Annotated in this window: 37 protein-coding genes and 1 pseudogene; 22 read left to right on the forward strand and 16 right to left on the reverse strand. The window is 71.2% G+C overall.

Annotated elements, in window-relative coordinates:
- The first annotated feature begins 183 nt into the window (after positions 1-183).
- Positions 184-1,725, forward strand: coding sequence for a histidine ammonia-lyase (hutH, locus tag GXP76_RS12105; RefSeq protein WP_242571521.1), 1,542 nt, complete (start codon positions 184-186; stop codon positions 1,723-1,725).
- Positions 1,726-1,788: 63 nt separating this feature from the next.
- Here the strand turns inward: hutH and GXP76_RS12110 are convergent, their stop codons facing one another.
- Positions 1,789-2,058: a hypothetical protein gene (locus GXP76_RS12110; RefSeq protein WP_242571522.1), complete on the reverse strand. Its 270-nt coding sequence runs from the start codon at positions 2,056-2,058 to the stop codon at positions 1,789-1,791.
- Positions 2,059-2,172: 114 nt separating this feature from the next.
- On the opposite strand from GXP76_RS12110, the gene GXP76_RS12115 reads away from it, so the two are divergent.
- From GXP76_RS12115 to GXP76_RS12125, 3 genes are all read left to right on the forward strand, one after another.
- Entirely contained in the window at positions 2,173-2,580 is a 408-nt protein-coding gene (locus GXP76_RS12115; protein WP_242571493.1) for a hypothetical protein, read from the forward strand.
- Between the two features lie 179 nt (positions 2,581-2,759).
- Positions 2,760-4,028 (forward strand): Ig-like domain-containing protein, encoded by a 1,269-nt coding sequence (locus GXP76_RS12120; protein ID WP_242571494.1) that lies wholly within the window; start codon positions 2,760-2,762, stop codon positions 4,026-4,028.
- A 192-nt stretch (positions 4,029-4,220) separates the two neighbouring features.
- Positions 4,221-5,213: a GNAT family N-acetyltransferase gene (locus GXP76_RS12125; RefSeq protein ID WP_242571495.1), complete on the forward strand. Its 993-nt coding sequence runs from the start codon at positions 4,221-4,223 to the stop codon at positions 5,211-5,213.
- Positions 5,214-5,237: 24 nt separating this feature from the next.
- Here GXP76_RS12125 and abc-f read toward each other — a convergent pair whose 3' ends face one another.
- The 4 genes from abc-f to GXP76_RS12145 form a co-directional block, all read right to left on the reverse strand.
- Entirely contained in the window at positions 5,238-6,857 is a 1,620-nt protein-coding gene (gene abc-f / locus GXP76_RS12130; protein WP_242571496.1) for a ribosomal protection-like ABC-F family protein, read from the reverse strand.
- A gap of 255 nt (positions 6,858-7,112) precedes the next feature.
- Positions 7,113-7,820 (reverse strand): phosphotransferase, encoded by a 708-nt coding sequence (locus GXP76_RS12135; RefSeq protein WP_242571497.1) that lies wholly within the window; start codon positions 7,818-7,820, stop codon positions 7,113-7,115.
- Between the two features lie 29 nt (positions 7,821-7,849).
- Positions 7,850-8,950 (reverse strand): hypothetical protein, encoded by a 1,101-nt coding sequence (locus GXP76_RS12140; protein ID WP_242571498.1) that lies wholly within the window; start codon positions 8,948-8,950, stop codon positions 7,850-7,852.
- A 240-nt stretch (positions 8,951-9,190) separates the two neighbouring features.
- Entirely contained in the window at positions 9,191-10,294 is a 1,104-nt protein-coding gene (locus tag GXP76_RS12145; RefSeq protein WP_242571499.1) for a hypothetical protein, read from the reverse strand.
- A gap of 66 nt (positions 10,295-10,360) precedes the next feature.
- Here GXP76_RS12145 and GXP76_RS12150 point away from each other — a divergent pair, with 66 nt between their 5' ends.
- Positions 10,361-11,506: a cystathionine gamma-synthase gene (locus GXP76_RS12150; RefSeq protein WP_242571500.1), complete on the forward strand. Its 1,146-nt coding sequence runs from the start codon at positions 10,361-10,363 to the stop codon at positions 11,504-11,506.
- Between the two features lie 29 nt (positions 11,507-11,535).
- Here GXP76_RS12150 and GXP76_RS12155 read toward each other — a convergent pair whose 3' ends face one another.
- Genes GXP76_RS12155 through GXP76_RS12165 form a run of 3 tightly spaced genes read right to left on the reverse strand, consistent with a single transcriptional unit; the run spans position 11,536 to position 12,977 of the window.
- Complete coding sequence (locus tag GXP76_RS12155; RefSeq protein WP_242571501.1) at positions 11,536-11,787, reverse strand: hypothetical protein; 252 nt, start codon at positions 11,785-11,787, stop codon at positions 11,536-11,538.
- Complete coding sequence (locus tag GXP76_RS12160) at positions 11,784-12,287, reverse strand: sigma factor-like helix-turn-helix DNA-binding protein (protein ID WP_242571502.1); 504 nt, start codon at positions 12,285-12,287, stop codon at positions 11,784-11,786. The genes GXP76_RS12155 and GXP76_RS12160 overlap by 4 nt, the downstream gene beginning before the upstream one ends.
- Positions 12,288-12,317: 30 nt before the next feature.
- Complete coding sequence (locus tag GXP76_RS12165) at positions 12,318-12,977, reverse strand: MarR family winged helix-turn-helix transcriptional regulator (protein WP_374360719.1); 660 nt, start codon at positions 12,975-12,977, stop codon at positions 12,318-12,320.
- Positions 12,978-13,139: 162 nt separating this feature from the next.
- Between GXP76_RS12165 and ilvA the strand changes: the two genes are divergently transcribed.
- From ilvA to GXP76_RS12180, 3 genes are all read left to right on the forward strand, one after another.
- Positions 13,140-14,405, forward strand: coding sequence for a threonine ammonia-lyase (ilvA, locus tag GXP76_RS12170; protein WP_374360722.1), 1,266 nt, complete (start codon positions 13,140-13,142; stop codon positions 14,403-14,405).
- 223 nt (positions 14,406-14,628) lie between these two features.
- Positions 14,629-15,702: an ATP-binding cassette domain-containing protein gene (locus GXP76_RS12175; RefSeq protein WP_242571503.1), complete on the forward strand. Its 1,074-nt coding sequence runs from the start codon at positions 14,629-14,631 to the stop codon at positions 15,700-15,702.
- Positions 15,699-16,571, forward strand: a complete 873-nt coding sequence (locus tag GXP76_RS12180) for an ABC transporter permease (protein WP_242571504.1) — start codon at positions 15,699-15,701, stop codon at positions 16,569-16,571. The genes GXP76_RS12175 and GXP76_RS12180 overlap by 4 nt, the downstream gene beginning before the upstream one ends.
- A 55-nt stretch (positions 16,572-16,626) precedes the next feature.
- Here the strand turns inward: GXP76_RS12180 and greA are convergent, their stop codons facing one another.
- Positions 16,627-17,124 (reverse strand): transcription elongation factor GreA, encoded by a 498-nt coding sequence (gene greA, locus GXP76_RS12185; RefSeq protein ID WP_242571505.1) that lies wholly within the window; start codon positions 17,122-17,124, stop codon positions 16,627-16,629.
- Between the two features lie 218 nt (positions 17,125-17,342).
- Positions 17,343-17,753 (reverse strand): DUF4307 domain-containing protein, encoded by a 411-nt coding sequence (locus GXP76_RS12190; protein WP_242571506.1) that lies wholly within the window; start codon positions 17,751-17,753, stop codon positions 17,343-17,345.
- Between the two features lie 84 nt (positions 17,754-17,837).
- On the opposite strand from GXP76_RS12190, the gene mca reads away from it, so the two are divergent.
- Both mca and GXP76_RS12200 read left to right on the forward strand, forming a co-directional pair.
- On the forward strand, positions 17,838-18,719 hold the full coding sequence (mca, locus tag GXP76_RS12195; protein ID WP_242571507.1) for a mycothiol conjugate amidase Mca: 882 nt from the start codon (positions 17,838-17,840) through the stop codon (positions 18,717-18,719).
- Between the two features lies 1 nt (position 18,720).
- The gene (locus GXP76_RS12200; protein ID WP_242571508.1) at positions 18,721-18,957 is read left to right on the forward strand and encodes a hypothetical protein; all 237 of its coding nucleotides are present in this window, start codon (positions 18,721-18,723) and stop codon (positions 18,955-18,957) included.
- A gap of 643 nt (positions 18,958-19,600) precedes the next feature.
- Here the strand turns inward: GXP76_RS12200 and GXP76_RS12205 are convergent.
- Entirely contained in the window at positions 19,601-22,822 is a 3,222-nt protein-coding gene (locus GXP76_RS12205) for a tetratricopeptide repeat protein (RefSeq protein ID WP_242571509.1), read from the reverse strand.
- 350 nt (positions 22,823-23,172) lie between these two features.
- Between GXP76_RS12205 and GXP76_RS12210 the strand changes: the two genes are divergently transcribed.
- On the forward strand, positions 23,173-23,553 hold the full coding sequence (locus GXP76_RS12210) for a helix-turn-helix domain-containing protein (RefSeq protein WP_277993291.1): 381 nt from the start codon (positions 23,173-23,175) through the stop codon (positions 23,551-23,553).
- 130 nt (positions 23,554-23,683) lie between these two features.
- Here GXP76_RS12210 and GXP76_RS12215 read toward each other — a convergent pair whose 3' ends face one another.
- Together GXP76_RS12215 and GXP76_RS12220 are read right to left on the reverse strand one after the other, a co-directional pair.
- Positions 23,684-24,295, reverse strand: a complete 612-nt coding sequence (locus tag GXP76_RS12215) for an ATP-dependent Clp protease proteolytic subunit (protein ID WP_242571510.1) — start codon at positions 24,293-24,295, stop codon at positions 23,684-23,686.
- Complete coding sequence (locus tag GXP76_RS12220; RefSeq protein WP_242571511.1) at positions 24,292-24,963, reverse strand: ClpP family protease; 672 nt, start codon at positions 24,961-24,963, stop codon at positions 24,292-24,294. The genes GXP76_RS12215 and GXP76_RS12220 overlap by 4 nt, the downstream gene beginning before the upstream one ends.
- 343 nt (positions 24,964-25,306) lie before the next feature.
- On the opposite strand from GXP76_RS12220, the gene GXP76_RS12225 reads away from it, so the two are divergent.
- Entirely contained in the window at positions 25,307-25,819 is a 513-nt protein-coding gene (locus GXP76_RS12225; protein WP_374360732.1) for a hypothetical protein, read from the forward strand.
- Between the two features lie 132 nt (positions 25,820-25,951).
- Here GXP76_RS12225 and GXP76_RS12230 read toward each other — a convergent pair.
- Positions 25,952-26,218, reverse strand: a pseudogene (locus GXP76_RS12230) (Uma2 family endonuclease); the annotation flags it as partial.
- A gap of 178 nt (positions 26,219-26,396) precedes the next feature.
- On the opposite strand from GXP76_RS12230, the gene GXP76_RS12235 reads away from it, so the two are divergent.
- From GXP76_RS12235 to GXP76_RS12255, 5 genes are all read left to right on the forward strand, one after another.
- The gene (locus GXP76_RS12235) at positions 26,397-28,445 is read left to right on the forward strand and encodes a thioredoxin domain-containing protein (protein WP_242571512.1); all 2,049 of its coding nucleotides are present in this window, start codon (positions 26,397-26,399) and stop codon (positions 28,443-28,445) included.
- A 228-nt stretch (positions 28,446-28,673) separates the two neighbouring features.
- On the forward strand, positions 28,674-29,930 hold the full coding sequence (locus tag GXP76_RS12240; RefSeq protein WP_242571513.1) for a glycosyltransferase: 1,257 nt from the start codon (positions 28,674-28,676) through the stop codon (positions 29,928-29,930).
- Complete coding sequence (locus GXP76_RS12245; protein ID WP_374360735.1) at positions 29,927-31,678, forward strand: ArnT family glycosyltransferase; 1,752 nt, start codon at positions 29,927-29,929, stop codon at positions 31,676-31,678. The genes GXP76_RS12240 and GXP76_RS12245 overlap by 4 nt, the downstream gene beginning before the upstream one ends.
- Positions 31,675-32,934 (forward strand): glycosyltransferase family 2 protein, encoded by a 1,260-nt coding sequence (locus GXP76_RS12250; RefSeq protein WP_242571514.1) that lies wholly within the window; start codon positions 31,675-31,677, stop codon positions 32,932-32,934. Before GXP76_RS12245 ends, GXP76_RS12250 begins: the two co-directional genes overlap by 4 nt.
- 65 nt (positions 32,935-32,999) lie before the next feature.
- Complete coding sequence (locus GXP76_RS12255; protein ID WP_242571528.1) at positions 33,000-35,375, forward strand: galactose oxidase-like domain-containing protein; 2,376 nt, start codon at positions 33,000-33,002, stop codon at positions 35,373-35,375.
- A 31-nt stretch (positions 35,376-35,406) separates the two neighbouring features.
- Here the strand turns inward: GXP76_RS12255 and GXP76_RS12260 are convergent, their stop codons facing one another.
- Together GXP76_RS12260 and GXP76_RS12265 are read right to left on the reverse strand one after the other, a co-directional pair.
- Positions 35,407-36,033 carry a TetR/AcrR family transcriptional regulator gene (locus GXP76_RS12260; RefSeq protein WP_242571515.1) on the reverse strand — a complete coding sequence of 209 codons (627 nt, stop codon included), beginning with the start codon at positions 36,031-36,033 and terminating at the stop codon, positions 35,407-35,409.
- Positions 36,034-36,050: 17 nt separating this feature from the next.
- A complete protein-coding gene (locus GXP76_RS12265; protein ID WP_242571516.1) occupies positions 36,051-36,764 on the reverse strand; it encodes a hemolysin III family protein in 714 nt (237 codons plus the stop codon).
- A gap of 237 nt (positions 36,765-37,001) precedes the next feature.
- On the opposite strand from GXP76_RS12265, the gene GXP76_RS12270 reads away from it, so the two are divergent.
- From GXP76_RS12270 to GXP76_RS12290, 5 genes are all read left to right on the forward strand, one after another.
- On the forward strand, positions 37,002-38,864 hold the full coding sequence (locus GXP76_RS12270; protein ID WP_374360739.1) for a phosphoenolpyruvate carboxykinase (GTP): 1,863 nt from the start codon (positions 37,002-37,004) through the stop codon (positions 38,862-38,864).
- Positions 38,865-38,974: 110 nt separating this feature from the next.
- Complete coding sequence (locus tag GXP76_RS12275) at positions 38,975-39,283, forward strand: hypothetical protein (RefSeq protein ID WP_242571517.1); 309 nt, start codon at positions 38,975-38,977, stop codon at positions 39,281-39,283.
- Positions 39,284-39,383: 100 nt separating this feature from the next.
- Positions 39,384-40,094, forward strand: coding sequence for a VanZ family protein (locus tag GXP76_RS12280; protein ID WP_242571518.1), 711 nt, complete (start codon positions 39,384-39,386; stop codon positions 40,092-40,094).
- 37 nt (positions 40,095-40,131) lie between these two features.
- The gene (locus GXP76_RS12285) at positions 40,132-40,800 is read left to right on the forward strand and encodes a response regulator transcription factor (protein ID WP_242571519.1); all 669 of its coding nucleotides are present in this window, start codon (positions 40,132-40,134) and stop codon (positions 40,798-40,800) included.
- Positions 40,793-41,872: a HAMP domain-containing sensor histidine kinase gene (locus GXP76_RS12290; protein WP_242571520.1), complete on the forward strand. Its 1,080-nt coding sequence runs from the start codon at positions 40,793-40,795 to the stop codon at positions 41,870-41,872. Before GXP76_RS12285 ends, GXP76_RS12290 begins: the two co-directional genes overlap by 8 nt.
- The last annotated feature ends 11 nt before the right edge of the window (positions 41,873-41,883 follow it).

Consider the following 41,883-nt stretch of genomic DNA (forward strand, 5'->3'; position numbering starts at 1 on the left):
ACCCCGCCCCCCTCACGCCGGTGGTCCCGACGGTCACCGACCGTCGTCCACCGACCCGCGCCACAACAAGCCCGGCCGGCGATTGAGGCCGAAACGGTCCGCAGCCGCGAACGGCACCGCAACCGCACCCCCCTCTCGCTAGTGACACGTTGAGTTTCAATCCGTACGCTCCTGAATATGGATATGCACACTGTCGTCGTGGGGCCGGCCGGCACCACCGCCGAGGATGTCGTCGCCGTCGCCCGCGGCAACGCCCGCGTCGAGCTCTCCGCCGACGCCCTCTCCGCCCTCGCCGCCGCCCGCGAGATCGTCGACGCGCTCGCCGCCAAGCCCGAGCCCGTCTACGGCGTCTCCACCGGCTTCGGCGCGCTCGCCAGCCGCGCCATCGGTCCGGACCTGCGCGGGCGGCTCCAGCGCAACATCGTGCGGTCGCACGCCGCCGGCATGGGCCCCCGCGTCGAGCGCGAGGTCGTGCGGGCGCTGATGTTCCTGCGGCTCAAGACCGTCGCGTCCGGGCACACCGGCGTACGCCCGCTGGTCGCGCAGACCATGGCGGACGTACTGAACGCCGGGATCACGCCCGTCGTGCACGAGTACGGCTCCCTCGGCTGCTCCGGCGACCTCGCGCCGCTCTCCCACTGCGCGCTGACGCTGATGGGCGAGGGTGACGCGGAAGGACCGGACGGCGTGCTGAAGCCCGCCGGCGAGCTGCTGGCCGCGCACGGCATCAAGCCCGTCGAGCTGCGGGAGAAGGAGGGGCTCGCGCTTCTCAACGGCACCGACGGAATGCTCGGCATGCTGGTCATGGCACTCGCCGATCTCCAGCGGCTCTACACCTCCGCCGACATCACCGCCGCGCTGACCCTGGAGGCCCTGCTCGGCACCGACAAGGTCCTCGCCCCCGAGCTGCACGCCATCCGTCCGCACCCCGGCCAAGGCGCCAGCGCCGACAACATGCTGCGGGTGCTCGCCGGGTCCGGGCTGACCGGCCACTTCCAGGAGGACGCGGCGCCCCGCGTGCAGGACGCGTACTCCGTGCGCTGCGCCCCGCAGGTCGCCGGCGCGGGCCGGGACACCCTCGCGTACGCCCGGACCGTCGCGGACCGCGAGCTGGCCTCCTCCGTCGACAACCCGGTGGTGCTGCCGGACGGCCGCGTGGAGTCCAACGGCAACTTCCACGGCGCCCCCGTCGCCTACGTCCTGGACTTCCTCGCGATCGTCGCCGCCGACCTCGGCTCCATCGCCGAGCGCCGCACCGACCGGCTGCTCGACAAGAACCGTTCGCACGGTCTGCCCGCCTTCCTCGCGGACGACCCCGGCGTCGACTCGGGCCTGATGATCGCCCAGTACACCCAGGCCGCGCTGGTCAGCGAGATGAAGCGGCTGGCCGTCCCGGCGTCCGTCGACTCCATCCCGTCGTCGGCGATGCAGGAGGACCACGTCTCCATGGGGTGGTCGGCGGCGCGCAAGCTCCGTACCGCCGTCGGGAACCTGACCCGCGTCGTCGCCGTCGAGCTGTACGCGGCGACCCGCGCGATCGAGCTGCGTACGGGCCTGATGCCCGCGCCCGCCTCGCTCGCCGTCATCGAGGCGCTGCGCGCGGCGGGAATAGAGGGCCCGGGCCCCGACCGGTTCCTGGCCCCGGATCTCGCGGCGGCCGACGCGTTCGTGCGCGAGGGCCTGCTGGTGGCGGCGGTGGAGCCGGTGACCGGCCCGCTGGCCTGAGCCCCGGGACACGTGAAGGGGGCCGCCCGGCCGGGCGGCCCCCTTCGTCTGTCTACCGCCGCGTCAGAGCGCGGACGCGCCTCTGCGTGAGTGCGCGACGAACGCCGCACCCACGCACAGGAACGCCGTCCCGGCGATCAGGTAGGGCGTGGTGTCCACGCCCGCTCCCGTCTCGGCGAGGGTGAGGCCTGCCGAGGTCTCCCGGTCGGCTGCGGCGGACTGCTGCTGATCCGTGCTCTGCTCGCCCGTGGCGTTCGCCGAGGGGACGAACCACATGGCGCAGAGCAGGATCCCGGCGGCTACGGCCGTGAGCAGCGGTCGGCGTACGGACACGTACACGTAATCGATCTCCCTTGGGAAAACGCCGAATTGGCTGGGTGCGCTGATGCTAGTGAAAGCAGCGGGTCGCGGGAAAGTCGCCCGGGGCCGGGGGCCTACTCTCCGGTTATGAGCACTCCGGAGACATCCCGCTTTGTCCGTCTGCACGTCGAACTAGTACTGGAGATCGACGATCCGCGGGCGCTGACCGCCGCCGCGCTGACCCGTATCGCGACGGACGATTCCCTGCCGGCCGAGGAACGCGAGCATGCCAGGTCGGCGGTGGGGGAAGACGCGGCAGAGGCCCTCGCGTATCTCGTGGAGCCGTCGGAGCTGGTCGGCGAGGTGCCCGGGGTGGAGCTCGCCCAGGCGTCGTGGAGCAGTGAGCGGATCGAGTACGACCCGAAAACCCTGGAATGGGATCTGGACGAGTACGACGAGGCGGAAGGTGACAATGGTGACGCGGAGGGTGTCGGTGACGGTGACGGTGACGTTGGTGTCGGCGGTGGGGAGATCGGCCGCCCCGGCGGGATCTAGTCCGCGGGCGTGACACCCTTGTTCCCGGGGCGCTGTGTGACGCGCGCCCCGGGGCTGACAGAAGCGCCGCTCGTGTACATCCCGAAGTGCGAGTGGCGTTGCACACATCTTCGTCCGATGTGGAACCGGACGAACCGGCACGGGTGTTCTTAAAGGTCATGGGCAGGGAATCGGCGACGATGGAGAAGCGTGTGATGACGAACGGCAAGCGGCGCAAGGGCCTGACGGCCGCGTCCGCACTGCTCGGCGGGGTTCTGGTGCTCTCGGCCTGTAGCGGTGGCGACGGTGACAAGGACGCCGGAGCCGAGCGTTCGAAGGATTCGCAGGCGCAGGTGGACGAGGCCGCGGCGAAGGACACGTCCGAGGCCCAGATAGCCATCTCGCCCAAGAACGGCGCCGACAACGCGAGCATCAACAACGCCGCCAAGGTCACCGTCACCAAGGGCACGCTCACCAAGGTCGAGATGACCACCGCGGAGGGGGCCGCCGTCAAGGGCACCCTGGCCGCCGACGCGAAGAGCTGGAAGCCGGACGGCCAGCTGGAGCGCTCGACGACGTACAAGATCGTCGCCACGGCGAAGGACTCCAAGGACCGCGAGGCCCACGAGAACTCCTCCTTCACCACCGTCTCGCCGGACAACAGCTTCATCGGCAACTTCACGCCCGAGGACGGTTCGACCGTCGGCGTCGGAATGCCGGTCTCGCTCAACTTCGACAAGGGCATCACCGACAAGGCCGCCGTGCAGGGCGGGATCACCGTCACGTCGAGCAGCGGCCAGGAGGTCGTCGGTCACTGGTTCAACTCGCAGCGCCTGGACTTCCGCCCCGAGCAGTACTGGCAGGGCGGCTCCACCGTCACCCTGAAGCTCGCGCTCGACGGCGTCGAGGGCGCGGACGGTGTCTTCGGGGTCCAGCAGAAGACGGTCACCTTCAAGATCGGCCGCAATCAGGTGTCGACGGTCGACACCAAGGCCAAGACGATGACCGTCCAGCAGGACGGCAAGACGATCAAGACGATCCCGATCTCCGCCGGCTCCCCGGAGAACCCGACGTACAACGGTCAGATGGTGATCTCCGAGAAGTTCAAGGAGACCCGGATGAACGGTGCCACGGTCGGTTTCACGGACGACGACGGCAAGGGTGAGTACGACATCAAGGACGTCCCGCACGCGATGCGGCTCTCCACGTCGGGCACCTTCATCCACGGCAACTACTGGGGCGACGACTCGATCTTCGGTTCGACCAACACCAGCCACGGCTGTGTCGGTCTGAACGACGTGAAGGGCGCGAACGACCCCGGCCAGCCGGGTGCCTGGTTCTTCGACAACTCCATCGTCGGTGACGTGGTCGTCGTCAAGAACTCCCCGGACAAGACCATCCAGCCCGACAACGGCCTCAACGGCTGGAACCTGAGCTGGGCCGACTGGCAGGCCGGTTCCGCCGCCTGATCCCGCCCCTTCTCAGTCCCGTCCCGTACCGCGGCGGCACCCGATCCGGGTGCCGCCGCGGTGTGCGTGGGCAAGACTTATGAGGATTGTGTGCCCTTCCGTGCAACCAACGGCGCGGAAAGGCGGTCTCACTGTCCGGGAAGCGCCGACAACTCGGGGGCGCGGACCCGGTAGTGAGCGTAGGTTCGGATCATGCTGATGACTCTGGGAACCCCGCCGTCGGAGGCGGAGACAGACGCCTGGCATGACGTGATCGCGGCTGCCCATCTCCAGGACGTGCCCGCTTCCGTCCCGGAACCCGGCCGTACGGAGACCGCCGGGAAGTTGCGCGTGCAGTCGCCCAACGCGCGGATGGTCCATCTGGTGTCGTCGGCTCCCGACGGGTCGTACGACGGCGTCGCCACGCTGCTGCTGTTCACCGAGGAGAGCAACCGGCACACCGCCTTCCTCGACGCCCTGGTCGTCCGTCCCGAGGCCAGACGCCGGGGCGTGGGCGCCGCGCTCTGGGGCGCGATACGGGCCGAACTGGCCGCCGACGGGCGCGGTTCGGTCTCCACCATGCTCGAAGTGGGTGGCGCCGGCGAGGCGTTCGTCGACGGCCTGGGATTCGCCAAGGTGCTGCCGCTGACCTGGTACGTCCAGCGGGTCCGGGAGGCGGACGCCGCACTGCCCGAGCCGCGACTGCCCGACGGCTACCGCTTCGCGGACTGGGACGGCGTCGTGCCGGACGCGCTGGCCGACGAGTTCGCGCGGGCGCACGACGTGATGCGCGACGCCCCCGGCGGCGGTGTGGAAGAGCTGACGCCGCGCTGGGACGCGGAGCGGGTACGCGGCGCCGCCCGGCTCGTCGACGACCGCGGCGGCATCCTCCTCACCTCGGTGGTGCTGGCGGAGAACGAGGGCGGTGGCGCGGGGAGCATCGCCGCGTACAGCGAACTCGTCCTGCGCGACCCGTCCCACACCCGGGCGCTCCAGTACGACACGGTGGTCGTACCGGAGCACCGGGGGCGCGGACTCGGCCGGGCGGTCAAGCGCCATCTGCTGGGCACGCTCGCCGAACGCCATCCCGGAGTACGGGAGATCAGTACCAGCGTCGCCGACGACAACGCGCCGATGCTGGCCGTGAACGCGGCGCTCGGCTACCGGCGCGAGAGGCCGGCCGGGATCTTCCAGGCCAAGCTCTAGCCAACCGGCGGGTGTCGGGCCGTCTCAGCCCTCCGTCACCACCCTTCCCGCACGCAACTCCAGCCGCTCGCCCGCGAATTCGCCCCGGAAGCGGCGGTCGTGCGAGACCACCACCACAGCGCCCGCGTACGAGGCGAGCGCCCGCTCCAGATCCTCCACCAGGCTCAGCGCCACATGGTTCGTCGGCTCGTCCAGGATCAGCAGATCGGCGGGGACCGTCAGCAGCCTCGCCAGTTCGAGCCTGCGCCGCTGACCCACCGAGAGCCCGGCCACGGGCACCGGCAGGTCCTCCTCCCGGAACAGCCCGAGAGCCAGCAGCTCGTCCCTGTGCTCATCGGGCAGCCCCCGGCGGCCCGCCGCGAACGCCCCCAGCAACGACAGCCGCGGGGCCGTCGCCGCCGTGGGCAACTCCTGTGCCAGATAGCCGACCTGGGCCGTACGGTGGGCGCTGCCCGCGTCCGGCGGGAGATCCCCGGCCAGCACCCGCAGCAGCGTGGTCTTGCCCGCGCCGTTGGGCCCGTCGACCAGCAGCCGGGCCCCCGCCTTCACCTGGAGCGCGTCCACCCGCAGCCGGTCCCCGACGGCGACGCCCGACAGCTCCGCCAGGATCCCGTCCGCTCCGGTGGTGGCCGGGTCGGCCGCGAACGTGAGCGGCTCCGGCGGCGCGGGCACCGGCTCCCGCTCCAGCCGTTCCAGCCGTACCCGCGCCGCCCTGACCTGGCCGGACAGCTTCGCCTCGTGCGAACGGCGGTGCTTGCCGAAGCCCTGCCCGGGATCCTTCCCGGTGGCCGCGAGCCGTTGCCCGGCGGCGGCGACCAGCTCCTTCGTACGGGCCAGGTCCGCCAGATACTCCTGGTGGTCCTGCTCCCAGCGGTGGCGGGCCGCGGCCTTGGCCGTGCGGTAGCCGTTCCAGCCGTCGCCGTACCGCGTCACGGCGCGGGTGTCGCGGTCGACCTCCAGGATCGTCGTCGCGACGCGCTCCAGGAACGCGCGGTCGTGGGTGACGGCGACCACCGTCCCGCGGTGCGCCCTGAGCTGGTCCTCCAGATAGGTGGTGGCCCGGAGATCGAGATGGTTGGTCGGCTCGTCGAGCAGCAGCAGCTCGGGCGCCGAAGCCAGGACGCAGGCCAGCGCCACCCGGGACTGCTCGCCGCCGGAGAGCGAACCGAGCGGGCGCTCCCGGCCGACATGGGCGAGCCCGAGCCCGTGCATGGCTGCGTCGACGCGGGCGTCCGCAGCGTAGCCGTCGCGGTCCTCGTAGGCGGTCAACAGATCGCCGTACGCGGCCAGTTCGGCTTCGGTGGCGTCGGCGAGCGACGCTTCGGCGGCGCTGATCCGGCGTTCGAGCTCCCGCAGGTCCGCGAGGGCCGCGTCGACAGCGGCCTGCACGGAGCTGCCGGGATCGAGCCCGAGGGTCTGGGAGAGATACCCGACCCCGCCGGGGAACAGGACGGTGACCTCACCGCCGTCCGGCCGCTCGGCCCCGGCCAGCAGCCGCAGCAGGGTGGACTTCCCCGAGCCGTTCTCCCCGATGACACCGGCCCTCTCACCGGGCCGGACGGACAGTGACACCTGATCGAGGACGGTCCGGTCGCCGTACGACTTCGAGACGTCTCTCAACGACAATTGGGCGCGTTCGCGCATGCTTCTTCCCTGAAAGTGACATGCCCGCGAAAGTGCGCGCGTCGGCGCACGGCGGAGCAGGGTGATGTCGGACGGGCGGAGAGAAGGGGACGCCGGCGGTCCGCTACGGGACCTGGGCCGGGGCGTCCGCGCCCGGAATCAGCGGAAGTAGTAGTACGAGTACGAACCCATGTGGCCGAGTGTAACGAGGGGCGCCCGAGCGCGCCCCGGTATTTCTTCCGGCCGCGCTCACGACCGTGCGCACGACCCGCGCCGCTACAGCTTCGCCGCCAGCTCGAAGGCGTGGGCCGACACCCACGTGTACGCGGCCCGTACGTCGTCCACCACGCCCCGCTCGCGCAGCGCGGCCGTCGCCGGATCACCTCGGTCGGCCGACTCGTCGATGCCGCGCCAGCAGCGGTCCTGCCACCACAGGATCGTGCGGACGATGCCGTCGCGGTCGTCGAGCCCGTAGGCGTCGCAGACCAGGGTGATCCGGCGGGCCGCCTCCGCGACGTCCGGCACCCGGGGGCCGAGGTCCAGATACTGCCAGCAGACATGGGCGACGTCGTGGATACGGTCGCCGGGGGCCGCGAGGTCCCAGTCGATGAGGGCCACGGGCAGCCCGTCGGCGTAAACGGTGTTCCTGGGCGACAGGTCGTTGTGGCACACGACTTCGCGCCCGGCGGCGAGCGGCGATCCGGCCGTCAGGTCGTGGAACTCCCTGACGAGCTCCGCGACCCGCGCCAGCCGCGCGTCCGACAACGGCAGGGAGACCTGCCCCTCGACGTACTGAAGTACCTCGCGCCCCTGCTCGTCCACGCCCCGGTAGCGGGGCGCCCCGCCCCAGCCCCGCGCCTCGAACAGTTCCAGCAACTCCCTTGTGTACGCGGCCCGTCGAACCGACGGCGCCGAGCGCCGCACGGTGTCACCGACCCGTACGACCTCGTTGATGAACCCACCTGGCAGAGGAGTCTCGTCCATACCCCCCACGATGCCAGGCCCCCGGCCCGTCACACGCCCCGTCGGATACGGGAGCGGGCCTCCGCGCCGCGTATCGCCTTCGTGCGGGTCGCCGTGAAGAACGCCGCCGGGTCGCGGCGGGAGCGCCAGGGGAGGGCGTGCACATAGCCGTCGACCAGGCGGAACTGGTCCAGGGCCTCGTCGTGCCTGCTCTGGCGCGTCAGGAAGTACGCCAGCAGATGCCGCACCTCCGGGAGCCGCGGATGCTCGGCGGGCGCCTGCTCCGCGTCCGCCAGGGCGGCGTCGACCAGCGCCGTCAGCCCCGGATCCGTGTAGTCGCGGGCGGTCGCCGCGGCGTCGTGGTGGTCGAACCAGGCGATCAGCGGGAACGCCGTCATCAACGTGCCCAGCGGCGCGTCCGCCGTGGCCTGCGCGGCGAACTCACGGGCCAGTTCGGCCGAGCCGTGCCACCGCGCGCTCCAGTACTGGACGGCGGCCTCGTGCGCCCCGTACAGCGGCGCCGACGTGGGATGCGGGGTACGGGCCGTGATCTCCGCCCACAGCCCGCGCATCCGCTCCGGGCCGTAGCCCACGCCCAGTGCCGTACGGATCTCGACGATGTACGGCGTCGGGTCGTCCGGGCCCAGCTCCACCGCGCGGGCCGTGTCGGCGCGCACCTCGGGCAGCAGCTCGTGGAAGCGGTCCGTCTGCTCCGGCGTCGTGTGATCGGAGTACGGCGAGCCCCGCAGCAGCCACGCGCGCGCGACCGTCGCCGACGCCTGGACCAGCTCCGCGTCCGCGTCGGCGGCGGGGGAGCCGGCGGGGCGGGCCGCCCGCCACGACCGCAGCCAGGAGTCCTGCCGGGCCGCCGCCTCGCCCAGTACACGCGCGTAGAGCGCACGGCGCTCCCAGTCCCGTTCCTTGCCCGTCCACGCCAGCAGCTCCGCCGCCGCCTCCCAGCGGCCCGCCCCCGCCTCGGCCAGCGCACGCTCCAGCGCGGCGTCCGGTCCGGCCAGCTCCGCGTTCTGCCGGTCCCTGGGCAGCAGCCCCAGCTCCGTCTCCGTACCGACCAGCGAGGACACGCTCCGGCGGGCCTTCAGCCAGAACCAGATACCGAACGCGAAGAGGACGAAGGGCAGAACGCGTGCCATCGGATGGCCCCCCAGGGGTACGGAGATCAGGTGAAGGTACGGTGTGGGGGATCTGCGGAGTATGCACCACCGCAGGTCAGCGCGGCAATGGCGCCTGTTGCCCGGGTGGCACCACACGACGGGCCATGGGGCCCTGGCCGGAGAGCGCCGCGGAGGTTGCGAGGCTCGTGGGCGCGCCTGTCCCCAATCGCCGGACGGGCTCGGAATTGAGCCCGTCCGGCGATTGAGGACACAGCCCCACTACCTGGGCAGCGTCGCCGGGCTGCCGCCGTTCGCCTCGTAACCCGCCACCGCCAGCGCCCGGTACAGCGTGTACATCGCCGCCGGGTCCTCGCTGTGCGTCCACGGCATCGCGCCGACGTGACCGTCCACCCGGACGAACTGGTTCATCGCCTCCGACCACCGCTCCGCCCGCACCAGGAAGACGATCAGCAGATGCCGTACGTGCGCGAGCATCGGATCGTCGGCGCGCGCCGCGTGCACCGCGAACAGCGCGCCCTCCATCGCCTTCGACACCACCGCGCTGCGGTAGAAGTCCCGTACCAGCGCGATCTCCGGCAGATGCTCGTACACCGCGAACAGCGGCAGCGCGGCCAGCAGCGAGCCCTGCGGGGCCCGCGCCGCCGACGCCGTCGCGAACCGGTCGGCGTCCTGGCGAGAGCCGTGCCACTTCTCGCACCAGTAGTGCAGCGCCGCGAGATGCGCGCCCATGTGGTCCGGCGCCCGGTCGATGACCTTCGCCCACAGCTGGTCGAACCGCTCGTGCGGATAGCCGAGCCCACGGGCCACGGCCAGCTCGATGATGTACGGCACGGGGTCGCCCGGCGCCAGCAGCGCCGCGTCGCCGCAGACCGAGCGGGCCTCCTCCAGGATGATCCGGAAGTCGTCCGTGCCGGCCGCCGACGAGCGCCACGCCTGCTGCACGAGGAACTCCGCGTGCACCTGTGCGCCGCCCGCGTCCTTCGGCGACTCCGAGCGCCACGCCCGCAGCCACGCGCCGCCGACACCGGGCTTCTGCTGGAGTTCCAGCGCCGCCGCGCCCGCGAAGGCCTGGACGCGCTGCCAGCGCACCTCGCCCTCCTTGGCGGTCCCGGCGAGCAGCTGCGCCGCCGCACGCCAGTCCTGGGTGCGCTGTACGACGTCGAGTACGTCGAGAAGATCCTGGTCCGGCCCGGGGAGCCGGATGTCCAGCTCCTCCTGCCGTATGAACTCGTACGAATCCGGGTCGGCGGCATCGGGCGCGCCGGGCTCGACCATGCGGATGCCACCGCGGCGGCGGCGCAGATACGGGCCGACGACGGCCGCGACCAAGCCCATCGCGATCAGGAACCAGAGAATCTCCATGCGATCCATTGTCCCGGACGCGGACTGCTCTCTGAGCCGGGCTTGATCCGGCTACCCTCGGGCCTCATGACCGACGAGCACAGCTTCGAGACGATCGCGATCCACGCGGGGAACACTGCTGATCCCCTCACCGGCGCGGTCGTTCCCCCCATCTATCAGGTGTCCACGTACAAGCAGGACGGCGTGGGCGGACTGCGCGGCGGCTACGAGTACAGCCGCAGCGCCAACCCCACGCGCTCCGCGCTGGAGGAGAATCTGGCGGCCCTGGAGGGCGGCCGGCGCGGGCTCGCGTTCGCGTCCGGTCTCGCCGCCGAGGACTGCCTGCTCCGTACGCTGCTGTCGCCGGGCGATCACGTCGTGATCCCCAACGACGCGTACGGCGGCACCTTCCGGCTCTTCGCGAAGGTCGTCTCGCGCTGGGGCGTGGAGTGGTCGGTGGCCGACACCTCCGACGCCGCGTCGGTACGGGCGGCCCTGCGGCCCCGTACGAAGGCGATCTGGGTCGAGACCCCGTCGAACCCGCTCCTGGGCATCAGCGACATCGCGGCCCTCGCCGAGGTCGCCCGCACCGCCGGAGCCAAGCTCGTCGTCGACAACACCTTCGCGAGCCCCTACCTCCAGCAGCCGCTCGCCCTGGGCGCCGATGTCGTCGTGCACTCGACGACCAAGTACATGGGCGGTCACTCGGACGTCGTCGGCGGCGCGCTGGTCACCGCCGACAACACGCTCGCCGACGAACTCGCCTACCACCAGAACGCGATGGGCGCGATCTCCGGACCGTTCGACGCGTGGCTGGTACTGCGCGGTGTGAAGACCCTCGCCGTCCGGATGGACCGGCACAGCGAGAACGCGACGCGCGTCGCCGAGATGCTGGCCCGGCACCCGAAGGTCGCCAAGGTCTACTACCCGGGCCTGCCCGAGCACCCCGGGCACGAGATCGCCGCCAAGCAGATGAAGTCCTTCGGCGGCATGGTGTCCTTCCAGGTCGCCGGCGGCGAGCAGGCGGCCATCGAGGTCTGCGGCCGGGCGAAGGTCTTCACGCTGGGGGAGTCCCTCGGCGGTGTCGAGTCGCTGATCGAGCACCCGGGCCGGATGACGCACGCCTCGGCGGCGGGCTCACCGCTGGAGGTGCCGGACGACCTGATCCGGCTGTCGGTCGGCATCGAGTCCGCCGACGATCTGCTGACGGACCTTCAGCAGGCCCTGGCCTGACGGCGGCCGGGCGACAGGCGCCCGGCCCGCTACCAGCCCTCCAGCGGCGGCGTCTTGTCTGACGGCGGGACCGACCACGGCTCCACGGCCGACGCCCAGACCGCGAAGGCGATCACGGCCACCGTGACGAGCGTCCAGAACAGCAGGCGCCAGGTGCGCCTGCGGTTCAGGATGCGGGTACCGAGAGTGGTCGCGCGGGCCGTCAGGTCGGCGGGGACCGGCGGATGCGGCACGTCGAGCATCCGGCGGACCTCGTCCTCCTTACGGCTGTGGCCGCTCATCGCGTCGCCTGCCGGTGCAGCAGCGACAGCGGCCAGTGCGGCGCCGGACGGCGATGCGGCTCGGGCTGCCGCATCGCGACGACCGCCCGCGCGCAGATCGCGCGCACCCGGTCGCCCGGCAGCCCGATCAGCGCCGCCGTCTGCTCCTCGGCGACCCCCTCGCACAGCCGCAGCACGAGGATGAGCCGTTCCTGCGGGCTGAGCCTGCCGAGCAGGCCCTCACCCGTGCGCGGGTGGTACCGCCAGGCGCCGCGCGCGTAGCGGTTGGCGATCTCCTGGCGGGCTCGGTCGTACGGGTCCTCGCCGCGCAGCCGGTCCCAGTCCGCGTACGTACGGGCCAGGGCGGCCGTCAGCAGGCGCTCGGCGCGGGGCTTGCTGTCGGCGGACTCACCCGTCAGCAGGGTGGCGGTGTGCAGCAGTCGGCCTGCCGCGCCCGCGACGAACGCCTCGAACTCACGGGCGCGACGACGATCCGTACCCGTCTGCTGTCGCTGTCGCACACCTCATATGAGGACAGACCCCGGCCCAGGTCAAGAGGCCGGCGACGGCTCCGTGCCGGCCGGTTCGTCCGCGGAGGCCCGGTTCGCGGCCGGTTCGGCCGGCGCGGGGCCCGACTGCCGTGCGGACAGGGCGGAGTTGAACCGGGTGAGGAGGGTGCAGAACGATTCCCGTTCCTCCTCCGTCCAGCCGTCCGTGACCTGCGACATCAGCTCGCGGCGTGAGGAGCGGACCTCTTCGAGGCGGTTGAGACCGCGCACCGAGAGTTCCAGGACGACGGCGCGGCCGTCCTCCGGGTGGGACGTGCGCTTGACCAGGCCGGTGTCGACGAGTGGCGCGACCTGGCGGGTGACGGTGGAGGAGTCGATCCCCATCCCCGCGGCCAGCGCCTTGACGCCCATCGGGCCTTCCAGATCAAGGCGGTTGAGCAGGAGATAGGCGGCGCGGTCCATGGAGTTGCGCACCTGGCCGACGCCGCCGAGACGGGTCTGTTCCGCCCGCCGGGCGAACACGGCCACCTGGTGCTGGAGCGCGTCGAGAAGTGGGGCGTCGCCGGTGCGTGCGTCGCCGGTGACGACGGATTCGGTACCGACGGAAGGTGCCGGTGCGGACGCTAAAGGTGCGGAGCCGGAGGGGTCGGAACCGGGGGGTTCGGAGCCGGAGCCCGGGGAGGCCGACACAGCGGAAGTCATGTCCTGAGTAGGGGGCATGGCTGGGGCTCTCTCGTGCGGTGGTCGGTTGGTGGGGGACAGAGTACGCGGCCCCGCCGTTGGCCGTACGGGCCCCGCGTAAACCTGTGGACGGGCCCTCGTTCCGGGCGGCCGACCGGCGGATGAGCTGGGAGACTGGCGGTCATGACCTTCGGTACGTCGCGTCCCTCCGGATCATTCACTTCCGCTTCCTCGCGCGGCTCCGTGCCGCCGCCGATCCTCGACGACATCCGCGGGGCGCAGAAGATGCTCACCGGTGTGGCACGGATGACCGCGATGGAGGGCAGCAGACATCTGACCCACCTGGTCGGCGCACCGGTCCACCTGAAATGCGAGAACCTCCAGCGCACGGGGTCGTTCAAGCTGCGCGGCGCGTATGTGCGCATCGCCGGTCTCTCGCCCGAGGAGCGCGCGGCCGGCGTCGTCGCGGCCAGCGCGGGCAACCACGCGCAGGGCGTCGCGCTCGCGTCGACCCTGCTCGGCGTGCGCTCCACCGTGTTCATGCCGCTCGCGGCGCCGCTGCCCAAGGTGGCCGCGACCCGTGAGTACGGCGCGGAGGTACGGCTGCACGGCCAGGTCGTCGACGAGACACTGGCCGCCGCGCAGGAGTACGCGCGCGAGACCGGCGCGGTCTTCATCCACCCCTTCGACCACCCCGACATCATCGCCGGACAGGGCACGGTGGGCCTGGAGATCCTGGAGCAGTGCCCGGAGGTACGGACGGTCCTCGTGGGTCTCGGCGGCGGCGGGCTCGCCGCGGGCATCGCGCTGGCGGTCAAGTCGGTGCGGCCGGACGTCGCGGTGATCGGCGTGCAGGCGGAGGGCGCCGCCGCGTACCCGCCCTCGCTGCGGGCCGGGCGGCCGATGTCGATCGGCGAGCAGCAGACGATGGCGGACGGCATCAAGGTGGGCCGGCCCGGCGAGATCACGTTCCCGATGATCAGGGACCTGGTCGACGAGGTGCGCACGGTGTCCGAGGACGAGCTGTCCAGCGCGCTGCTGCTCTGTCTGGAGCGCGCGAAGCTGGTCGTGGAGCCGGCCGGGGCGAGCACGGTCGCCGCGCTGCTGAGCACGCCGAAGGCGTTCCGGGGGCCGGTGGTCGCCGTGCTGTCGGGCGGCAATGTGGACCCCCTGCTGATGCAGCGGATCCTGCGGCACGGGATGGCGGCGGCCGGGCGCTACCTGGGGCTGCGGCTGCGGATCACCGACCGGCCGGGGGCGCTCGCGACGCTGCTCGGGGTGCTGTCGGTGGCCGACGCCAACGTCCTCGACGTGGGCCACGTGCGGACCGATCCGCGGCTCGGGCTGACGGAGGCGGACGTGGAGCTGCGCCTGGAGACGAAGGGGCCCGAGCACTGCGCGGACGTGGAGGCGGCGCTGCGCGAGGCGGGCTACACGATCCTGGGCTGAGCGGGCGTGCGGACCGGGTGCCCGAGCGGGCCGGGCGGCTGAGTGTCCGGCTGTCCGCGTGTCCGAGTGGCGCGTCATCACCTTTACGTAGTGCTTACTCAATCCCCTTGTCTGTCGCGATGTATCGCGTTAGCTTCGGAGTTCGCCGCCGGTCGGCTTAAGCTGGTCGCTGGCGCGGATCGCACCATTTGTACGAATCTGACACAACTCTGGGAGTACCCCTATGCCAGGCGCCATCTATGCCGAAGGCCTGGTCAAGACGTTCGGCGACGTACGAGCGCTGGACGGCGTCGATCTCGATGTCCCCGAAGGAACGGTTCTGGGTCTGCTCGGCCCCAACGGCGCGGGCAAGACCACCGCGGTCCGTGTGCTGACGACCCTGCTCCAGCCCGACAGCGGCAAGGCCGTCGTCGCGGGCATCGACGTGCTCAAGCACCCCAACGAGGTGCGCAGGAACATCGGACTCTCCGGCCAGTTCGCGGCGGTCGACGAGTATCTGACAGGCCGCGAGAACCTCCAGATGGTCGGCCAGCTCTACCAGCAGAGCGCCCGCGCCGCGAAGGCCCGGGCCGCCGAACTGCTGGAGCGCTTCAACCTCGGCGACGCCGCCGACCGCACCGCCAAGACCTACTCCGGCGGCATGCGCAGGCGCCTGGACCTCGCGGCGGCCCTCGTCGTCTCCCCGCCGGTGATGTTCATGGACGAACCGACGACCGGCCTCGACCCGCGCAACCGCCAGCAACTGTGGGGAATCATCGAGGAGTTGGTCGCGGGCGGTACGACCCTGCTGCTCACCACCCAGTATCTGGAAGAGGCCGACCACCTGGCGCACGACATCTGCGTCATCGACCACGGCCAGGTCATCGCGCGCGGCACCGCCGATCAGCTCAAGGCCCGCACGGGCGGCGAGCGGGTCGAGGTCGTCGTCCACGAACGCGACCAGATCACCCCGACCCACGACGTACTCGCCGGCTTCGGCAAGGGCGACGTGATGGTCGCCCAGCACACCCGCAAGCTCACCGTCCCGGTCACCGGCGGAGCGAAACTGCTCGCCGAGATCATCAGGGAACTCGACGCCCGGGGCGTCGAGATCGACGACATCGGGCTGCGCCGCCCCACCCTCGACGACGTCTTCATCTCCCTCACCGGCCACGCGGCCGAGGAGGGCCAGGACAGCGGCGACGGTCCGGCGCGGGGCACCGCCCCCGGCATCTCGCCGGCCAGGAAGCCCGGCGACACGGCGAGCACGGCCGCGAGCACGAGCACGACCACGGACCCGAAGGAGAGCGCCAAGTGAGCGCCGTAACCGAGGCCTCGCCGAAGGCCCTCGCCCCACGTCCGCGCGGCGGCGTCGTCCAGTCCGTCCGCGACTCGCTCGTGGTCGCCAAGCGCAATCTGATCCGGATGCTCCGCATCCCGGAGATGATCGTCTTCGGGCTGATCCAGCCCATCATGTTCGTGGTGCTCTTCACCTACGTCTTCGGCGGCTCCATCAACATCCCCGGCGCCCCCGCCGGCAGCGCCCAGGCCTACCGCGAGTTCCTGATGGCGGGCATCTTCGCGCAGACCGTCACCTTCGCCACGGCGGGCGCGGGCGCCGGAATCGCCGACGACATGCACAAGGGGCTCATCGACCGGTTCCGCTCACTGCCCATGGCACGCGGCGCGGTCCTCACCGGACGTACGCTCGCCGACCTCGTACAGACCGCCCTGACGCTCGTCGTCCTCGCGGTCGTCGCGCTGCTCATCGGCTGGCGCACGCACGAGAACATCGGCAGCGTGCTCGCCGGCTTCGCGCTGCTGCTCTTCCTCGGCTACGCGTTCTCCTGGATCGGCGCGCTGATCGGGCTCATCGTCCGCACACCGGAGGCCGCCACGTCCGGCGGGCTGATCTGGCTCTTCCCGCTGACGTTCATCTCCAACGCCTTCGTACCGGTCAACGGCATGCCGACGTTTCTCCAGCACGTCGCGGAGTGGAACCCCTTCAGTGCGACCGTGCAGGCGGCGCGCGAGCTGTTCGGCAACACGATCCCGGGCCGCGAGGCGTCGGTGACCGGGGCGTGGCCCATGGAGCACCCGATCTGGGCCTCGCTGATCTGGTCGGTCCTGATCATCGTGGTGTTCCGCACACTGGCCGTACGGCGCTACCGCTCGGCCACCGCGTAGGACGACATCCGTTTCCGGGCGCCGGACGGGCTACGGGCCCGTCCGGCGCCACGGCTCAGCCCTGGTAGGGCTTCGCGGCCAGGATCTTCACCGAGGCCGTGCTGCCGTTCGGCAGCTCGTACTCCGCTTCCTCGCCGACCTTCTTGCCGTTCACGCCGACGCCGAGGGGCGACTGCGGCGAGTACGTCTCGATGTCGGAGCTCGCGTATTCACGCGATGCCATCAGGAACGTCAGGGTGTCGTCCTCGTCGCCGTCGAACGCGATCGTCACGACCATGCCCGGCTCCACGATCCCGTCGTCCGCCGGAGCCTCGCCCACCTTGGCGTTCTGCAGGAGCTGGGTCAGCTGGCGTACCCGCAGTTCCTGCTTGCCCTGCTCCTCCTTGGCCGCGTGGTACCCGCCGTTCTCCTTCAGGTCCCCCTCCTCGCGGGCTGCCTCGATCTTCTGGGCGATCTCGACGCGCGCGGGACCAGACAGGTATTCCAGCTCGGCCTTGAGCTGGTTGTACGACGCCTGGGTGAGCCAGGTGACGTTCTCGCTGGTCTGGGTCACAGGTGCTCCTCGTAGGTACTGGGAATACAAAGCAACGCCCTACCCAGAAGGATTGTGCCTTCTCGGGCGGGCGAAACCACGAGCCTAACAATTCCGCGGCGTGAGAGCAGGACGAAAGGCATCAGAATCACATCAACGCAGGTCAGCGGCGCGAACCTGGAGGAATGCCGGGGAGGGTCAGAGTCGGACCCGGCGTGCCGGGACGTGGACCACGTCTGTCAGCCGGCGTCCGCCGTACACCCGACGAGCTCCGCGCTCGTCGCGCTCACGGTCGTACGGACGGTCACGATCTGGTCGATCCGGGTCTCCGGGCCCCCGACACGGACGTCCTTGCGGCCCACCTCGGCGCCGTCCTCCCCGCGCGAACGAAGCGTGCACGTGCCGGCCGCGTCCCGGTCCTTGCGGACTTCGAGATGGACCTCGACCGAGGTGTCCGATACCCGCTTGAATTTGATGACCTCGCCCGAGACACTCTGGCCTGCCACATAGTCGTAACCGAACCAGCCGACGAGCGCGAGCAGGCCGACGCCGAGCACCGAGCCGACGATCTTGAGCTTGCGGTCCGCGCGCTCGTCCGACGAGCGGCCGTAACGGTCCTCGGGAAGAACCGGTGTGCGTACCGCGGTCATGATCGTTCCCCTCCGGAATTTTCCGTGCCTCGGTTCCGTCACTATAGAAGCCGCCCGATGCGACAAATCACTGAGGACCGAGTCTTGACTGACCAGCTGCGTTTGATGGCCGTGCACGCCCACCCCGACGACGAGTCGAGCAAGGGCGCGGCCACGATGGCCAAGTACGTATCCGAGGGGGTGGACGTGCTGGTCGTGACCTGCACCGGAGGCGAGCGCGGCTCCATCCTCAACCCGAAACTGCAGGGTGACTCCTATATCGAGGAGCACATCCACGAGGTGCGCAAGAAGGAGATGGACGAGGCCAGGGAGATCCTCGGCATCAGACAGTCCTGGCTCGGCTACGTGGACTCGGGCCTGCCCGAGGGCGACCCGCTGCCGCCGCTCCCCGAGGGCTGCTTCGCGCTGGAGGACGTCGACGCGGCGGCTGGCCGGCTCGTGCGGATGATCCGCGAGCAGAAGCCGCACGTCGTCACGACGTACGACGAGAACGGCGGGTACCCGCACCCCGACCACATCATGACCCACAAGATCTCGATGGTGGCCTTCGAGTCGGCGGCGGACGCCGAGAAGTACCCCGAGGCCGAGTTCGGACCGGTCTGGCAGCCGCAGAAGCTCTACTTCAACCAGGGCTTCAACCGTCCCCGTACGGTCGCGCTGCACGAGGCGCTGCTGGCGCGGGGGCTCGAATCCCCCTACGGCGACTGGCTGGAGCGGTGGAAGGAGTTCGAGCGCGTGGAGCGGACGCTGACCACGCACGTGCCGTGCGCCGACTTCTACGAGATCCGCGACAAGGCGCTCATCGCGCACGCCACACAGATCGACCCCGACGGCGGCTGGTTCCGCGTTCCGATGGACGTCCAGCGCGAGGTCTGGCCGACCGAGGAGTACGAGCTGGCGAAGTCCTTCGTGGACACCTCCCTCCCCGAGAGCGACCTCTTCGCGGGCATCCGCGACAATGCCTGATATGTATGCGACCCAGGCAGTGACGCAGCTCGTCCCGCTCGCGAAGGAGCTGGACGAGAACAAGGTGACACCCGGCGTCCTCGGCTTCATCGTCTTCGCCGTGATGGCGTGCGCGGTGTGGCTCTTGATGAAGTCGATGAACCGCCACATGGGCAAGGTCGACTTCAAGGAGACGCCGGCGGACGGGGCGGAGCCCACGAAGGCGCCCGCGGCGCGGGTGGGCGACCCGACGACTTAGGACCCACGCGCGGGCCGCCCCTTTGGGGCGCGCGGTCCGCGACGCTGGCGGGTGCCGCGGGTGCCGCGGGTGCCGAGCCGCGGATGCCGCGGATGAACGGCTGCCCGGGCCCCGGCCCGGCGGCCCGGGGCGAAGCCGATGCCGTCGCCCTTCGCGGGGCGGTGAGAGCGCCCGGTTTACCGGTGCAGGCCGGGGGCGGTGGCCGTGCGGTGGCGCGTTTCCCTGTCCGCGAGCCGCCGCCGGCCGGTGCCCGTGGTGTCGGGCTCCGGTATCCGCATCGCTTCTACGGGTCCCCGTTGGCCGTGGGCTGGTGTGTCCGGCGGGTGGACGTGTCCGTTGTCCGCAAGCCGCCGCCAGGTGCGGTGTCGGCGGGGAGCCGGTGCTCGCGGTGTCGGGCTCCGGTATCGGGGGCGGCCGAAGGTCCCCATTCTCCGGTCGGCGGATCCGGAAGGGCGCGTTCGTCGGCCGCGTGCCGGTGCCAGGCGACGTGTCGGCGGGGCGCCGGTGCCCGCGGTGTCGCGCTCCGGCATTCGGTTCCCTTCTCCGGGGTCCCACTCTCCGGCCGGAGGGTCGGGGCCCGTCGGCCGAGTGCCGGCACTCGCGGTGCCGGTCGCCGCCGCGGGTGCCGGCCCTCCGGGCGGTGTCAGGTCTGTGCCGTCTCCACCGGGACGCCCATCACTTCCCGTGCGTGGCGGTTCGGGACCATGCCGAGGCGCCAGGCCTGCCAGCCGTCCTCCAGCGCGACGCCGCGCTCCAGCATCACCGAGAACGTCTCCGCGCACTCCTCCAGCTTGCCGTCGCGCGTCGCGTGGCGAGCCGCCGTCAGCTCCGCCAGCTCCTGTTCCGCCACCACGGACCCGACCTCGACGCCGCCCGCCGAGCCGTACGGCAGCAGCGTGCAGCGCAGGAAGCGGGCCCAGTCGGCGCCGCGGTGGTCGCCGTACGAGGTGAACAGCGCCGCCGCCTCGTCGCACAGCGCCAGCGCCTGGACCGCCTTGCTGTTGCCCGCGTCCACGATCGCCAGCTCCAGACACGTCCACGCCTCGCCGTGCGCGACACCGATCCGGCGGAAGTCCGCGCGGGCGTCGACCAGCAACTGCCGGGCGAAGCCCGAGTTACGGAGATTGCCCGTCTGCGCCGCCCGCTGGTCGCGGGTGACCCGGCCCGAGTGGTGCCGGGCGCAGGCCAGCCCGTACACGTCGCGCATCCGGGAGAACATCGAGCGCGCCCGCTCCAGTTCGCGTACCGCCTGCGCCGCGTCGCCGCACTCCTCCAGCGCCTGGCCCAGGTAGTACAGCGTCCACGCCTCGCCGCGCGCGTCCTCGTTGTCGCGGTGCCTGGCGAGCGCCTGGCGGAACTGGTCCGCCGCCGACTCCGGTTCGTTGTCCACCAGGCGGGCGCGCGCCAGCTGGGTCAGCGCCCAGGCCTCGCCGCGGCCGTCGCGGGTGCGGCCGTACAGGTCCAGCGCCTGGCCCAACTCCGCCTCGGCGCGCGGCACATCGCCCAGCCGCAGACAGACCTGCCCGAGCTGGAAGTGCGTCCACGCCTCACCGTGCAGCGACTCGCCCTCGCGGTGCAGGACGAGCGCCGTCGACAGCAGCGCGACCGCCTCGCCGAGATTCGCCCGGTCCCGCTCCACCGCCGCCAGCGCGTGCAGCGTCCACGCGCGGTCGGCCCCCAGCTCGGCCGGGGACTGGAGATCAAGCGCCTCGCGCAGCTTCGCCGACGCCTCCGTCAGATTGCCCTGGTGGTGCAGCGTGATCCCGAGCGAACAGAGCGCGCGGGCCACGCCCGCGTCGTGGTGCGCCTCGCGGTAGAGGTCGACCACCGACGTCAGGGTCGTACGCGCCTTGTCCAGCTCACCGAGCTGCCGGGCCGCGATACCCGTACGCCACTGCACGGAACGGGCCAGCAGCCCCTGGTCGACGGCCTGCGTCAACTCGCTGATCTCACCGAGCCGGTAGAGATCCCCGCGCAGCAGGCAGTAGTCGCAGAGCGCGCCGAGCAGGGCCAGTACGGCCGCCTGGTCGACACCCTCCGCGTGCCGCAGCGCGGCGGTGATGAAGCTCGACTCGTCGTCCAGCCAGCGCAGCGCCGCGTCGAGCGAGGAGAAGCCGTGGCCGCCGAACTGGTCGGCGCGCGTGGACGTCTTGCCGTCGACCAGCCGGATCACCGAGTCGGCGAGCTCCGAGTAGTTCTTGATGAGCCGTTCCTGCGCGGCCGTACGGTCCGCCGCCTCCTCCTCGTCCAGCAGCCGGGCGAGCGCGAAGTTCCGTACGACGTCGTGGAGCCGGTAGCGGCTGGCACGCACATGGTCGATCAGACCCGCGCGGGAGAGCACCGTCAGCAGCCGCTCGGCCTCCTGCTCGTCCGTGGCCAGCAGCGCGGCGGCGGCAGCGGCGCCCAGCGAGGCCCGTCCCGCCAGCGCGAGCCGCCGCAGCAGCCTGCGCCCCTGGTCGCTCTGATCGGTGTAGCGCAGCCACAGGGCGCGCTCGGCCGGGTCGACCGGGCCGTATGCCTCCAGGTCCGTGGCCAGCTGGTGCGACGTACGCGAACCGAGCGACGAGCCGGCGACACGCAGCGCCAGCGGCAGACCGCCGCACAACTCACCGATCCTGTCGACCGCCTGGGCGTCGTACGGCCCGCCCACCGGCTCCTCGCCGACGGCGCGCAGCAACTCCTCGCAGCCCGCGCCGTCCAGTGCCTCCACCGGCAACTGGTGCACCCACGCCGGGGTGTCCGCCGGCAGCTCTACCGGCTGACGAGCCGTCACGAGCACCAGGCTGTCGGAGCGTTCGGGCACCAGCGTGCGGATCTGCTCCGCGTCGGACGCGTCGTCCAGCACGATCGTCACCGGCAGACCGGTCAGATGCTGGTGGTACAGCTCGCTCAGCCGCCGCACCTGCTGCTCGGCCGACGACCGCTCACGGAACAGCAGTTGCTCGCGGGGCGCGCCCAGCCGGTTCAGCAGATGGAGCAGCGCGTCCCGCGTCGACAGCGGCGCCTCGCCCGCGTCGCCGCCCCGCAGGTCCACCACGCACGCCCCGCGGAACTGGTCCCGCAACTGGTGCGTCGCCCGCACGGCGAGGGTGGTCCGGCCGGACCCCGGGGCCCCGTACAGCACGACGACGGTCGGCTTCGTCTCCGTCGACGCGCGGGCCGCGTGCACCCAGCGCGCGATCTGCCCGATCGCCTCGCGCCGTCCCGCGAACGGCCCGTCGGACTGGGGGAGATGACCGAAGGACTGCTCCAGCACACTGCGCCGGCGGGCGGCGGCGCTGCGGTCGGAGCCGCGCAACTGCGGGACGACGGTGGGCTTCTTGGTCGTACGCCGCGTCGCCTGGGTCAGCACCCGCTGCTGGTCCAGGTACGGGCGGATGCCCCGTACCTCCAGGGCCGTCAGCCACTGGAGCCTCAACTGCTCGACGTCGCCCGGCTGTCCGGCCGACCCGCCACGCCCGGCACGGCCCGACGGGCGGCCGGTGGAAGCCACCTTCGCCACGGCCGTCGCGCCGCCCACGACCCCGACGATCACACCTGTGCCGACAGCCGTCTCCGCGCCCGTACCCAGAGCGACGTCCGCGACGACCGCCGACGCGGCGGCAACGACCGCCACCAGAGCGGGAGTTCCGAGCGCGCCCCTGCCGAACCGCTCCGACATCGGCCGCCGCGCGGCCTCCGCCTCGTCCGACGCCGCCACGTACAACGCGTACTCGTCGGCGGCGGACTCCGCGATGGCCTCCAACGCGCCCCGCCCGCGCGCCAGGAGGACATTGCCGTCGATCCGCCCGCCGGAGCGCCGCACCTCTTCCTCGACGGCGCGCACCAACAGCCGCTCCGCCTCCGTCCGATGGCTGTCCCGCATATGCATCCCCCTCCGAGAGCATCCGGTGCATTGGCCTGCCCCGGGCCCGTCCTGCGACCATGCCTCGCGTCAGTGTCCTGCGCGAGACGCGCGAGCGCGAGGCGGCCTGCCGGGCCCGCGGCGGCCAATGTCGCCGGTCCGGTGCCGGGTGCCTGCGCGCGTATCCGGTGCGTACGTGTGCCCGTACGTCGGCGTACGGGTGCCTGTACGTCCTGCCCGCGCGGCGCCCGTGTTACGCCCGCGGCGGAAAGAGCCCGGTCAGGGGCGCCGGCGCGTGGCCCGGGGGAGGGACCCCGGCTTACGCTCGGGACGGCGGGTGTCGTGCCGGTCCACAGCTGACGGAGGAATCCATGGGTGAAGGCGTCCTGCGTCCCGTTCCCGTTCATGTTCCCGGTACCGGTCCCGGCCGCGACGAAAGGCCCGACGAGCCGCTGATGCGGGACCTCGTGGGGGCCGCGCTGCGCCGGGCCCGGCTGCGGCAGGGCCGCACGCTGAAGGACGTCGCCGACCGGGCGCAGGTGTCCCTGCCGTATCTCTCGGAGATCGAGCGCGGGCGCAAGGAGCCGTCGTCCGAGGTGGTGGCGGCGGTCTGCCGCGCGCTCGGCCTGCACCTGGCCGACCTGGTGGGCGCGCTGCACTCCGACCTGTCGACGCCGTGGACCACCGCGCACCGGTCCTCGGTGCGGTCCGCCCGCGACGGCGGGACCGAGGCTCTGCTGCTCGCGGCGTGAGCCGCCGGACGGGCGGACCGGGCCCGTCCGGCGATCGGCGATCGAGGGCGCAGCTCTCGGCGTTTCGGCCCACCGGCCCACCGGCCCACCGGCCCACCGGCCCACCGGCCCACCGGCCCTGCGGTCCGCCCTACCGCCCGCGTCCCGCCAGTGCCCGGGTCGTGATCACACCGTCCACCAGGCCGTACTCCTTGGCCTGCGACGCCGTGAAGTACTTGTCCCGGTCGGTGTCCTCCCGCAGCCGTTCGACGCTCTGGCCCGTGTGGTGCGACAGGATGTCCTCGATCTCGGCCCTCGTGCGCAGCACCTCCGCCGCCTGTATCTCCAGATCCGCCGCCTCGCCCTGCCCCTGCGTGGACGGCTGGTGCAGCAGTACCCGTGAGTGCTGGAGCGCCGTCCGCTTGCCGGGCGCGCCCGCCGCGAGGAGTACGGCGGCGCCGGAGCCGGCCTGACCGAGACAGACGGTCGCGACGTCCGCCCGTACGAACTGCATCGTGTCGTAGATCGCGGTCAGCCCGGTGGCCGAGCCGCCGGGGGAGTTGATGTAGAGCTGGATGTCCACGTCGCTGCTCTCGTGGTCGAGATGGAGCATCTGCGCCATGATCACGTTCGCGACGCCGTCGTCGATCGGCGTGCCGAGGAAGACGATCCGCTCGGAGAGCAGCCGGCTGAAGACGTCGGAGGAGCGCTCGCCGTTGGGTGTCCGCTCGACGACCACGGGGACGGTGTACTGCCCGCTCATGCCGCCGCCCCCTCGCCCGTGGTGCCGGCGGTGCCCGCGGGCCCGAAGCCGAAACCGCTCGCCGCGTCACCGCCCAGCTCCGCCACACTCCGTACGACACGGTCGACGAAGCCGTACTCCTTCGCCTGCTCCGCCGTGAACCACCGGTCCCGGCGCTGGTCGGCCGCGATCGTCTCCAGGCTCTGGCCGCAGTGCTCCGCGATCAGCCGCTGCATGGTCAGCTTGGTGTACGCGAGATTCTCGGCCTGTACGGCGATGTCGGCGGCCGTCCCGCCGAGCCCGCCGGACGGCTGGTGCATCATGATCCGCGCGTTCGGCAGGGCGTAGCGCTTGCCGGGTGCCCCCGCGCAGAGCAGGAACTGGCCCATGCTCGCCGCGAAGCCCATCGCCAGGGTGGCGACGTCGTTCGGGATGAACCGCATGGTGTCGTAGATGGCCATGCCAGCGTGGACGGAACCACCCGGGCTGTTCACGAACAGGACGATGTCGCGCCCGGGGTCCTCCTGCGACAGGAGCAGGAGCTGGGCGCAGATCCGGTTGGCGATCGCGTCGTCCACCTGTTCGCCGAGCACCACGATCCTGCCGTGCTGCAGGCGGCCGGCGATCTGGTCGTCGAACGGCACCGGGGCGGCCACCGCCGCCGCGAGCCGTGGAACGGTCGAGAGCATGTCTTCCTCCGTGACCGGCCCCCGACGGCGGGCGCTCACCCACCTCGGCCGGTCCACTCCACCGTGCGGACGCGGCCCCCCGGGAGGCGAGCGATTCTGCCGTGCGGAGATCTCCTCCCGGCAGAGCGGCGCGCCGGATTGAAGACCAACCGGCAACTTGCTGCACCGTCTTACGCTCCGCGCGTGGATGTGCAATCTTGTCTGCATGACCGGCGGCGCCACCCACGCGAGGCTCAACTGACGCTCTGTCAGGCCGAGTTGGGATTCGTGGGGGATCGGTGCGGTCGGGCATGCTACGCGCGTAGTTGAACCTCACCGTCCCCCACCGAAGAGGAAAGACACAGTGAACAAGGTCATCAGAAGCGCCGCGATCGGCGTCTCCGCTCTCGCTCTCGCGTTCCTCTCGTTCCCCGCGACGGCCCAGGCCGCCCCCGCCGACACCAAGGCTCCCGCGGGCGCGCTGGCCAAGCTCAGCCACGCCACCGCCGCCGCCCAGCTCAGCAACGCCGGCATCGGCATCCGCTCCAGCGGTGGCTGTTCGGACCGCAACAACCCGACCTGTACCTCGCTCGACCAGGTCAACTCCGCGTCCATCCAGGGCGCGATCACCCTCAAGAACGCCAGCGGCTGCGCCCTGACCGTCACCGGCGGCACCGAGACGGGCCACGCCTCGGGCACCTACAGCCACTGGAACGGCTACAAGCTCGACTTCGCGATGTCGAGCTGCATTACCAACTACGTCACCCGCACCTTCACCTCCATCGGTGGCAGCAAGTGGCAGTCGGGCGCCGGCAACATCTACTACAACGAGGTCAACCACTGGGACGTGACCTTCTACAACTGCGGCGGCTGCTGACCGGCCCCGACGCTCACTGCGGAATCCCGAAGGGTGCTCCCTCGCACACGGGGGCGAGGGCGCACCCTTCTGTTGTGTCCCCCGGCGCCCGGCCTCGAAGGGAACGGACTTCCTCCGCCGTCAGACGGCTCCCAGGTCCACGGTGACGGAGAAGGGTGCCGCGACGTCCGGACGGCGGTTGGTGAGTGGGACGTCCTGCAGACGGACGTCGAAGTCCGTGTCGGCGTTGCAGTCCGGGCCTGCGGCGTCGTCCAGGGCGTTGGCCAGGATTCGGGCCAGCCGGTTGTGCCGCTTGGACGCGTGCGGGCTGCCGACGACCGTTCCGTCCACGATCTCGATGCCGGCACACTGCTCCTCGGGCCAGGAGTCGTACTGCTCCGCGCTGATCCGGGTGTTCATCTGTGCGGGTGCCACCGTTCGGCGGTTGCGGTAGGCCCTCTTCGAGGACCCGCATCGGTTCCCGTGCTGTCGGGCTCAGCCTACTGTCGCGTGCCCCGCAGGGAAGCGTGATGGCCCCCTTCCGCGACGTGACGTCGGACAGGACGACGGGGTCGGGCGCTGTGAGAGGCTGGATCGTATGAACCGGCTGGCTGGTGTGACCTCGCCTTATCTGCTTCAGCACGCTGACAACCCGGTCGACTGGTGGCCCTGGACGCCCGAGGCTTTCGAGGAGGCGCGGCGGCGGGATGTGCCCGTGCTGCTGTCGGTGGGCTACTCCGCGTGCCACTGGTGCCATGTGATGGCGCACGAGTCCTTCGAGAACGAGGCGACGGCGGCGTACCTCAACGAGCACTTCGTGAGCGTGAAGGTCGACCGCGAGGAGCGGCCCGACGTCGACGCCGTCTACATGGAGGCGGTGCAGGCGGCGACGGGGCAGGGTGGGTGGCCGATGACCGTCTTCCTCAACGCGGAGGGGGAGCCGTTCTACTTCGGTACGTACTTCCCGCCCGCGCCCCGGCACGGCATGCCCTCCTTCCGGCAGGTCCTCGAAGGCGTCAACTCCGCCTGGACCGACCGGCGTGCGGAGGTCGGTGAGGTGGCCGGCCGGATCGTCGGAGAGCTCGCGGGGCGCTCCCTCGCACACGGGGGCGAGGGGGTGCCCGGCGAGGAGGAGCTGGCCCAGGCGCTGCTCGCACTGACGCGGGACTACGACCAGACGCACGGCGGCTTCGGCGGCGCGCCCAAGTTCCCGGCGAGCATGGTGGTGGAGTTCCTGCTCCGCCACCACGCCCGTACCGGCGCCGAGGGCGCGCTCCAGATGGCGTCCGACACCTGCGAGGCGATGGCGCGCGGCGGGATCTACGACCAGCTCGGCGGTGGGTTCGCCCGTTACTCGGTCGACCGCGAGTGGGTGATTCCGCACTTCGAGAAGATGCTCTACGACAACGCCCTTCTCTGCCGCACCTACGCACGGCTGTGGCGGGCCACCGGGTCCGATCTCGCGCGGCGGGTCGCGCTGGAGACCGCCGACTTCATGGTGCGTGAACTGCGCACCGCCGAGGGCGGGTTCGCCTCCGCGCTCGACGCGGACAGTGACGACGGGAGCGGGAAGCACGTCGAAGGAGCGTACTACGCCTGGACACCCGGGCAGTTCAGGGACGTACTCGGCGAGGCGGACGCGGAGTTCGCCGCCCGGTACTACGGCGTGACCGAGGAGGGCACCTTCGAGGAGGGTGCCTCGGTCCTCCAACTGCCGCAGGGCGAAGGGGTCGTGGACGCTGCGCGGGTCGAGTCCGTACGGCAGCGGCTTCTCGCGGCCCGCGAGACCCGGCACCGCCCGGAGCGGGACGACAAAGTCGTCGCCGCCTGGAACGGCCTCGCGATCGCCGCGCTCGCCGAGACCGGCGCGTACTTCGGACGGCCGGATCTCGTCGAACGGGCGACCGAGGCCGCCGATCTCCTCGTGCGGGTGCACCTGGACGAGACGGCGCGCCTCGCCCGCACCTCCAGGGACGGCCGCGTCGGCGCCAACGCCGGTGTGCTGGAGGACTACGGCGATGTCGCCGAGGGCTTCCTGACGCTCGCCGGGGTGACCGGCGAAGGCGTGTGGCTGGACTTCGCGGGGTTCCTCCTCGACGGCGTCATCGAGCGGTTCACCGGCGAGGGCGGCGCGCTGTACGACACGGCGCATGACGCCGAGCCGCTGATCCGCAGGCCCCAGGACCCGACGGACAACGCCACGCCGTCCGGCTGGACTTCGGCCGCCGGGGCCCTGCTCTCGTACGCCGCCCACACCGGTTCGGAGGCCCACCGCACCGCGGCCGAGGGGGCCCTCGGCGTCGTCAAGGCGCTCGGGCCGCGCGCGCCGCGCTTCATCGGCTGGGGGCTCGCCGTCGCCGAGGCGCTGCTCGACGGGCCGCGTGAGGTGGCCGTGGTGGGTCCGCGCGGTGACGCCGCGACGGCCGAGCTGCACCGGACCGCGCTGCTCGGGACGGCGCCGGGAGCCGTCGTCGCGGTCGGCGAGCCGGCGGCCCAGGACGCGTCCGGCGAAGCTGAGTTCCCGCTGCTGGCGGACCGGCCGCTGGTCGACGGGCGGGCCGCCGCGTATGTGTGCCGGGGCTTCGTCTGCTCGGCCCCGACCACCGAAGTGGACGTGCTGGCAGAGCAGTTGACCGTACACCAGTAGCAACGAATCGCGGCACAGGCACAGTTCGCGCCAGATGTGAAGCATGCAAAATCGGACGTAATCACAGAGTTCATCGAATTGGCCCCTCTGTCGTCACACTTCCCCCCTATCTTCATCACGAAGGGCACGCAGTAAGTGCGCATGGGGGGCATGCGTACAGGGTGATACCGGGGGGACCGGCGGCCAGGGGGGCCTTGCCGCGGTTCACCCTTGGCCGAGGGGGGCCATGTGGTCACGTCCGTATTCATCGCTGCCGTCTCGCTGGCGCTGTTCTGGATGGCGGCGTTCACGCTGTGGTGGCAGATGCACGCCTGGCGTACGCCGGAGACGCTGGCGGCGACACGATTCGACCGGCCGGACGGGGGTCCGGCGCGCTCGTTCTCGCTGCTCCTGCCCGCCCGTCACGAACAGGCGGTCCTTGAGCACACCATCGAGCGGCTGCTGGAATCCAGCCACTCCAGTTTCGAGATCATCGTCATCGTCGGGCACGACGACCCCGAGACCGCGGAGGTCGCCGAGCGGGCCGCCGCCCGCGACCCCGCCCGGGTCCGGGTCGTCGTCGACACCCATCTCGCGAAGAACAAGCCCAAGGCGCTGAACACGGCGCTGCCCCACTGCACCGGCGAGGTGGTCGGGGTCTTCGACGCCGAGGACCAGGTCCACCCGGAATTGCTCACCCATGTCGACCACGCCTTCCGCTCCACCGGCGCCGATGTCGTCCAGGGCGGCGTCCAGCTGATCAACTTCCACTCCAGCTGGTACAGCCTGCGCAACTGCCTGGAGTACTTCTTCTGGTTCCGCAGCCGGCTGCACCTGCACGCGCAGAAGGGCTTCATCCCGCTGGGCGGCAACACCGTCTTCGTCCGCACCGACGTGCTGCGCGCCGCCGGCGGCTGGGACCCCGACTGCCTCGCCGAGGACTGCGACCTGGGCGTCAGGCTCTCCAGCATCGGCAAGAAGGTCGTCGTCGCCTACGACTCGGACATGGTCACCCGCGAGGAGACACCCGACTCGCTGATGTCGCTGCTCAAACAGCGCACCCGCTGGAACCAGGGCTTCCTCCAGGTCTACCGGAAGAACGACTGGCGCCAACTGCCCACGCCCGGCCAGCGGTTGCTCGCCCGCTACACGCTGATGACGCCCTTCTTCCAGGCGACCACCGGTGTCGTCATCCCGCTCAACGTGGCCATCGCGCTCTTCCTCGACGTACCTGTCGGGATCGCCTTCGTCACCTTCCTGCCGGCCGTCACCGCGCTGGTGACCTTCGTGTTCGAGCTCGTCGGGCTCCACGACTTCGGCAAGCAGTACGGACTCAAGGTCCGGCTCACGCACTATCTCAAGCTCGTCGTCGGCGGCCCCTTCTACCAGGTGCTCCTGGCCGGCGCGGCTGTCCGCGCCGTGTGGCGCGAGCAGCGTGGCCGCCGTGACTGGGAGCTGACCAGCCATGTCGGCGCGCATCTCACCCGAGAGGACATCCACGCGTGACCTCGACCCTCCCCGCGGAGGCGACGGAGACGGCCACCGGCCGGACCACCGAACTCGTCCCCGCGAAGATCTCCCCTGCCCCGGGCAGGACGACGGGCAGGACGACCGCCCCCGGCACGGGGCCCGCGGCGGGCCCCGACGGGTCGGACGGCCAACGGGACTCCGACAAAAGGCGGTTGCTGGTACGCCCCGTCGTCCGCTTCCGTACCTCGCGCGCCGATCTGGTCCTCTGCGCGGCCCTGCTCTTGGTGATCATGGCCGTCCAGGGCTGGAACATCCAGCACTACCCGACCCTCAGCGACGACGAGGGCACCTACCTCGCCCAGGCCTGGGCCGTCCAGCAGGGGGACGGACTCGCCCACTACACCTACTGGTACGACCACCCGCCGCTCGGCTGGATCCAGATAGCCGCGCTCACCTGGCTGCCCTCGCTCATCGCGCCCGAATCGATGACCGTCGGCGCCATGCGCTTCGCGATGCTGCTGGTCAGCGCGGCAAGCGCCGTACTGCTCTACGTACTTGCCCGGCGACTGTGGCTGCCGCGCTGGGCCGCCGGACTCGCGATGGGGCTGTTCGGTCTCTCCCCGCTGTCGGTCGTGCTCCAGCGGGAGATCTTCCTCGACAACATCGCCGTCATGTGGATGCTCCTCGCCTTCTGTCTGGCGGCGTCGCCCAACCGGCATCTGTGGCACCACTTCGCCGCCGGGATCGCCGCCGCCGTCGGGGTGCTCACCAAGGAGACGATGCTCATCGTCCTGCCCGCCGTACTGGTGACGATGTGGCGCAACGGCCACCCCGACACCCGCAAGTTCGCGGTCACCGGAGCCATCACCGCCTGCGCGCTCATCGGCCTGTCGTACCCTCTCTTCGCCCTGCTCAAGGGCGAGTTGCTGCCCGGCGACGGCCATGTGTCGCTGTGGGACGGCGTCACGTACCAGATGAGCAGGCCCGGCTCGGGCTTCGTTCTCGACCCGGGATCCGGTTCGCACGGTGTCCTGCGGTCCTGGCTCTACTACGACCGGATCCTGCTGCTCGGCGGCATGGCCGGCGCGCTCCTGCTGCTCCTGACCGTCCGCCGGTCCGTCACCGCACGGGCGCTCGCCGGACCCGCGCTGGCCGTCGCGATACTCACCGCCGTCGCGCTGCGTCCCTCCGGCTACCTCCCGGCGATGTACGTCATCCAGGGGCTGCCGTTCCTCGCCCTGATGCTGGCCGGCGGCGCCGCGAGCGTCTCGCACGCGCTGCTGCGCAGAGGACGCCGGCCGGACGAGCCACGGGGACTGACCGCCGTACGGTGGACGGTCGTCGTCGCACTCGTGGCGGCCTCCGCCGCGTACGTCGCACCCCGCTGGTACGACGGCAACCGCACCGCCCTGACCGCCGACGCCAACGCCCCCTACCGGGCCGCCGCCTCCTGGATGGGGACCGAGGTCCCGGACCCGGCCGGCACCCGCGTCCTCGTGGACGACGCGATGTGGCTGGACCTGGTGCACGCGGGATACCGGCCGGGGCTCGGCGCCATCTGGTTCTACAAGGCCGACCTGGACCCCGCCGTGACGAAGACGATGCCCGGCGGCTGGCGCGACATCGACTACGTCGTGGCGTCACCGACCGTCCGGCGCGACGCCCGTGACCTGCCGAGAGTGCGCGACGCGCTCAACCATTCCGAAGCCGTGGCCGTCTTCGGTGACGGCGAGGACCGGATCGAGATCCGACGGATCACGGACGTCGCGGGAGGCGAACGATGAGCATTCTTCCTGTCCCTCCCCGGGGGACCGGCGAACTCGACGACGTGGAGCTGGAGTCGACGGCGGTGGCCGAGCCCGGCGCCGTCACCGTCATCATCCCGACGTTCAACGAGTCCGCGAACGTACGGGAGTTGCTGCGGCAGCTGACGGAGTCCGTACCGTCCAGGCTGCCGTGCGAGGTCCTGTTCGTGGACGACTCCACCGACGGCACCCCGGAGGCGATCGAGGAGGCCGCGCAGGACTGCCCGTTCCCCGTCACCGTCATCCACCGCGACGAACCGGTCGGCGGCCTCGGCGGCGCCGTCGTCGAAGGGCTGCGCACCGCCTGCTCCGAGTGGATCGTCGTCATGGACGCCGACCTCCAGCATCCGCCGTCCCTGGTACCGGAGTTGGTCGCCGCGGGTGAGCGGGCCGGCGCCGATCTCGTCGTCGCCAGCCGGTACGTCGACGGCGGCAGCAGGGCCGGACTGGCCGGCGGCTACCGCGTCGCCGTCTCACGCGCCGCCACCTGGCTGACCAAGGGCCTGTTCCCGCGCCGGCTGCGCGGCATCAGCGATCCGATGAGCGGCTTCTTCGCCATCCGCCGCAGCGCGGTCACCGCGGACGCGCTGCGCCCGCTGGGCTACAAGATTCTGCTCGAACTGGCCGTACGGTGCCGGCCGCAGCAGGTCGCCGAGGTGCCGTTCACCTTCCGCGACCGGTTTGCGGGCGAGTCCAAGTCGACCGCCACGGAGGGGATGCGGTTCCTGCGGCACCTCGTCGAACTGCGCACGGCGTCGCCCCTCGCCCGGATGGTGGCCTTCGGGCTGATCGGGCTGACCGGCTTCGTACCGAACCTCCTCGCGCTGTACGGGCTGACGGGCGCCGGCATGCACTATCTGCCGGCGGAGATCGTCGCCAACCAGTTCGGGGTGGCGTGGAACTTCGTCCTCATCGAGCTGCTGCTGTTCCGCGGCCGGCGGGCCCACCGGCACTGGGCGGACCGGGTCGGTCGCTTCGCGCTGCTCGCCAACGCCGATCTGCTCCTGCGGATACCGCTGATCGCCCTGCTCGTGGGGGAGTTCGGGATGGCGGTCATGCCCGCGACCGTACTGGCGCTGCTCGCGACGTTCGTGCTGCGGTTCGCCGGGACCGAGGCGCTGGTGTACCTGCCGAAGCGCGGTTGGCGGCGGCGGTCGCGCGGGCGCGCCGACGAACCGGAGAGCACCGGCCCGGCCCGCACCGTCCTTGCCACCCGTGACGAAAGGAGCGGCTGATGACCCTCTTCCGCAGACCGCCCTCCCGGCGCAGCCGCCGTACCGCGCTGCTCGCCGTCACCGCGATGACCGCCGGGCTGCTGCTCAGCGTCCAGCAGCCCGCCACCGCCGGTCCCAACCTCGTGAAGAATCCCGGCTTCGAGACGCCCGGCGCCGGGGGCGGCGCCGCGATGCCGGACTGCTGGTCGCAGTCCGGCTGGGGCGACAACGACTTCACCTTCGCCACCGTCGCCGACGCGCACAGCGGCACCAAGGCGCTCAGGGTCGAGCTCACCCGGCGAGTCGACGGCGACCGCAAGGCGCTGGTCACCGAGTCGGCGGCGTGCGCGCCCGGCGTGGAGGAGGGCAAGCAGTACGACCTCTCCCTCTGGTACAAGTCGACGACTCCGGACACGGCGATCACGCTCTTCCGGCACGACACGACGGCCGGCTGGCAGTACTGGACCGACCTCAAGGCCCTTGACCTCAGCGCCGGTTACCAGCGCGCCGAGGTCCGCACCCCTGTCGTACCGCCCGGCACCGACCGGATCAGCTGGGGCGTCTCCGTCTTCGGCACCGGCAGCGCCACCACGGACGACTACGGCATGGAGGAGGTCACCGTCCCCGCGCCCGACCCCGAGTGCACGGGCACGGCGGCCGACTGCGCCGACGGGCGCTGGGAGGTGCTGGAGACCGAGAACCCGGTGCGCTCCATGCACTCCGTGGTCCTCAACAACGGCAAGGTGCTGCTGATCGCCGGTTCCGGCAACGACCCGGAGGCGTTCGAGGCCGGGACCTTCACCTCGGCGGTGTACGACCCCGAGGACGGGACGTACACGACGATCCCCACGCCCGACGACATGTTCTGCTCCGGACACGTGCAACTGTCCGACGGCCGCGTGCTGGTGATGAGCGGCAACAAGGGCTATCCCTCGGCGGACGGCACCGTCGGCTACCAGGGCTACAAGGACAGTTACGTCTTCGACCCGGCCACCGAGACGTACAGCAGGACGAACGACATGAACGACGGGCACTGGTACCCGTCCGCCACGATCATGGGCAACGGTGATGTGCTGTCCTTCGGCGGGCTGCGCGAGGACTCGTCCGGCTCGGTGACGGCCGAGCGGTGGTCGGCGGCCGAGGAGGAGTGGCTGCCGCTCGGAGAGGTCAACCAGACCTGGTCGTACTGGGGTCTGTACCCGGCGATGGTGCTGATGCAGGACGGCCGGCTCTTCTACACCGGCAGTCACACCTTCGGCAACGGCACACCCGGCACCGGCTCCTCGGTCTACGACTACGACGCCAACACCGTCACGGACGTGCCCGGCCTGCGGAACAAGGACGAGCGCGACCAGTCGGCGAGCGTGCTGCTGCCCCCCGCCCAGGACCAGAAGGTGCTCACCATCGGCGGCGGGAACATCGACTCCAACCCGGCGGCGAACCGGCTCACCGACATCATCGACCTGAAGGAGCCCAATCCGCGGTACCGGGCCGGGCCGCCGCTGCCGCAGGGCACCGTCGACCTGGGCGGCCCCGGCGGGCCGCAGCCGCAGACCGGCGCGCAGGGCAAGATGTACGGCTCCGCGGTGCTGCTGCCGGACGGCAAGGTCCTGGAGACGGGCGGCGCGCTGCACAACCGGGCCGCCCCGGTCTTCTCCACCTCGGTCTTCGACCCGGTGACGGAGACGTACGACGTGGTGGCGGCCGACCCGGAGGCGCGCGGCTACCACTCGTCGGCGTTCCTGCTCCCCGACGGCCGGGTGATGACGACGGGCGACAACCCGGGCAACGGCTCCTGGAACCACCAGGTGTCGCTCTACACACCGCCGTATCTCTTCAAGGGACCGCGGCCGGAGATCACCTCGCTCATCGACCCCGAGTGGAACTACGGCGACACGCAGCGGATCACCGTCGACCGGCCCATCGCCAAGGCCGAGTTGATCCGGCCGGCGGCGGTCACGCACTCGTCGGACCCCAACCAGCGCTTCGTGGACCTGCCGTTGACGGTCGACGGGAACAACGTCGACCTGAATGTGACGGGTAATCCGAATCTGGCGCCGCCGGGGTGGTACATGCTCTTCGCGGTCGACGCCAACGGGGTCCCGTCGGTGGCCGAGTGGGTGAAGCTGGGCGGCCCCGCGGCGCTGGCGGAGAGGTCGGCGCACGGACAACATCACGACTTCGCGGGCGAGTTGGCGAAGCCGGCCAAGAAGCCCGGGAAGAAGCGGAGTTCGGTGCCGGTGAGCCCGCAGATCTCGGGCTGCGACCGCCACTACGGCTCGGGAGGCGTGTGCGTGCCGACGGTCTTCCCGGAGACGGTGAAGGCGACGAAGCGCACGACGGTGACGCGGGCACGCTGCGACTGGCTCGCGGCGAACGGCTACGGCGCGCTGAAGGTCAACGGCAAGGACGACCCGCTGCGGCTGGACCCGGACGGGGACGGGAGGGCGTGCGCGAGCTAGGCCCTGTCCTGTCCTCAATCGCGGGACGGGCTCAGTTGAGCCCGTCCCTGAGCGTGTCGAGCGCGCGGTCGACGAGCGCGGCCGGATCGTCCTTCCGGCCGTGCCCGGCCCAGTGGAGCGTCACCTCGCGCAGCGCCGCCAGCACCGAGGCGGTGAAGACCAGGACCTCCAGGTCGCCCTCCTCGCGCCCGGTACGGTCCGCGACGGCACGCGCCAGCGGGAGCGAGGTCTCCGCCATCGTCTCCGTCATCCTGGCCCGTACGGCGGGGATCCCCAGCAGCAGCCTGCCTCGGCGGGCGGACTCCTCGGGGCGGTCGGCGAGGATCGTCCCGACGGCCTCGCGCAGCACGGCCCGTACCGCCTCCAGCGGCGGTTCGCCAGCGGGGCGGGCGCGGACGGCCGCCGCCACGAGCGGGCCGAACTCGTCGGCGAGGACGATGTCCTCCTTCACCGGGAAGTAGCGGAAGACGGTGGACGGGGAGACCTCGGCCGCCGCCGCGATCTGTTCGACCGTGGTCGTCTCGTACCCCTGCTCGTCGATGAGCCGGTACGCCGCCTCGCGGATCGCGGTGCGGGTCCTCAGCTTCTTGCGCTCGCGCAGGCCCGGCCGGGGCCGCCGCGCCCCGTCGTCGGGCGGGAGAGGTGCGGAGGCGGCCATACCGCTTATTGTCCGTATCAGGAGTGCTGGTAGGCGACCAGTGAGATCCCGACGTAGTGCGTGACGAACGCGGCGAGCGTCAGGGAGTGGAAGACCTCGTGGAAGCCGAACCACCGCGGTGAGGGGTTCGGTCGCTTGAGTCCGTAGATCACGCCGCCCGCGCTGTAGAGCAGCCCGCCGACGATGATCAGGACCAGGACGACTATCCCGCCAGTACGCATGAAGTCGGGCAGGAAGAAGACCGCGGCCCAGCCCATCGCGATGTAGCAGGGCGTGTAGAGCCAGCGCGGGGCGCCGACCCAGAAGACCCGGAACGCGATGCCCGCCGCCGCCGCGCCCCAGACCGCCCACAGGAGCGTACGGCCGGTGGATTCCGGCAGCAGCAGCATCGTCAGCGGGGTGTAGGTGCCCGCGATGATCAGGAAGATGTTGGCGTGGTCGAGCCGGCGCAGTACGGCCTCGCCCCGGGGGCCCCACGTACCGCGGTGGTACACGCCGCTCACGCCGAAGAGCAGGCAGGCCGTGGCGGCGTAGATCGCGCAGGCCACCCGCGCCTCGGTCGACTCGGCCATGACGATCAGCACGATTCCCGCGATCACGACGGCCGGGAACATCCCCATGTGCAGCCAGCCGCGCATCATCGGCTTGACCGGGGTCGGCAACTGGATCTCGGTCGGTCCCCCTTCGGGTGGTAGAGGGTTCGCGAGCGAGTCGGAGGCGGGAGAAGTCATGCGCTCATGCTACCTACGGGACCGTAGGTTCGGGATGGCTCCGTGGGCGCCCCGACATCCCGCGCACCGGAGGGAGCGGGTGGAGTGGCGATGCTCACGTGTGCGGCCCTCTGGACAGATGGGCGCGGGCGTCGGATGATCAAATGAGTGCGGTCGGCACCGGATGAGCGGTAACGAAGCGTCCGGGTCGCAGCCCCCACGGGGCATACACCTACAAACCCTCATCAAGGAGTAACCGTGGCGCGCGACGCAGGGATTTCCAACGGAGACCCCCTCAATCCCGTGGCTTCCACCGCCCCGACCGGCCACCAGGAGCTGATCTCCTGGGTCGACGAGATCGCGGCTCTGACCCAGCCGGACCGGGTGGTCTGGTGCGACGGCTCGGAGGCCGAGTACGAGCGCCTGTGCGGGGAGCTCGTGGCGAAGGGCACGTTCACGAAGCTCGACCCGATCAAGCGCCCCAACTCGTACTACGCGGCCTCCGACCCCACCGACGTGGCGCGCGTCGAGGACCGCACCTTCATCTGCTCCGAGAAGGAGGAGGACGCGGGCCCCACGAACAAGTGGAAGGCCCCGGCGGAGATGCGCGACATCTTCACCGGCGAGCAGGGCGTCTTCCGCGGCTCGATGCGCGGCCGGACCATGTACGTCGTCCCGTTCTGCATGGGACCGGTCGGCTCCCCGCTCTCCGCGATCGGCGTCGAGATCACCGACTCCGCGTATGTCGCGGTCTCCATGCGCACCATGACGCGCATGGGGCAGCACGTCCTCGACGAACTCGGCGACGACGGCTTCTTCGTCAAGGCCGTCCACACGCTCGGCGCGCCTCTTGAGGCGGGGCAGGCCGACGTGCCGTGGCCGTGCAACACCACCAAGTACATCTCGCACTTCCCCGAGGACCGCGAGATCTGGTCGTACGGCTCCGGGTACGGCGGCAACGCGCTGCTGGGCAAGAAGTGTTACGCGCTGCGCATCGCCTCCGTCATGGCGCGCGACGAGGGCTGGCTCGCGGAGCACATGCTGATCCTCAAGCTCACGCCGCCGCGCGGCGAGTCCAAGTACGTTGCCGCGGCGTTCCCTTCGGCCTGCGGCAAGACCAACCTCGCGATGCTGGAGCCCACGATCTCCGGCTGGACCGTCGAGACGATCGGCGACGACATCGCGTGGATGCGGTTCGGCGAGGACGGCAGGCTGTACGCGATCAACCCGGAGGCGGGCTTCTTCGGTGTCGCGCCCGGTACCGGTGAGCACACCAACGCCAATGCCATGAAGACGATGTGGGGCAACTCCGTCTTCACCAACGTCGCGCTCACCGACGACGGCGACGTGTGGTGGGAGGGCATGACCGAGGAGCCGCCCGCGCACCTCACGGACTGGAAGGGCAACGACTGGACCCCGGAGTCCGGGACCCCCGCCGCCCACCCCAACGCCCGCTTCACGGTGCCGGCCGGGCAGTGCCCGATCATCGCGCCCGAGTGGGAGGACCCCAAGGGCGTCCCGATCTCCGCGATCCTCTTCGGCGGGCGCCGCGCCTCCGCCGTACCGCTGGTGACGGAGTCGTTCAACTGGCAGCACGGCGTCTTCCTCGGCGCGAACGTCGCCTCCGAGAAGACCGCCGCCGCCGAGGGCAAGGTGGGCGAGCTGCGCCGCGACCCGTTCGCGATGCTGCCGTTCTGCGGCTACAACATGGGCGACTACATGGCCCACTGGGTCAAGGTCGGCGCCACGGCCACGGCCAGGGGCGACGAGTCCAAGCTCCCGAAGATCTACTACGTCAACTGGTTCCGCAAGAACGAGGCGGGCAAGTTCGTCTGGCCCGGCTTCGGCGAGAACGGCCGCGTACTGAAGTGGATCGTGGAGCGCCTGGAGGGCAAGGGTGAGGGCGTCGAGTCCCCGATCGGCATCCTCCCGGCCAAGGGCGCCCTGGACACCAAGGGCCTCGACCTCTCGGAAGCGGACCTCGACTTCCTGCTCACGGTCGACAAGGAGGTCTGGCGCGAGGAGGCGTCCCTGGTCCCGGCCCACCTGAACACCTTCGGCACGCACACGCCGCCGGAGCTCTGGGACGAGTACAACGCCCTGGTGAACCGCCTGTCCTGACGCGCCCCCCGGCACGCACCCCCGGCCACCCTCCGAAACCGGCCCCCGGAGCCCATCCCTCACGGCTCCGGGGGCCTCGGCGCGGCGTGACGGCCGCTACGCTCACGGCTGTGATTCGAGACCTGTACAACGTCCGCCCTCTCGCACCGGAGCCGGGCCGCACCCCGCTGACCCCGGACGAGGAACGCCGCACGCGGGCAACGCTGTTCACCGAACTCGGCAACGCCATCGCCGACCACAACTGGACCCGATTCCCGGCCCACACCCCGCGGGAACGCCAACGCCTCGTCGCCGTCGGCCACATGCTGAGCGCGCACTGGGGCATCCCGGTCACGGTCGAGGCCGAGGACGAGTGCCGGATGCGGCTCTCCCTGCCGGGCCACGAACTGCACCGCGCCGTGACCGCGACGACCCGCTGAACTCCGGGGCCGGCGTGGCGTATCGCGTGTGTCGCGCGTATCGCGGGCGTATCGAAAATCGCATACGCCACGGCAACGGCCCGCCGAATCCAATGGAGGCATGAGCCACCACGCATACCCGTCCGCACCGCCCCGCCGCACGGGCCGGACCGTGCTCCTCGGTCTGCTGATCCTCGGCACGGCGATCGCCTTGTTCGCCCTGCGGGGGCCGCTCATGATGTCGGCACCGACGTGCATGGCCGGGCGGTGGGACCGCTGCTTCGGTACGTTCAACGGTGTGTTGCTCGTCATGGTGGTCACACTGCCGTTGTCCGCGCTGCTGGTGTGGGCCCTGGCGCACCGTCGGCGGGCCGCCGGTGCCTCGTGGGCGTGGCGGAGGTCGCTGGCGGAGGTGGGCATGGTCCACGGGACGGTGCCGCTGGTATGGCTGACCCTGATGCCGGGCTCCGAGCCCGGCGTCGCTCCCGCCCGGGTGAGCCTGGTGCCCCTGCGGGACCTGGTCACGATGGGGACGCTCGGGATCATCGGCAACCTGCTGATCTTCGCCGCGCTGGGGGCCTTCGCCCCGATACGGTGCGCGGCGCTGGCGTCCGTCCCGCGGATCCTGGCGCTGGGCGCGGGCTGCTCGATCCTGGTCGAGACCGCGCAGTACGTCCTGCGGCTGGACCGGGTGTCGTCCGTGGACGACGTACTGGTCAACGCCACCGGCGCCGCACTGGCCGCGCTGGTGTCGCGCCCCTGGTGGCACACCCCGGCGCGAACGCCCTCGAACCCGCTCCGTACCTCCGCCGCCGCGGCGGGCGCTCCCTGATCCGGCCTGATGCGAACGACAGGCCTAGGCTTCGAACATGCGCGTACTGATCGTGGAGGACGAGCCCTATCTGGCGGAGGCCGTCCGGGACGGGCTACGGCTGGAGGCGATGGCCGCCGACACCGCGGGCGACGGCGACACCGCCCTGGAACTGCTCAGCGCCAACTCCTACGACCTCGTGGTCCTCGACCGCGACATCCCCGGCCCCTCCGGCGACGAGGTCGCCCGGCACATCGTCGCCTCCGGCAGCGGCATCCCGATCCTCATGCTCACCGCCGCCGACCGGATCGACGACAAGGCGTCCGGGTTCGAGCTCGGCGCCGACGACTACCTCACCAAGCCCTTCGAGCTGCGGGAGCTCGTCATGCGGCTGCGTGCGCTCGACCGCAGGCGCGCGTACGCCCGGCCCCCGGTCCGCGAGATCGCGGGTCTGCGCCTCGACCCCTTCCGCCGGGAGGTCTTCCGTGACGGACGTTACGTCGCGCTCACCCGTAAGCAGTTCGCCGTGCTCGAAGTCCTCGTCGCCGCCGAAGGCGGTGTCGTCAGTACCGAAGACCTGCTGGAACGGGCCTGGGACGAGAACGCCGACCCCTTCACCAACGCCGTCCGCATCACCGTCTCCGCCTTGCGCAAACGGCTCGGCGAACCATGGATCATCACCACGGTGCCGGGTGTCGGCTACCGCATCGGAAGCTCGCGTGCGTAGACGCCCAGGACTCAGCGTCCGACTGAGACTCACCCTCAGCTACGCAGGGTTCCTCGCCGTCGCCGGCGCTCTCCTGCTGGCCGTCGTGTGGATGTTCCTGCTGCGCTACGTCCCCGACAACGCCCAGGGCCTCCTCGGGATCTCGCCCAACCGCTACCTCCTCGTGCGCACCTTCGCCCCCGCCGCTGCCGTGGCGATGGCCTTCCTGCTCGTGTTCGGCCTCGTCGGGGGATGGCTCATCGCCGGCCGGATGCTCGCACCGCTCACCCGGATCACGGCGGCGGCCCGACTGGCCGGGACCGGATCGCTGTCCCACCGGATCCGCATGGAAGGCCGCCAGGACGAATTCCGGGAATCCGCCGACGCGTTCGACACGATGCTCGAACAACTGGAGTCGCACGTCGCCGAACAGCGGCGGTTCGCCGCGAACGCCTCCCACGAACTGCGCACCCCGCTGGCCATCTCACAGACACTGCTCGATGTCGCCCGCAGGGACCCCGCGCGCGACCGGGCCGAACTCCTCGAACGCCTGCGGGTGGTCAATACCCGCGCGATCGACCTCACCGAGGCCCTGCTGCTGCTCAGCCGCAGCGACCGCAGGAACTTCACCCGCGAGAGCGTCGATCTCTCCCTCGTGGCCGAGGAGGCCGCCGAAGCGCTGCTCCCCCTCGCCGAACGGCGCGGAATCACCCTCGGCGTCACCGGCACGCCGACCCGTACCAGCGGCTCCGCGGAGCTCCTGCTGCGGATGATGACGAACCTCGTCCAGAACGCCATCGTCCACAACCTCCCCGCGGGAGGCACGGTGACGGTCCACACCGAAGATCGCCCCGGCGCGAGCGTGATCCGGGTCGAGAACACGGGCCCCCGTCTCGCCCCGGAACTGGTCCCGACCCTCACGGAACCCTTCCAACGCGGCACGGAACGCGCCCGCACGGACGAGCACGCGGGAGCGGGCCTCGGCCTCGCGATAGTCCACAGCATCGCCCGCGCCCACACGGCCACGCTCACCCTCATCCCCCGCCCGACGGGCGGCCTGACGGTGACGGTCCGCCTCCCCGGGACGCGGTAGTCGCGTCCAGG

It is taken from the genome of Streptomyces sp. NP-1717 (assembly GCF_022695985.1).
GTDB lineage: Bacteria > Actinomycetota > Actinomycetes > Streptomycetales > Streptomycetaceae > Streptomyces.

What these genes read in the sequence shown, in the direction of transcription:
- GXP76_RS12190 (WP_242571506.1), bottom strand. Translation starts at nt 17,753, where the DNA reads ATGACCGCGGTACGCACACCGGTTCTTCCCGAGGACCGTTACGGCCGC.
- abc-f (WP_242571496.1), bottom strand. Translation starts at nt 6,857, where the DNA reads ATGCGCGAACGCGCCCAATTGTCGTTGAGAGACGTCTCGAAGTCGTAC.
- GXP76_RS12115 (WP_242571493.1), top strand. Translation starts at nt 2,173, where the DNA reads ATGAGCACTCCGGAGACATCCCGCTTTGTCCGTCTGCACGTCGAACTA.
- GXP76_RS12165 (WP_374360719.1), bottom strand. Translation starts at nt 12,977, where the DNA reads ATGACTTCCGCTGTGTCGGCCTCCCCGGGCTCCGGCTCCGAACCCCCC.
- GXP76_RS12135 (WP_242571497.1), bottom strand. Translation starts at nt 7,820, where the DNA reads ATGGACGAGACTCCTCTGCCAGGTGGGTTCATCAACGAGGTCGTACGG.
- GXP76_RS12120 (WP_242571494.1), top strand. Translation starts at nt 2,760, where the DNA reads ATGGAGAAGCGTGTGATGACGAACGGCAAGCGGCGCAAGGGCCTGACG.
- GXP76_RS12200 (WP_242571508.1), top strand. Translation starts at nt 18,721, where the DNA reads ATGTATGCGACCCAGGCAGTGACGCAGCTCGTCCCGCTCGCGAAGGAG.
- GXP76_RS12145 (WP_242571499.1), bottom strand. Translation starts at nt 10,294, where the DNA reads ATGGAGATTCTCTGGTTCCTGATCGCGATGGGCTTGGTCGCGGCCGTC.
- GXP76_RS12215 (WP_242571510.1), bottom strand. Translation starts at nt 24,295, where the DNA reads ATGAGCGGGCAGTACACCGTCCCCGTGGTCGTCGAGCGGACACCCAAC.
- GXP76_RS12210 (WP_277993291.1), top strand. Translation starts at nt 23,173, where the DNA reads ATGGGTGAAGGCGTCCTGCGTCCCGTTCCCGTTCATGTTCCCGGTACC.
- GXP76_RS12205 (WP_242571509.1), bottom strand. Translation starts at nt 22,822, where the DNA reads ATGCGGGACAGCCATCGGACGGAGGCGGAGCGGCTGTTGGTGCGCGCC.
- GXP76_RS12285 (WP_242571519.1), top strand. Translation starts at nt 40,132, where the DNA reads ATGCGCGTACTGATCGTGGAGGACGAGCCCTATCTGGCGGAGGCCGTC.
- GXP76_RS12125 (WP_242571495.1), top strand. Translation starts at nt 4,221, where the DNA reads ATGCTGATGACTCTGGGAACCCCGCCGTCGGAGGCGGAGACAGACGCC.
- GXP76_RS12255 (WP_242571528.1), top strand. Translation starts at nt 33,000, where the DNA reads ATGACCGCCGGGCTGCTGCTCAGCGTCCAGCAGCCCGCCACCGCCGGT.
- GXP76_RS12155 (WP_242571501.1), bottom strand. Translation starts at nt 11,787, where the DNA reads ATGAGCGGCCACAGCCGTAAGGAGGACGAGGTCCGCCGGATGCTCGAC.
- GXP76_RS12250 (WP_242571514.1), top strand. Translation starts at nt 31,675, where the DNA reads ATGAGCATTCTTCCTGTCCCTCCCCGGGGGACCGGCGAACTCGACGAC.
- GXP76_RS12280 (WP_242571518.1), top strand. Translation starts at nt 39,384, where the DNA reads ATGAGCCACCACGCATACCCGTCCGCACCGCCCCGCCGCACGGGCCGG.
- ilvA (WP_374360722.1), top strand. Translation starts at nt 13,140, where the DNA reads ATGACCTTCGGTACGTCGCGTCCCTCCGGATCATTCACTTCCGCTTCC.
- GXP76_RS12140 (WP_242571498.1), bottom strand. Translation starts at nt 8,950, where the DNA reads ATGGCACGCGTTCTGCCCTTCGTCCTCTTCGCGTTCGGTATCTGGTTC.
- GXP76_RS12265 (WP_242571516.1), bottom strand. Translation starts at nt 36,764, where the DNA reads ATGACTTCTCCCGCCTCCGACTCGCTCGCGAACCCTCTACCACCCGAA.
- GXP76_RS12220 (WP_242571511.1), bottom strand. Translation starts at nt 24,963, where the DNA reads ATGCTCTCGACCGTTCCACGGCTCGCGGCGGCGGTGGCCGCCCCGGTG.
- GXP76_RS12150 (WP_242571500.1), top strand. Translation starts at nt 10,361, where the DNA reads ATGACCGACGAGCACAGCTTCGAGACGATCGCGATCCACGCGGGGAAC.
- GXP76_RS12235 (WP_242571512.1), top strand. Translation starts at nt 26,397, where the DNA reads ATGAACCGGCTGGCTGGTGTGACCTCGCCTTATCTGCTTCAGCACGCT.
- hutH (WP_242571521.1), top strand. Translation starts at nt 184, where the DNA reads ATGCACACTGTCGTCGTGGGGCCGGCCGGCACCACCGCCGAGGATGTC.
- GXP76_RS12175 (WP_242571503.1), top strand. Translation starts at nt 14,629, where the DNA reads ATGCCAGGCGCCATCTATGCCGAAGGCCTGGTCAAGACGTTCGGCGAC.
- GXP76_RS12260 (WP_242571515.1), bottom strand. Translation starts at nt 36,033, where the DNA reads ATGGCCGCCTCCGCACCTCTCCCGCCCGACGACGGGGCGCGGCGGCCC.